Source organism: Reichenbachiella sp. (assembly GCF_039944555.1).
GTDB lineage: Bacteria > Bacteroidota > Bacteroidia > Cytophagales > Cyclobacteriaceae > Reichenbachiella.
Genome location: NZ_JBDUYN010000014.1, coordinates 1 through 57,671, shown reverse-complemented (window position 1 = coordinate 57,671; position 57,671 = coordinate 1). Strand labels below are relative to the sequence as shown.

General features: G+C 41.8%; 46 protein-coding genes (1 of these 46 running past the window's edge). 17 read left to right on the top strand and 29 right to left on the bottom strand.

From position 1 onward, the window contains the following. Positions 1-457, bottom strand: partial view of a hypothetical protein gene (locus ABJD64_RS21210; protein ID WP_348176348.1) — the 5' portion only. Its footprint begins 386 nt before the window's first position; 457 of the gene's 843 nt are visible here — the first part of the coding sequence; it begins with the start codon at positions 455-457; its stop codon lies off the left edge, out of view. Between the two features lie 163 nt (positions 458-620). Here ABJD64_RS21210 and ABJD64_RS21205 point away from each other — a divergent pair, with 163 nt between their 5' ends. Together ABJD64_RS21205 and ABJD64_RS21200 are read left to right on the top strand one after the other, a co-directional pair. Beyond that, positions 621-1,715, top strand: coding sequence for a histidine kinase (locus ABJD64_RS21205; protein ID WP_348176345.1), 1,095 nt, complete (start codon positions 621-623; stop codon positions 1,713-1,715). After that, positions 1,712-2,470 carry a response regulator transcription factor gene (locus tag ABJD64_RS21200; RefSeq protein WP_348176343.1) on the top strand — a complete coding sequence of 253 codons (759 nt, stop codon included), beginning with the start codon at positions 1,712-1,714 and terminating at the stop codon, positions 2,468-2,470. Before ABJD64_RS21205 ends, ABJD64_RS21200 begins: the two co-directional genes overlap by 4 nt. Before the next feature lie 63 nt (positions 2,471-2,533). On the opposite strand, the gene ABJD64_RS21195 is transcribed toward ABJD64_RS21200, so the two are convergent. Further along, positions 2,534-3,055, bottom strand: a complete 522-nt coding sequence (locus ABJD64_RS21195) for a DinB family protein (RefSeq protein ID WP_348176341.1) — start codon at positions 3,053-3,055, stop codon at positions 2,534-2,536. Between the two features lie 160 nt (positions 3,056-3,215). Here ABJD64_RS21195 and ABJD64_RS21190 point away from each other — a divergent pair, with 160 nt between their 5' ends. After that, entirely contained in the window at positions 3,216-3,758 is a 543-nt protein-coding gene (locus tag ABJD64_RS21190; RefSeq protein WP_348176338.1) for a hypothetical protein, read from the top strand. Positions 3,759-3,829: 71 nt separating this feature from the next. Here ABJD64_RS21190 and ABJD64_RS21185 read toward each other — a convergent pair whose 3' ends face one another. Continuing rightward, positions 3,830-4,900, bottom strand: coding sequence for a hypothetical protein (locus ABJD64_RS21185; RefSeq protein WP_348176335.1), 1,071 nt, complete (start codon positions 4,898-4,900; stop codon positions 3,830-3,832). A 205-nt stretch (positions 4,901-5,105) separates the two neighbouring features. Between ABJD64_RS21185 and ABJD64_RS21180 the strand changes: the two genes are divergently transcribed. Both ABJD64_RS21180 and ABJD64_RS21175 read left to right on the top strand, forming a co-directional pair. After that, a complete protein-coding gene (locus ABJD64_RS21180) occupies positions 5,106-5,438 on the top strand; it encodes a helix-turn-helix transcriptional regulator (protein WP_348176333.1) in 333 nt (110 codons plus the stop codon). Further along, entirely contained in the window at positions 5,438-8,125 is a 2,688-nt protein-coding gene (locus tag ABJD64_RS21175; protein ID WP_348176331.1) for an ABC transporter permease, read from the top strand. The genes ABJD64_RS21180 and ABJD64_RS21175 overlap by 1 nt, the downstream gene beginning before the upstream one ends. A 35-nt stretch (positions 8,126-8,160) precedes the next feature. Here the strand turns inward: ABJD64_RS21175 and ABJD64_RS21170 are convergent, their stop codons facing one another. From ABJD64_RS21170 to ABJD64_RS21160, 3 genes are all read right to left on the bottom strand, one after another. Further along, on the bottom strand, positions 8,161-8,991 hold the full coding sequence (locus ABJD64_RS21170; protein ID WP_348176328.1) for a sulfurtransferase: 831 nt from the start codon (positions 8,989-8,991) through the stop codon (positions 8,161-8,163). Between the two features lie 6 nt (positions 8,992-8,997). After that, entirely contained in the window at positions 8,998-9,657 is a 660-nt protein-coding gene (locus tag ABJD64_RS21165; RefSeq protein WP_348176325.1) for a DinB family protein, read from the bottom strand. Positions 9,658-9,833: 176 nt separating this feature from the next. Then, positions 9,834-10,187: a T9SS type A sorting domain-containing protein gene (locus ABJD64_RS21160; protein ID WP_348176322.1), complete on the bottom strand. Its 354-nt coding sequence runs from the start codon at positions 10,185-10,187 to the stop codon at positions 9,834-9,836. A 157-nt stretch (positions 10,188-10,344) separates the two neighbouring features. On the opposite strand from ABJD64_RS21160, the gene ABJD64_RS21155 reads away from it, so the two are divergent. From ABJD64_RS21155 to ABJD64_RS21135, 5 genes are all read left to right on the top strand, one after another. Next, positions 10,345-10,872 carry a sigma-70 family RNA polymerase sigma factor gene (locus ABJD64_RS21155; RefSeq protein ID WP_348176319.1) on the top strand — a complete coding sequence of 176 codons (528 nt, stop codon included), beginning with the start codon at positions 10,345-10,347 and terminating at the stop codon, positions 10,870-10,872. Between the two features lie 51 nt (positions 10,873-10,923). Beyond that, complete coding sequence (locus tag ABJD64_RS21150; protein WP_348176316.1) at positions 10,924-11,844, top strand: FecR domain-containing protein; 921 nt, start codon at positions 10,924-10,926, stop codon at positions 11,842-11,844. 17 nt (positions 11,845-11,861) lie between these two features. Continuing rightward, positions 11,862-14,396, top strand: a complete 2,535-nt coding sequence (locus ABJD64_RS21145) for a TonB-dependent receptor plug domain-containing protein (protein ID WP_348176314.1) — start codon at positions 11,862-11,864, stop codon at positions 14,394-14,396. 270 nt (positions 14,397-14,666) lie between these two features. Then, on the top strand, positions 14,667-15,389 hold the full coding sequence (locus tag ABJD64_RS21140) for a DNA alkylation repair protein (RefSeq protein WP_348176311.1): 723 nt from the start codon (positions 14,667-14,669) through the stop codon (positions 15,387-15,389). Continuing rightward, positions 15,373-16,275, top strand: a complete 903-nt coding sequence (locus tag ABJD64_RS21135; RefSeq protein WP_348176309.1) for a radical SAM protein — start codon at positions 15,373-15,375, stop codon at positions 16,273-16,275. Before ABJD64_RS21140 ends, ABJD64_RS21135 begins: the two co-directional genes overlap by 17 nt. Here the strand turns inward: ABJD64_RS21135 and ABJD64_RS21130 are convergent. From ABJD64_RS21130 to murI, 9 genes are all read right to left on the bottom strand, one after another. After that, the gene (locus ABJD64_RS21130; RefSeq protein ID WP_348176306.1) at positions 16,262-18,151 is read right to left on the bottom strand and encodes an amidophosphoribosyltransferase; all 1,890 of its coding nucleotides are present in this window, start codon (positions 18,149-18,151) and stop codon (positions 16,262-16,264) included. The genes ABJD64_RS21135 and ABJD64_RS21130 overlap by 14 nt on opposite strands. 8 nt (positions 18,152-18,159) lie before the next feature. Next, complete coding sequence (locus ABJD64_RS21125) at positions 18,160-19,629, bottom strand: NADH-quinone oxidoreductase subunit N (protein ID WP_348176304.1); 1,470 nt, start codon at positions 19,627-19,629, stop codon at positions 18,160-18,162. Then, on the bottom strand, positions 19,626-21,257 hold the full coding sequence (locus tag ABJD64_RS21120; RefSeq protein ID WP_348176301.1) for an NADH-quinone oxidoreductase subunit M: 1,632 nt from the start codon (positions 21,255-21,257) through the stop codon (positions 19,626-19,628). Before ABJD64_RS21120 ends, ABJD64_RS21125 begins: the two co-directional genes overlap by 4 nt. A gap of 11 nt (positions 21,258-21,268) precedes the next feature. Then, positions 21,269-23,209 carry an NADH-quinone oxidoreductase subunit L gene (locus ABJD64_RS21115; protein WP_348176298.1) on the bottom strand — a complete coding sequence of 647 codons (1,941 nt, stop codon included), beginning with the start codon at positions 23,207-23,209 and terminating at the stop codon, positions 21,269-21,271. A gap of 1 nt (position 23,210) precedes the next feature. After that, complete coding sequence (nuoK, locus tag ABJD64_RS21110) at positions 23,211-23,513, bottom strand: NADH-quinone oxidoreductase subunit NuoK (protein WP_348176295.1); 303 nt, start codon at positions 23,511-23,513, stop codon at positions 23,211-23,213. Then, positions 23,500-24,039: an NADH-quinone oxidoreductase subunit J gene (locus ABJD64_RS21105; RefSeq protein ID WP_348176292.1), complete on the bottom strand. Its 540-nt coding sequence runs from the start codon at positions 24,037-24,039 to the stop codon at positions 23,500-23,502. Before ABJD64_RS21105 ends, nuoK begins: the two co-directional genes overlap by 14 nt. Further along, positions 24,040-25,170, bottom strand: coding sequence for a 4Fe-4S binding protein (locus tag ABJD64_RS21100; RefSeq protein WP_348176290.1), 1,131 nt, complete (start codon positions 25,168-25,170; stop codon positions 24,040-24,042). A gap of 13 nt (positions 25,171-25,183) precedes the next feature. Beyond that, entirely contained in the window at positions 25,184-26,224 is a 1,041-nt protein-coding gene (nuoH, locus tag ABJD64_RS21095) for an NADH-quinone oxidoreductase subunit NuoH (protein ID WP_348176287.1), read from the bottom strand. 123 nt (positions 26,225-26,347) lie between these two features. After that, entirely contained in the window at positions 26,348-27,154 is an 807-nt protein-coding gene (gene murI / locus ABJD64_RS21090) for a glutamate racemase (protein ID WP_348176285.1), read from the bottom strand. Between the two features lie 352 nt (positions 27,155-27,506). On the opposite strand from murI, the gene ABJD64_RS21085 reads away from it, so the two are divergent. Next, a complete protein-coding gene (locus tag ABJD64_RS21085) occupies positions 27,507-30,758 on the top strand; it encodes a S41 family peptidase (protein WP_348176282.1) in 3,252 nt (1,083 codons plus the stop codon). A 93-nt stretch (positions 30,759-30,851) separates the two neighbouring features. On the opposite strand, the gene ABJD64_RS21080 is transcribed toward ABJD64_RS21085, so the two are convergent. The 5 genes from ABJD64_RS21080 to ABJD64_RS21060 all read right to left on the bottom strand — a co-directional run bounded on the left by ABJD64_RS21080 (position 30,852) and on the right by ABJD64_RS21060 (position 37,730). Next, positions 30,852-31,274 carry a hypothetical protein gene (locus tag ABJD64_RS21080; RefSeq protein WP_348176280.1) on the bottom strand — a complete coding sequence of 141 codons (423 nt, stop codon included), beginning with the start codon at positions 31,272-31,274 and terminating at the stop codon, positions 30,852-30,854. 308 nt (positions 31,275-31,582) lie between these two features. Continuing rightward, positions 31,583-32,956 carry a pyridoxal-phosphate dependent enzyme gene (locus ABJD64_RS21075; protein WP_348176277.1) on the bottom strand — a complete coding sequence of 458 codons (1,374 nt, stop codon included), beginning with the start codon at positions 32,954-32,956 and terminating at the stop codon, positions 31,583-31,585. A gap of 87 nt (positions 32,957-33,043) precedes the next feature. After that, positions 33,044-33,520, bottom strand: a complete 477-nt coding sequence (locus ABJD64_RS21070) for a hypothetical protein (protein ID WP_348176274.1) — start codon at positions 33,518-33,520, stop codon at positions 33,044-33,046. Next, positions 33,504-35,372 carry a hypothetical protein gene (locus ABJD64_RS21065; RefSeq protein WP_348176271.1) on the bottom strand — a complete coding sequence of 623 codons (1,869 nt, stop codon included), beginning with the start codon at positions 35,370-35,372 and terminating at the stop codon, positions 33,504-33,506. The genes ABJD64_RS21070 and ABJD64_RS21065 overlap by 17 nt, the downstream gene beginning before the upstream one ends. A gap of 117 nt (positions 35,373-35,489) precedes the next feature. Then, positions 35,490-37,730, bottom strand: coding sequence for a Tex family protein (locus tag ABJD64_RS21060; RefSeq protein WP_348176269.1), 2,241 nt, complete (start codon positions 37,728-37,730; stop codon positions 35,490-35,492). 139 nt (positions 37,731-37,869) lie between these two features. Here ABJD64_RS21060 and ABJD64_RS21055 point away from each other — a divergent pair, with 139 nt between their 5' ends. Both ABJD64_RS21055 and ABJD64_RS21050 read left to right on the top strand, forming a co-directional pair. Further along, positions 37,870-38,436, top strand: a complete 567-nt coding sequence (locus tag ABJD64_RS21055; RefSeq protein WP_348176266.1) for a TlpA disulfide reductase family protein — start codon at positions 37,870-37,872, stop codon at positions 38,434-38,436. Positions 38,437-38,663: 227 nt separating this feature from the next. Further along, complete coding sequence (locus tag ABJD64_RS21050; RefSeq protein WP_348176263.1) at positions 38,664-40,328, top strand: carbohydrate-binding protein; 1,665 nt, start codon at positions 38,664-38,666, stop codon at positions 40,326-40,328. Positions 40,329-40,427: 99 nt separating this feature from the next. On the opposite strand, the gene ABJD64_RS21045 is transcribed toward ABJD64_RS21050, so the two are convergent. From ABJD64_RS21045 to ABJD64_RS21030, 4 genes are read right to left on the bottom strand one after another with little or no spacing between them, the layout of a single operon-like run. Continuing rightward, positions 40,428-42,641, bottom strand: coding sequence for a hypothetical protein (locus tag ABJD64_RS21045; protein WP_348176260.1), 2,214 nt, complete (start codon positions 42,639-42,641; stop codon positions 40,428-40,430). A gap of 2 nt (positions 42,642-42,643) precedes the next feature. Then, a complete protein-coding gene (locus ABJD64_RS21040; RefSeq protein WP_348176257.1) occupies positions 42,644-43,807 on the bottom strand; it encodes a DUF4249 domain-containing protein in 1,164 nt (387 codons plus the stop codon). A gap of 3 nt (positions 43,808-43,810) precedes the next feature. After that, the gene (locus ABJD64_RS21035) at positions 43,811-46,582 is read right to left on the bottom strand and encodes a TonB-dependent receptor (protein ID WP_348176254.1); all 2,772 of its coding nucleotides are present in this window, start codon (positions 46,580-46,582) and stop codon (positions 43,811-43,813) included. Then, positions 46,579-47,307 carry a hypothetical protein gene (locus tag ABJD64_RS21030; RefSeq protein ID WP_348176252.1) on the bottom strand — a complete coding sequence of 243 codons (729 nt, stop codon included), beginning with the start codon at positions 47,305-47,307 and terminating at the stop codon, positions 46,579-46,581. Before ABJD64_RS21030 ends, ABJD64_RS21035 begins: the two co-directional genes overlap by 4 nt. Positions 47,308-47,572: 265 nt before the next feature. Between ABJD64_RS21030 and ABJD64_RS21025 the strand changes: the two genes are divergently transcribed. After that, positions 47,573-47,938: a VOC family protein gene (locus ABJD64_RS21025; protein ID WP_348176249.1), complete on the top strand. Its 366-nt coding sequence runs from the start codon at positions 47,573-47,575 to the stop codon at positions 47,936-47,938. A gap of 196 nt (positions 47,939-48,134) precedes the next feature. Further along, positions 48,135-48,557 carry a c-type cytochrome gene (locus ABJD64_RS21020; RefSeq protein WP_348176246.1) on the top strand — a complete coding sequence of 141 codons (423 nt, stop codon included), beginning with the start codon at positions 48,135-48,137 and terminating at the stop codon, positions 48,555-48,557. A 25-nt stretch (positions 48,558-48,582) separates the two neighbouring features. Here the strand turns inward: ABJD64_RS21020 and ABJD64_RS21015 are convergent, their stop codons facing one another. From ABJD64_RS21015 to ABJD64_RS21005, 3 genes are read right to left on the bottom strand one after another with little or no spacing between them, the layout of a single operon-like run. After that, positions 48,583-51,066, bottom strand: a complete 2,484-nt coding sequence (locus tag ABJD64_RS21015) for a TonB-dependent receptor (protein WP_348176243.1) — start codon at positions 51,064-51,066, stop codon at positions 48,583-48,585. A gap of 37 nt (positions 51,067-51,103) precedes the next feature. Further along, the gene (locus ABJD64_RS21010; protein ID WP_348176240.1) at positions 51,104-52,009 is read right to left on the bottom strand and encodes a FecR domain-containing protein; all 906 of its coding nucleotides are present in this window, start codon (positions 52,007-52,009) and stop codon (positions 51,104-51,106) included. A 55-nt stretch (positions 52,010-52,064) separates the two neighbouring features. Beyond that, positions 52,065-52,583, bottom strand: coding sequence for a sigma-70 family RNA polymerase sigma factor (locus tag ABJD64_RS21005; protein WP_348176237.1), 519 nt, complete (start codon positions 52,581-52,583; stop codon positions 52,065-52,067). 508 nt (positions 52,584-53,091) lie between these two features. Here ABJD64_RS21005 and ABJD64_RS21000 point away from each other — a divergent pair. Both ABJD64_RS21000 and ABJD64_RS20995 read left to right on the top strand, forming a co-directional pair. Next, on the top strand, positions 53,092-54,504 hold the full coding sequence (locus tag ABJD64_RS21000; RefSeq protein ID WP_348176235.1) for a DUF4382 domain-containing protein: 1,413 nt from the start codon (positions 53,092-53,094) through the stop codon (positions 54,502-54,504). Continuing rightward, complete coding sequence (locus ABJD64_RS20995) at positions 54,501-55,301, top strand: DUF4382 domain-containing protein (protein ID WP_348176232.1); 801 nt, start codon at positions 54,501-54,503, stop codon at positions 55,299-55,301. Before ABJD64_RS21000 ends, ABJD64_RS20995 begins: the two co-directional genes overlap by 4 nt. 382 nt (positions 55,302-55,683) lie before the next feature. On the opposite strand, the gene ABJD64_RS20990 is transcribed toward ABJD64_RS20995, so the two are convergent. Next, positions 55,684-56,703: a hypothetical protein gene (locus tag ABJD64_RS20990; RefSeq protein WP_348176230.1), complete on the bottom strand. Its 1,020-nt coding sequence runs from the start codon at positions 56,701-56,703 to the stop codon at positions 55,684-55,686. Positions 56,704-56,717: 14 nt separating this feature from the next. Next, positions 56,718-57,671: RHS repeat-associated core domain-containing protein (locus ABJD64_RS20985; RefSeq protein ID WP_348176227.1), on the bottom strand; the 954-nt coding region annotated here is incomplete at its 5' end.

Below are 57,671 nucleotides of genomic sequence, written 5' to 3'. Positions count from 1 at the left end.
CCTCATTTTCAAAGGAGTCGTGCTTGATTTTTTTTGCTTCGCTCAATGTCACATTTGAATCCTGCGTCAGCCAAGGCAGATTGAGGAAATAATAAAAGAATAGGGCCTCAAACTTAGGTGCGTTGCCAATTTTCCAATTTTCCGACCAGGTCTCATTTCCATCAGAAGCCATAGTGGCATCATGGCTTAGCCAATTCTGATAAACGCGACGTGTCTTCGGGTCTACAGTTACTTCATTGATCCAAAAGGGTCTTTCACCTAAGGAAGAGCTGAACATGATATTCTGAAAACTAAAAGACTTGCTGTTCCTCCACTTCTCCAGCCCGCCATGTGCTTCTATCATCTTGAGTACTACCTCACGGGTTTCAGCAGTGGCATACTCTGGCTCTGAGACGGCCATCAAGTGCGTTGAGCCGGTCAGTGTTAGAATGAGTAATAGCGTTTTGATTTTCATCATTGTTGTTTGTTTTGATTTGCAGAGCAAACGGTCAGAAGTAAAAAGCAGTCCTGAAATTGATGTGAATTGCAAAATCAGATGCGAAACACAATAAAACACGCTGGTCGGCCCAAATAGGAATCCGAAATAAGGGGTCTTCGTATTAATCTCTAACTTAGATATAATGAGCAAACTGTTTGTCACAAAAAGGCCGCCCATCGGTCAGCTTCTGATTTATGCAACTGCATTGATTTTTTCACTGATAGTAGTGGTTCAATCCAGTAAAATGGATGACGGGAATATTTCACTCAACCTTAACCATATCATTCTTTTCACTATCAATTATCTGATATGGGCACTGCTCGTCCCTTACTTGTATGGAGCCCTTGTCGACGTATTTGATCATTCACCCCGACCTTCCGGTATTTTATTTTTTGTATTCAGGATAGTGGCTCTTATATTCTTGCATTTCGTATTGTCAAATCTGCTATACTACGCTACTCTCATCCTTATCTCAGGTTATTCCTGGCATAATTTTGTTGCGGACATGCAGATGGTTTATCTCCGAGCTATGCTCAGCAGGGCTGTGGATGTGGCGGTTATAGTGGGTCTGCTGAAAGTCATTGAAAACTTTCAATCATTATCGGCGAGTAAACTTCAGCTGTCCGAACTTGAAAAGCAATTGAGTCAATCTGAGCTGACTGCTTTAAAAGCCCAGCTCAATCCGCACTTCCTTTTCAATTCGTTGCATGCCTTGCATTCATTAATTGGATATGATGATGAAAAAGCCAAATCCATGACCATTAAGATTAGTAATTTGCTCAGAAAGAATCTGGATCAATCAGGCAAACATCTAATTACACTGGAAGAAGAACTTGCTTATCTCAAAGACTACATGGACATCGAGCTGGAACGGTTCCATGATCGATTGACGATTCAGATCGATTCAGACAATCAGGCCAAACAAGAACTCGTACCCAACATGCTCCTGCAACCCTTGGTAGAAAATGCTTTTAAGCATGGCATTTCTTTGATTGAAGGAAATAGTAAGATCACATTGTCCGCTGCAAATATGGAAGATGGATTGGAAATCATCATTACTAATACCGTACCTGCGCAAAATCAGGACAAATCATCGGCACCATCCATGGGTATTGGGCTAAACAATGTAAAACATCGAATGAAACAGGTTTATGCTGATCAATTCAAGTTTGACGTATGTCAAACTTCAAAAGAATTTTCAGTTCGATTACTCATTCCAAAAAAATCTACCCTATGAAAATGACTTGTATCCTGGTTGATGATGAACCACACGCCAGAAGGTATCTTCACGACTTATTGAAAAATGAGCCCGAAGTAGAGGTAGTCGGTGATTTTAAGAACGGCCGTGAAGCACTTGACTACATGACCAAACATACCCCGGATGTCATTTTTCTTGATATCCATATGCCCGGAATGGATGGCTTGTCGCTGGCGAAAATTTTGAATGGCAAAAAAAGCATGGTCATATTCACCACGGCATACGATCATCATGCGGTGGAAGCGTTCGAATTAGAAGCTTTTGACTATCTACTTAAACCGTTTGACAAAAATCGCTTTACCCAGGTACTTGAGCGGGCTAAAGAAAGAATTGCGATGAATTCGCAAGCTGATTTGAATCTAAAGGTCAAACAACTTTTCCAAGATTTTGAGTCCAACCAGTCTCCGCACCTCACCACACTCGAGTTTAAAGAAAGGGGCCTGCACAAGAGTATTGCCGTAAACGACATCATCTGTTTTGAGGCCAGCTCAGTCTATGTACAAGTACACACGGCTACTCAATCCACACTCTATAGAACTTCACTCAGCTTACTTGAGCAGCAGCTTCCCCCGGAACAGTTTGTGAGAATACATCGATCCTTAATCATTAATAAAGATCTAGTCCGGAGTTTTCAATACCTGAATAACAATACTTTTAAGTTTCTTATGGAAAATGATAAGAGCTTTGTATCGAGCCGAAGCTATTATGCGCAGATCAATCAGGCATTTGCATAAAAAAAGCCGTCACGCTAGTGACGACTCTCAAACTCTACTCCGTTAATTAGTTAATCATTTTAATCAGAGCAGCCAACTTGTCGATTTGGCTGGAGCCACTGCTTTCAATCGCATATAAATAGTAATTTTTCCTTGCTCTCGCTGAAGATGATGTTCCGTTAGCATGAGCGCTTCGGTACGTGTGAGCTTTTGGCCAAACATGTCGATTTGTTCATCATAGCCTTTTATTGTTGGTAGAGTTTTGATTACAAAATCGAAAGATTGTTCCAGATCTTTTATTACAGCTGCCTTGCCTTTTACATTTTGCATGGTATTGGCGTTGGCTTTTTCATTATCGACGCCGGCGAGGTATCCTACAAAGAATCGATTGGAAGTCGTGATATGCTTGATCTGGTCTTCAAAACTTCTTAAACCCTCAGCTGGTACTTGTGAGTAATATTCTTCAGGCATGGCCTTGGCGGAATTGACCACCATGTTTTTCATATTGCTCCATTCGTATACCAGTCGGTCAGTTTTGATAGACTGAGCAAACAGTGATGTGCTTATCATTCCTGGAATGAACAGGCAAAGTAATAACTTCTTCATATTGATCTTTTTATATTGATTTGAAAAGACCAACGGCGCTCATTGACACCTGATTCGAAAAATGATACGGATGACAATATATGTTGTCAAATAGCCTTCAAAACAGCTATCATTGAATAATTACCTAACTTTAGAACTAAAAAAACCAATAAACTATCTTATGAAATTGATCTATTCTATAGCTTGTATGCTTCTTGCGATGGTCGGATGTCAGCCGCCACAAGGCAATTCTGTGAACGAAGCATTTGAGAAAAATTCTCAAACCGTAATGACTTATTTAGAAGGCATTCAAACTGAAAGTCTGGATTATGATGCTCTATATGCCAAAGACGCAATAGTTCGCGGTACCGGCTTTGGCTCTCCGGATTCTCTTACCCTTTCGGATATCATCGCGGAGAACAACGTGTCCTGGTCACTATTTGATCTCGAACTGGTTACAGACCCCATTGTTCTATTGCCTGGTGTTAATGTCGATACCAAAATGGCTGATGGCTCAGTCAGATATTATGGTGACTGGAAAATAACTATCCCGGCTACTGACTCAACAAATGCAAAATCAGGCGTACTCAGGTTATATGAATCATTCGACTTTGACGAGAACGGAAAAATTGTATTCCAACAGTACTACGGTGACTACACCGCACTCATAATACACTTGATGACTAATAAATCAGATAGTACCGAAGAAGGAGAAAGCGAATAGTCATTCAAAAAGGTCTGAAAAGAGCCATTATAGAATCTCCTTAGGCTCTTTTTATTTCATTTTCTGATGTCCTAATAAAATTCTAAGATTTTCTTATTTAGCTCTGCATAACTCTCATCGCTGGCCAAATAATTCATGTATGAAAAGGCCCTGGTCGTTTTTTCAACGTCCACTTTTTTTTCCATTCCTCCCATCGACTCTCCTCCAGGGTAAATAAGCGAGTTTCCTTCTGTAGATATTTCTCCTGTTTCTGATATTCTGCCAGCCTGCCAATTGGCGGCACAAGTGACAGTCTCCATCAGCCTGGTTCTAATTGTGGCGTGCTCTTCTCCTGAAAGAAGTGCATACAACTCTAAACCTAATTTGATAGATTCACCATTATAACTGGAATCCCATCCTCCAGCCTCTGTGAAGTAGCCTTCAGTGCTGTTATGCGCTGCAAAAACTCTCTCCAACATCGGTAAAGACAGTTTGGCTCCTTCCTCATCTTGTAAGTAACCACCCAACAAGTAAATCGCTATCACGTCATAGAACAATCGGCTCGGGGACATTCCATCACCTTCTCTGAGCAGCTCAATGTTAGTTTTCAGATACTGCAGTAAAAGGTCTATCTCTTCGTTCAAATCGGCAATAGACATCTTGGCAGAATGATTGTCTGCCAACTGGTTATACCATTCTGACTGCTCAAGCAATAGCAAACTTGCTCCTAATCCATAGGCATAAATAGCCGTTTCGTTGGCTAGTCGAGTCGCGGGTGGTGCCTGGTTGTTAGGTGCGTCTGGTGGTGCCACGAATTCAAAATCGCCAGCCTCAGTCTGACGAGAAAAAGAGTAATTAAGGTTTTGAACGTAAGCATCCAGCGTCTCCTCATTTTCGCTTCGAATAGCCTCTTCTACTAAATAAGTCATTGCGACTTGAGATCTTACATGAATATACCCCTCCTTATTTCTGCCCAAAGCTCCATTTTCGTCTGGGTAATCGATGAATTTGGTCAATACGTTTTCCGGAACATTAGATATCAAGTTAATAAAATCTACTTCATCAATTAAGGAGACAGTAACACAATTGGTAACCTGATTGGCGTCATCATCGCAAGCAATGAATGAGAAAAGTGCTAGGAATAAAAAAAATGCTGGTTTCATAGGTACAAATCTATTAAACAATTGATTTGTCATACAAATGGATAACTTAGATTTCCTTAATCACCCCTTTTTAATTTCTCTTATCAGATTATTAGGAATCGTCGTTTTCAAGGGTCTTAAGAGCTTCTAAACGATTACTTGTACAAAAACACAACTAATTATTGGCATTTGTTGTATACTTGTACAACAAACTACAAACAGAACTATGAAAGGTGAACATTTGGGCGAACTGGAAGAATTGGTTTTGCTAACTATAGGCTCTCTCTACGAAGAAGCTTATGCGGTAGCTATTCTTGAAGAAATCAAAAAGAACACCAATCGACAAATGGATGTAACTGCCGTCCACTCTGTTCTTCGCAGATTGGAAAAAAAAGGATTTACAAAATCCGAAATGGGAGGAGCTACGACCGAACGAGGCGGTAGAAGAAAGCGCTTTTTTGTATTGACGCAAGTTGGAAGAAAAGTACTGGACGACACAATGGAATTGCGACTGTCGCTTTATAACAAAATGCCTAAACTGGCTTTTGCCGGAGTATAATGAATAGACAACCGCCCCGATGGGCCGATCGATTTTTAGCCTGGTTCTGTGCTCCCGATTTACTTGAGGACTTACAAGGTGATCTCTATGAAATCTTTGAACAGCAATGCAACGGAGGCCATCCAACCAAGGCCAAATATCTGTATATCTGGTTGGTGTTTCGCTCATTTCGTCTTTCAGCATTAAAACAAAATCAAAAACTCAAAAACTCATTTTTTACCATGACTAGAAATAATTTAAAAATCGCCATCCGAGTGCTGTGGAGAGACAAATTCAACAGTGCCATCAATTTACTCGGTCTCACGCTGGGCATCACTTGCTTTTTACTCTTGGGCCTGTATGTAAAGCAGGAAGTCAGTTATGACCAACATCATTCGAAGAAAGATCAGATTTACCGAACCTGGCTCAAAGAAGACTACGGAGATGGTCGGGAGTTTTTCAATTCTCATACGCCGTTGCGCTTCGAAGCCCTTCTGGAAGATAACTTTCCGGAAGTCGAACGCGTCGTTCAATATCTTGAAAACCACTTTCTGATCGGTCGGACCGAAAACCGCATAGAGGAGAAAGTAGCAGTTATTAGCCCGGATTTCTTCGAAGTCTTTGATTTCACTTTTCCGAGAGGAGACAAGAACAACCCTCTCCCATCTCGGGACGATTTGATCATCTCTCAATCGTATGCTAAAAAATATTTTGGGGACATCGATCCGCTAGGCAAAACATTAGCAGTTCATATCGATTCTCTGGCCAGAGACTATACCGTCACAGCCATTTTTGAAGATATTCCTAAAGAGTCCAGTATCCAATTTGATCTGGCTATATCTACAGAAAACAGTCGTCGAATATTCAGTGAACGTACTTTTACTGGTTGGTTTCATGTGATTGCAGAGACCTATGTCTTGTTCCATAAAAACACACAAATTTCTTCAGTTGATGCCAAAATGCAAGATGTGGTTATGGCACAGATGGGTGACGCCACCTATGGCAATAAAGAGATGCAACGAGATCAATACAATATTGGATTTCAGCCTTTGACTGACATTCATTTGAACCCGAATATACCACTTGGGTATGCGCCGGTAAGCAATCCTCAATATGTTATGATACTCGGAGCAATCGGGTTACTCGTACTTGTGATGGCCTGCGTGAACTATACTACTTTGTCTGCTGGACAATCACTTAGGCGTTCGAAAGAGGTTGGCATGCGCAAAGTACTTGGTGCCGCCAGAAGGACACTGGTATACCAATATTTAAGCGAAAGTTTGGTGTTAGCTGTCATTGCAATGGGTATTGGTGTTACACTTACATTTTTCTTAATTCCAACATTCAATGCCCTAACAGGTACTGAGATTTTCTTTCAATTTGAATGGTTGCACATAGGAATCTATTTATTGATTGGTTTGTTCATTGGTTTAATTGCCGGATCCTATCCGGCCCTAATCATATCGGCTTTTAAAACTATTCACATACTCAATGGCAGCAATCAATCAACAGGCAAACTAGCAGCAAGAAAAGGCCTTGTGATATTACAGTTTCTAGTGGCTGTATTTCTAATCAGCACCGTTTTGATCATGCGCCAACAAATCAACTATCTGATGGACAAAGATCTTGGCTATGAATATAACGCAACAGTATCTGCCCAACTTCCAATAGCCTCTGATAGCCGTGGTATGCGCGATGCCCTCAACTCAGGCATGGCGAACGGAGAATTGCTGAAATCACAATTAGAAAAATATCCTGAGATATCAGAGATAGCCATGGGCAGCCATGTTTTTGGAACCAATGGCTGGGTACACGCGGCTTTTAATGATAAAAATGGCGATTTCAAGTGGTTTCGACTGCTGGTGGTCGATTCTGAATACCTGCCTAGTTTTAATATTGAAACACTCGAAGGCAGAACATTTGAAAGGGATAACGGATTAGATCAACGTCAATCGGTAGTGCTGAACGAAACCGCTGTAGAATACCTCGGTTTAGAAAATCCAGTAGGTGGCAAATTACCAGGAGCTGAATTTGGAGAGCATCAAATCATAGGCGTGGTCAAAGATTTTCATTACTCTTCTCTTCACACCCAAGTAGAGCCTTTGATTATTGTTCAGAACCCGATGCTAGTTTTTCAGGGAGTGTCTGATGTAGACATTACCGACTCCCCGAGGCCAAAGATTGTTTTCACTTATACAGGATCCAATTTACATGGGGCAGTTGAAATTCTCCAAAAAGAATGGGAGACTACTTTTCCCAACGAAGCCTGGAATTATGAATTCGTAGATGAAAAAATACGATCTCAATATGAAAGTGAGGCTCGCCTCAATAAATTGATTGTGATTGCTACTGTACTGTCTATGCTCATTGCTGGCCTGGGACTATTCGGACTCATTATGCTGGTAGCCAACAGCAAAATAAAAGAGATTGGTATTCGAAAAGTGATGGGTGCATCGCCTTTTGCTATTTTCAGCCTCTTGGTCAAAGGTTTTGCTTTGCAGTTGTTAATTGCAATCACACTTTCAATACCCCTTACAGTTAGTCTGATCAATCAGTGGTTAGAAAATTTCGCCTATCGTGTAGATATCAATGCAACTCCTTTTTTGTTAAGTGCTGCAGCTACCTTAATTATTGCAGTGTTAGTCATTGGCTATCATTCGATGCGAGCATCAAAAGTGAACCCCATAGATTCATTGAGGGTTGAATGAAACAGGCAATGGCCCGGTGGCAAGTACTGCCGGGCCTACTTGTCGATGGGTAACCCTTCTGTAGAAGCCCACTGAGTCCAGGAACCATCGAATACTGACTTTGTATTCTTGATGACCTGTTCGGATGCTAAGAGTACAATACACGCCGTAACACCGGAACCACAAGAGAAAATCAGTGGCCGAACTCCTAAGTCATGTTCTTCAAAAAGTGCGGTTAACTCGGTTTTTGATTTGTACTTGCCATTTCTCAAAACCGTTTCATATGGGATGTTAATTGATTTTGGAATATGCCCACTTCCTAAACCCTTTCTAGGTTCAGGCGCTAGCCCATTAAATCTTTCTTGAGATCTGGCATCTATCAAAATTGAGTCTTTAGTATGCAGATTCTTGGCTATATCTGTCAGGCTTTTCACTGACCTCATGCTAAAATTGGCGCTAAAATCTCCAGGGACGAATGCCTTGTTTTTAAAAGATTCAGTTTCATATTCTTCCGCTATCCAGGCTGGAAGTCCTCCATCCAGAATCGCTATTTGCTCATGTCCCATGGCGCGAAACATCCACCAAACTCTCGGACTAGTATATATACCTAGATGATCATAAACGATGATTTTACTAGAATTATTGATGCCCAACTTTCTACACTCTCGCTCAAATTGTCTTATGGACGGAAGCATATGTGGCAAGTCAGTTTCGGGATCACTAAATGAATTTTTTAAGTCAAAAATCCTGGTTCCCGGTATACCTACTCCATCAAATGTTGCTGTTAGCCCTGCTTGATTCCCCGCTGGACTGGCATCAAGAATAATTAAATTAGGATCATCAAGGTTTTTCTTTAACCATTCCGAACGGACAATAGATTCTCGCATACTCCTTTAATTCGGATAGTTAGTGTCCTTTTTGATTACCCTGATCTGCGTCAAATGCCGATCTGTGTGTGCGATTCCTGTTAGCAGCAGTTGGTGCAAATCTCGAACCTGACCAATTTTCAGATCTTCAATTGATTTTCCGTCCACGGGTGTTCGATAGGTGAATTGCTTTCTCAAATCAATATCAGTTTGTTCTACAAACTTGGTCAGTTCTCCTCTGGCTCTAAAAAATGCCTTTTTACCTTCTTGTTGTGAGCAGAATCTACCCAAAGGTTCAAGATACCATTGCGCAATACCTTTGGTTGCATCTGTGGCATATTTTGAAAAATAATCGTCCTTTCCTCTTGTAATTTGCCTCAGTTCAAGCATTCGAGGACCATTAACTGTGACAGATATTTCCCTATAGTGTAACTGATTTTGCATTTCCAAATGCTCTACTATCTCAGCTATTGACCAGCGAGTGTCATCTTCTTTGAAGTTCCATTGAGCATCAGTCAATCCATCAATTTCTTTTTTCAATTCGGCGGTAGTTCTCTTGAGTTCTGAAATGATGAGTTGTTTATCCGTATTCGTCCACCATCGTACTTCAACAGTTTCTTTCTCATAGGGTGAGTTACAGGAATATAAGAAGAGAAAAAAAACAACAAAATTGACGGCATCTTTCATCTATTCAAAATTAATCATTGTATGTATTAATTCAATAAACGAGAAGAGCCTGGTTCGAGACTACGAAATGAAATATTAACTTTTTAAGATTCAAGAAGTAAACCAGCTGCCGGAAAACTTATTTCTCACAGCAAATCCTACCGGCAGACTGGTCCTACTCATCAAATCATCTATAACTACTGTACTACTATTTTATGCGTAATTTCTTTATCTCCTTGTCTAAAGAAAACCACGTAAACTCCTTTTTTCCAGGTACCCACATAAATAGAAAGCTGCGTGAATTTTTCATTGACATAATAGACCGTGTGACCTGATAAATCAAAAACCTCTAATTGGGAAATACTGCCGTCAAACTGTAGTTGTTTAACGTTAAGATATTTCGAAGTCGGGTTTGGGTATATATCAATAAGTAAATCCGTGGCCTGAACAGTTCCATTGATGTGGAATTCATTTCCAAAGTCGTTCGACGCAATGGTTTGTCCGGTTGTTACCATCAAACCAATCAACAGTCCATAAGTTATCTTTTTCATATGCAAGTACGATTTGCTTTCTATATATACTACGGTTCAACTCTCATTTACCCCACTTTCGTATAAGTCTTTATTTCAAATCATTCAAAATTTATGCCTAATTTATTCACCTCTGTGTTAAGCTGATTATATTTGAAAACCACTTGTTAGCTAAATTATGGATAAGCTTTCTGTTTGTGAAGAACAGGCATTTACTACTTTGCATCAAACGCATGCTACATCTCTTAGAAACTTCCTGTTTTATCGATTTGGAAGTCTCGAAAAAGCAAAAGACTGTGCTCAAGAGGCCTTTGTTAGGCTTTGGAACAATTGCAGCAAGGTAGCCTTCGACAAAGCCAAAAGTTTTTTATTCACTACTGCCAATCGGATCTTTCTTGACGACACAGCGCACCAAAAGGTGATACTTAAATTTGAAAGAAGAAGCGATACCAGAGAAGCTCAGTCTGAAACCAATCCGGAATTTCTCTATCAGGTCGATGAATTTAAGGGGCAGTTGGAAACCGTAGTATCCAACCTTCCCGAAAAGCAACGGGCTGTTTTTTTAATGAGTAGAATCGATAAAATGAAAAATCAGGAAATTGCCGATGCATTGGGGATTTCTGTAAAGACAGTCGAAAAACATATTACTTCTTCATTAAAATCCATTAAGGCTGATCTGGACGAACTAAATCATTTTTCAATCTAGGTAGGGTAAATTAAGATTTGACCGTCGTACCATTAGAGAAACTAAAATATCATGGAAAATAATCATACCGATAAGGATGCGATACTTGCTCAGTGGCTGAATGGAGATATTTCTGCAGAAGAAGCAAAAAAGCACCTGTCTGATGATGAATTCCTAAAGTACCAACAGATTATCGGAGAGGTGGATGAATGGATTCCTGATACCGACACGCAAATATTTGACCCTCAAGAAGTACTGAACAGCAAAAAAGAGGGAAAAGTGATCAAACTCGTTAGTTGGAAATATGCTTCTGTAGCCGCAGCAATAGTCTTAGCCATTTTTGTAGGACAGTCACTCTGGCAATCACTATCCATGATCGAACATCAAACCGCCTTTGGAGAAACCAAATCGATTGACCTTCCAGATGGGACCTCTACTATAATATTGAGTGCCAATTCAGAAGTGAGTTGGAAAAAGAGTGACTGGCGAAAAGGAAAAAGAAGAATCTCACTAAAGGGAAAGGCCTACATAGAAGTTCCTGAAAAAGGTAGTTTTGATGTAGTCACACAGGAAGGAACTGTATCCGTACTTGGTACCCGATTCGTTGTACATCAAATCGAACAGGCGCTACATGCCGTTTGCTATGAAGGCCGTGTTCGAGCGACTTCTAAAGACAACAAAACCATAGAATTGAGTAAAGGAGAGTCCAGTTTGTTTTTCGAAGGTATATGGAATCCAAAAAAATTATTCAACATTGACTATCCGGAATGGATCAAAGATCATATCACTTTTGATAATGCGCCTTTGAAACTAGTGATTGACGAGTTGGCGTCCAATTATGGCTTAACTATAGAGATTGGCAGCATCAATCTGGCGAGAAGGTTTACTGGCTCCATTCCCAAAGACAATTTAAGCCAGTCACTGAAAATCATCTTCCCTACCCTGGGAATCACCTACCGCCTTGAGGACAATACCCTATATTTGTCGGAATAAGCTGAGAAAAATTGAACATGCGATATTTATTTTTAATCACATTGTTGTGTACAGGGATTGGTCTATTGAAGGCACAACAAATGAGTTCTTTTCAAAAGGCACTTCATCACTATGAAAGTGAGCTCGATATCAAATTTTCATATGACCCCTCGCTAATAGAACGTATTTTAGGGGATTTTGAGAGGACTCAATCCTTGGAAGCATTTATCAGCCTGGCGGAAACCTCTCTCCCCATCCAGGTTTTGAAAATCAGTAAGGACTACTATACAGTAGCGGTTATCGAAAGTCAATATTCGCTTACTCTGACGGACTCATTAGAGTCCTCCGCCATAAAGCCGCCGTTCTTTGTTTTGATCAACTCTAACCCAATTGATATCGAGATAGCCAATGATAAAGCACTGTTTTCTTACAAGCCCTCCTTGTCTGATACTATCATCGCCTATGCACCTGGATATGCAAAGCGCTTAATGCCGGTGGATCAGCTCATCAGTAAAAAAGACCTCTCCTTACAATTAATGACTCAGACCTATCTATTGAATGATGTGTTGATTGAAGATTACATTACCAAGGGCATCAACATGGACCCCACGAGTCAGAAAATTACGATTGACTTAAAGAACCTGCCCTTATTACCTGGTGAAACTGATGGAGATATTTTTGCTTCGCTGGCAGCTTTACCAGGCATCGCCACTCCAGATGGCAGACCTGGCAATTTGTTCATCAGAGGCACCTCAGTAGATCAGTCCTTAATTTTATTTGACAATATCCCTATCTATCACAGAGGGCATTATTATGGTACTATTTCTCCCTATAACCCAAAGGTGGTAGACCATGTCGAAGTATATAGGAGCGGATACCACCCACGGATGGGTGGTCGTGTTGGTGGAGCCATATTTGTTAATTCTGACACAGAAGTGATAAACAAACCTCAGTACGGCGTGGGCATGAATACCTTGTATGCAATGGTCTATGGTAAAACTCCGATTGCCAATAACAAAATTGGTCTAACCTTAGGTGCAAGACACTCTTATCCTACTGCGGTAAAGTCGCCAAAGCTGAATGCCATCTCTGAATCAGTTTATGCTGCAACTGGCCTGGCTGACGATGAAGGGAATATTCTGGCCTATCCTGACGTGACCTTCCAAGATTATCACGTCAAACTCATTGTCAATCCGCATACAAAACATAAAATTTCAGTTTCAGGAATTTACAGTAATACGAATCTACGTTATAAATCTCCGGTTGCATTAGCCAATGACATTGAAAGTACAGATTTCGAAAACTTTGGCATCAACACCGAATGGGAGTATCAGATAAACGAGTCCTGGTCTTCCACTCTTATCAATACTTACAGCAAGTATGGTTATAACAATAATTCCGAAGCGCCAACGATAACTTTTTTTGCTGTAAACGATTTAACTGATTACAATTCGAGATTTGAGATAGCGAATTCTGGCGTGAATACTCATGGCATTCAGTTAGGTTTGGATTACAAATGGCAGTCTACCGGACTCAATTATAAAAATTTAATACAACTTAACGAACCACCTATAGAATTTGCGAGTATTCAACGTGCACATACTTTCTCACCGTATGCCAATATTGAATGGTTAGGTTTTGAGAACTGGTTTTTGCAATTAGGACTAAGGGGCACTTACTACAGTCCAAAAAGCTCATTCCAATGGTCTCCAAGACTAGCTGCTAACTTCAGCGCTACTTCCTGGCTCAACTTAAAAGCAACTGCAGGATTGTATCATCAATTTTTAAGTCAAGTGAAAAATTTAGAATTTGGAAACGGGGGGTTTGATAATGAGCTTTGGATGCTGGCGGGAGAAATGAATGGAAATATCATTTCTGGTGAGCAATATATGGCAGGGTTCATGATCAATAGCAACAGCTGGCTCTTAGATATTGAAGGTTATTATAAAACTGCAAATGGAGTGACGTATTATGAAGACAGAAGATTCAATGATGCGTCCGGCTATTTTACGGCTGACGATTTAATATATGGTATTGATACCTATCTAAAAAAGGGAGTGGGCGAATACACTTCTGTCTGGGCAGGCTATTCCTACAGTAATTCAAAGATTACACTGGACACTACCAATCTCACAACCTATAAATCCAAATACGTACAACCACACACGGCCTATATAGGTACTGCCTATCAAAAGGATCGATGGAAATTTTCAGCTACTTGGAAATTTGGATCTGGCCTGAATGCCAAATCCCTCGAAATAGCTTTTGCTCAGGTCATTTACGAACGCGCACAAGCAAATAGAGCGCCAGGAAGCCCTCAAGCCCCAGACCCTTTTGCAGACCTACCCGAGAGGTATCCAAATATTCATTCCCTGGACTTATCGGCCTCTTACAAAATTCCCTGCACGGATAAAAGACCTTGGTCTGCCTCTTTTGGTCTCTCAGTCATCAACGTTTACGATCGGAACAATTTGATTGACAGGGCTTTCAGAGGCAATCCACCACCACCTAGATTTATTGACAGAAGAGCATTAGGCTTTGCGCCTAATTTGATGGTTACCATTGAGTGGTAATTTCATTTTTTGCTTCTTTAAATCAGCCGCCACTCGTTCTAAATAATCCCTTCCAGATGGGTACTTTCTTTGTTGTGCCTCAGCTTTAAGTATTAATGATCATATTCCGCTGTCGCAACCTACAACAGCAATAGCATTAGGTCATCGTGCACAATGCCGTAGCATGAGGCAAAAAAGAGGGTTGAATAAATTCAACCCAAAACTTACTGACATAGGGCTGTCAGTACGCTTGATTAGTTTCGCATAGAATTTCTAGATTTAGCCTATAATATGAAAACCATCACCAAGAAAGGAGTGATCAAAGACGAATTGAACAGCTGTCTTGCCATTTATGACTCTGAAAATCCTGAAAAATTTGTGAAAATTCTGGATAGTCGAATTTTAAAGGCCAAGGTCAAATTTCCATTATTGGAATATTGTGCTACTGAAATGTATGCAGCTATTCCCGAGAGCCTACATATTATGATCTGTGACCGGATTTCAAGTCTAAGAACCATAGGTGGAAACGTACTCCTTGGAATTCTGCTACAAAAACGACTTCAAGGTCACTTTGAGCAATCATTAGACAAAGCTGCCGAGTATATGGTAGCTGGTGAAGAATGGTATGTAACAGACATCATTGGAGAGCGTGTCTATGGATGGTCCCTGCTGAACAACCCGAAAAAAACGTTAGCTCGGTTTGATCAGATGCGAAATCACAAAAGTCATTGGGTGGTCCGTGCTATTGGCACTGGAACTCATTATGCTATCAAAAAAGGCCTAGATAGTAAAAATGCAGAGCAAGCATTTTTACTATTACTTTCTCTGGGAACGGCTAAGCATCATCATATTAAAACCGGAATAGGTTGGGCTGCAAAAACCACCGCTAAGTTTCACCCTGACATCATTGCCAGATATGCCAATCAAATAGAGGATAAGCGTATGGTGGGTCAGTGGTTTAGAACAAAAGTAAAAATCGGTTTAAAACGGGGCGACTATGCCAAAATTCATTGAGGCCAAAACCATATTGAATAAGACCAGACGAAGAGACCCTTGGTTCCTTGATGAGTACACGATCAATCCATACAGTGCCTGCTCTTTCAATTGCCTCTTTTGTTATATCCGGGGAAGCAAGTATGGCACTCAGATGGAAAATTCGCTGTCGATAAAAACTAACGCTGTCGAATTATTAAAAAAACAACTCACTTTAAGAGCTAAAAAGAATCAGTATGGAATTATTGTAATCTCTTCGGCTACGGACCCCTACTTGAAGATCGAAGCCGAACAAAAACTCACTCACGGATTATTAGAAGTAATTCTTGAGCATCAGTTTCCAGTTCACATGATTACCAGGTCGAATCTTATTACTAGGGATATTGACCTCCTTCAAGAAATAAATAATGAGGCCATCCTTCCTGATGATTTAAAAGGTAAATTGAAAGGCGGTACAATTATCTCCTTTTCATTTTCAACCCTACAAGATGACGTAGCCAACATATTTGAACCGGGAGCTACTCCTCCGTCTGTGAGATTAAAAGCTATGTCAGAGATCAAGACTTCCGGACTGACCACTGGAGTCAGTCTGATGCCCCTGTTGCCCTATATCTCAGATACAAGTGAGCAACTCGATTTGTTTTTCAGTACGTTTAAACAAATTGGTGTTGATTATATACTACCCGCAACCCTTGCGCTGTATGGAACTAACAGAGCCGATAGCAAACCTCTGGTTATGTGGGCAATCAAAAAACATTACCCACATCTTGTTGAGAAATATCAGAAATTCTTTAGTGCCTCCGATGAAATGCCCCTTTACTACCGACATGCCTTTGATAAGAAAATGGAAGCACTCAGCAGAGAATATACTTTAAGGAATACAATTGTACCTCTTAATAAGCTCTGACGGTTACTCCCTTCATGTAGTTGACGAATGCCTTATTTACTACCCTATTTCCACCAGTAGTTGGGAAATTACCTGTAAAGTACCAATCCCCCTCATGATCCGGGCAGGCTTTGTGCAGGTTATCAACTGATTGAAAAATCACTTCCAACTCTGCTTTCATACCCTCAGGTCTTACTATTTCTGTAATCTTTGCGGATATCTGATCTGCTGTAAAAGGATCATACAATTCCTGAACATAATTCGGTGCAGAGGCATTTCCAATGGCTTCTTCGCATTTACCAAGAACTTCCTCCAGCAAATATGATTTATCGTGCTCTTCCAGCAATTCAAGCACTGCACGGAAAGCAACAAAGTCTTTCATCTTACTCATGTCTATACCATAGCAATCAGGAAATCTTATCTGCGGTGCCGAAGATACAATCACGACTTTCTTAGGTTCTAAGCGATCGAGTAAAGTCAGAATACTCTTTTCAAGCGTGGTTCCCCGAACAATAGAATCATCAATAATAACCAGATTGTCTACGCCCTTGTTCACCACTTCGTACGTTGTATCATATACGTTTGCAACCAGTTCATCACGTGAGGCATCATCTGCAATAAACGTCCTGAGTTTCGCATCTTTGATCACCATCTTTTCTACACGAGGCCTAAAGGAAAGTACATCCTCAATATCCCCTGTATGTGGTTTACCTTCAATGATGATTTCCTTTCGTTTTTCAATCAGATACTCATCCAAGCCACTCATCAGACCCAAAAAGGACGTTTCTGCCGTATTAGGAATAAATGAAAAGATGGTGTTTTTCAGGTCAAAATTGACGGATTGAAGGACCTTGGGCACCAATAATTCGCCTAATTTTTTTCTTTCTCTGTAGATATCCGGATCAGAACTACGAGAAAAATATATTCTCTCGAAACTGCATGACTTCTTTGGAAGCATTTCAATAAACTGCTCCTCTTTGTAGGATCCATCCTGCTGAATAATCAGCGCATGGCCGGGAGTAATCTCCTTGATTTCATCGTAGGCGCAATTGGTTGCTGTCTTAATCGCTGGCTTTTCTGAGGCTACTATGACAACCTCATCATCGGCATAGTAATAGGCAGGACGAATGCCTGCAGGGTCACGTGCAACAAAAGAAGCACCATGCCCAATCAGCCCAGCCATCGCATATCCTCCATCAAAATCACGACAAGACTTTTTCAGAATATTGATGACCGAAAGTTCTTCTTCAATTTTTTTTGTAATCTCCTTGTTGGAAAACTTAAACTTATGCCTATCAAAAATCTCTTGATTTTCCTCATCGAGAAAGTGACCTATTTTTTCCATCACGGTCACTGTATCAGTTTTTTCCTTTGGGTTCTGACCCAAACCAATTAGAATGTCAAAGAGCTCATCTACATTGGTCATATTGAAGTTTCCTGCCACGACCAAGTTTTTACTCCTCCAGTTGTTCTGGCGTAAAAATGGGTGACAGCTCTCTATACTGTTTTTGCCGTGCGTACCGTATCTCAGGTGGCCTAGCCAGACCTCTCCGGTAAATCCGTAATTTTTTTTCAGCCACTCCTCATCATGAAATTTTTCTTGCCCTCCTTCTTTCAGGGCCTTCCCAAATTTCTTGCCTACTTTGTCAAAAATCCTTTCCAATGAGTTGGTATCAATCGACCGATAGCGACTGATGTATCTGTATCCAGGTTCAAGCCCCAGCTTGATATTGGCTATACCTGCTCCATCCTGACCTCTGTTCTGCATCTTCTTCATTAAGAGCAAAAGCTTATTGGCGCCGTAGAGGGGCGTGTTGTACTTGTCAATATAATATTGAAGGGGTTTTCTCAAACGGAGGTGCGCTATCCCGCACTCGTGTTTAATAGGGTCGCTCATATCACTTATTAAAGTGCAAAGTTAAACTGATTTAATACGTTCAGCAATAGGTCGGCTTTAAAGAATGATAATAAAACAATGAACACGACGACAGCTACAATAGTGCCGTCTTTTAATGAAAATTTAATATTTTTTTCTGACTCACTTGGATAAACAAACATGTAATAAGGAATCTTTAGATAGAAAAACAGCGATATGGCTGTGTTTAGAAGGCCTAACCCAAATAACCATATCAAATATTGATACCCCTCACTTTGATAATATTCCCATAGCGCAGTAAACATCAACAACTTGGCCGTGAATCCCCCAGTGGGTGGCAGTCCGGCCAATGCGATCATAATGACTACCACGAACACGCCCAGCCATGGCGATTTTCTTCCAAGGCCAGCTAAATCTTTGATTTCCTCAAATCCGGCTTTCTGAAAAAGATCTATCAAATAGAAAGCTCCCAAATTCATAACGGCATAAACAATGGCATAAAAAAGCATGGCCTGCAGGCCAAAAGAGTCGCCTACAATTAGTCCTATAATCAGCATGCCAGAGTGCGCTATAGAAGAATAGGCCATCATGCGTTTGGCATTGGACTGATTTAGAGCCGAAAGATTTCCGACAAACATGCTAACTATGGCCAGTCCCGAAAATATCATTTTCCAATCGAAGTCAATCGCATTCAGCTGAGTGGTAGATACAAACTGAGCAAAGAAAATAAGTACTGCCACTTTCGGAACAATAGAAATATAGGCTACTACTGGCGTTGGACCCGCTTCGTATGCATCCGGCGACCAGATATGCATAGGTGCCAATGCCAGCTTGAACCAAATTCCGATAAAAAACAACATCAAAGCCAGCGGCAACCACAAACCTGATGATTGTCCATTGGAGATTAAATCCCCAATTGCGATTAAGTCGAGGCTTCCTGCCAATCCATACATGAGTGACATCCCGTACAACATCAGCCCACTGGCCATGGCTCCAAAAAGCAAATATTTGATGCCTGCCTCAAAGCCTTTTCTATCAAAATTGAAGTTGATCAGGATGTATGAAGTAATGGAAATTAATTCCAACGTTAAATAGAATAACAAAAGGTTATTGACCTGAATCAGAAGCATCGCTCCCAACAATATCATCAGGAGCAAAAAGTGATATTCCCCCCTTTTTAGCAAATCCTCCCCTTTTGGAAAAAGTAGCACAAAACCAGTAACGACAATAAAGAATGGCTTGGCCAAACCGACAACCGGAGTTATTGAAATAAGGCCACCAAAATATTCACCGGATACGGAAGAATAAGAAACTGCCAAAGAAATCAGCCCGAGTAAAAATAAGGAAAAGGTCACTTTAGTAGCACCGGCCTTATCTTTAAATATGAGTTGGAGAATAATCAGGATAAAACTCCCAACAATCAATGTGGCCTCCGGTAGCAATACTCCGAAATCACCAATGATGGCTTGTATCTGCTCGTTCAGTGAACTCATACTCATCTTACCGCAGCGTTTATAAGCTCAAGATTTTGATGGCCTTGTGTATTCACATATTCTACAAATCCCATGACAGTCTCATTGGCCAGATCAAGCAACAATCCAGGGAAAATTCCAAAAAACAAAGCCAGTATTACCAATGGAATGATCATAATCAATTCGCGGGCATTTAAATCTGGCAATTGCCAGCTTTCTTCTCTCACCCAAAATTTTCCAAAAAACATACGTTGAATAGTCCACAGGAAATAAGCAGCTCCGAGCACCAGACCCAAAAGACCAAGTACTGGCATAAAAGTATCGACAACTGATCCGTTGATGGCACCATCAAATGCACCAATCAGTACCAGAAACTCTGCAATGAAACCAGAGAAACCTGGCAGTCCGAGTGCAGCAAAAAAGGACAGAATCACCGCTACACAAAATAGTGGCATTTTACCAGCCAGTCCGCTGTAATTGGCTATCATTCGATCTCCTGTTCTGTCATATAGTACGCCAGACATCAGGAATAACAAGGCAGAGATAATACCGTGACTAAACATTTGAAACAACGCGCCAGCATTACCCTCCACGGTTAACGAAGCCATGCCCAACATCACAAATCCCATGTGCGAGACAGAAGAGTAGGCAATTAATCTTTTTAAGTCAGCTTGTGCCATAGCTACAAATGCTGCGTAGATGATGGCGATCACACCGAATAACGCAATCCACCAACCATATTCGATGGCTCCATCAGGAAATATGGTGTAGCCTATTCGATAAAAACCATAACCTCCGATCTTTAGGAGGATACCTGCCAAAACAACTGAGATTGGGGTCGGCGCTTCTACATGTGCATCTGGCAACCAAGTGTGAACAGGTACAGCAGGTAGCTTGATCGCAAATCCGACAATCAGTAATATAAATGCCCATGCTCTATAGGTCAACCCTAGTAATTGCCCATCAAAATCCAGTGCTAATAATGAGCCTGGTAGGTAATTCTCCGGATTCATCATTTTCATAATATCGAAGGTGTGTACAGTAGAGTCAGGACCCTGAACCACCGACAAACTCAATCCGATCATCACCATCAATATCAACAAGGATCCTATCAGCGTATAGATAAAGAACTTGATAGAAGCATATGCCCTTCTTTTACCTCCCCAGATACCAATCAGGAAATACATGGGCAAAAGCATAAACTCAAAAAAGAGGTAGAAAAGAAAGAAATCGAGTGCAACAAAGCAGCCGATAACGCTTGTACTCAGCACCATGTAGAGCAAGAAATAACCTTGTACATTCTTTTTAATGTTCCAGGAAGAAATCACGCCGATAAATAGCACTATGGCAGACAAGAGTACCAAAGCCAGGCTCAATCCATCTACGCCTACATAATATTGTATCAATAGGCTACCGAACGAACCTACATTTAAATTGATCCAGTCCAGTTGTTTTGTAAACTGCAGACTATCAGCTCCATACCCTGCTATTCCCTGATTGAAAGAAAAGACCAAAACAAGAGAAAGAATAGTGACGATGCCTAAAGCTCCAAGGGCCACCCATTTATACAAATGTCCTTGTGATTGCGGTATTGTGAGCATCACCACCGCAGCGATGAGAGGTACAAAGACCAACCAGGAAAGTAAATGATCCATTACCATAATTATCAAGTCATTAATTCAAAAAAGTAAAAAATCAACAGGACACCAAATACTGCCCAAGCCAGGTAGTTTTGAAGGTTACCGCCTTGTACTTGTCTTGTCCGATTACCGGCAAAATTGACCAGCCATGTCACCAAACGGACACCACCATCTACAATTCTTCGGTCAAACCAACCTATGAGGTAGGCAAGTACTACCTGTGTCTTCCCCATTAGATTGACTACCCGATCCACTACCTTCTGATCCCACCAATAGGCTGCTTTGGCTAATGTTTTGGACCCTGAAACAAAGGCTACGTCATATATATCATCCAGATAGAAGTTTCTGTTGGAGAGATTATAGGTCAAAGATTTCACTCCACTGACCAATCCGGACAGCATTTTTCTCTCTATGTAGAGATAGGAGAAGATTAATCCTGAAAGTGCCAAACCAATCGACAATATGGGAACCCACACAAAATGATCGGCAATTCCAATTCCTTTGTAACTAGTCAAAACTGACAAAAGCCAACTGTCATCCGGGGACAAAGGATTCATAGAGAATACGAATCCAATTGACAAGGACGAAAGCGTGAGTAAAGGCACTTTCACGGAAACAGCTTCAGCATATTTTTCACCAGCTACCTGCTGATTAAAAAATACTTTGAAATACAATCTTGCCATATAGGCCGCAGTCATAAATACAGAAGCAAAGCCAAACACCAACACGAAAGAAGGCAGATGGTCGGCCGATACCAAACCATTTAAAATCATCTCTTTGGATAGAAATCCAGAGAAAAGCGGCAATCCAGCCAAAGAAAGCATGCATAGTGTGAATGCCATGAAAGTGAAAGGAAGCACCTTCTTCAAACCTCCCATGTTTCGAATATCCTGCGGATCAAAACCTGCCGTGTGATTCGTTTCATGATAATAATGAATGATACTACCGGAACAAAGAAACAGCCCCGCTTTAAAAAAAGCATGAGTAGTTAGATGAATAAATGCTGCTACGGGAAATCCTGCACCTACCGCCATGATCATATAACCCAACTGGGAGACCGTGGAGAAAGCCAATATCTTCTTAATATCATTTTGTGCGAAAGCGGCAAACGCCCCCATGAAAGCAGTGATACCTCCTACAATACCAATTACTGTAAGCACTTCTGGTGCCAACATAGGAAAGACCCGAACCATCAAATACACGCCAGCAGCTACCATAGTAGCTGCATGAATGAGTGCTGAGACCGGCGTAGGACCTGTCATGGCATCCGGCAGCCAGGTTTGCAACGGAAATTGTGCAGACTTGCCTACTGCCGCTAAGAAAAGGCCGATTCCCAAGGCGATCAAAAGTCCGTTTGGAATAGCAGCGTTTACAGGATCAAGCCCAATAAGTTCTTGAATGTTTAAGGTCTTGAAAAAAGCATAAAGAATAAAGATGCCTAGTAGAAATCCTATGTCTCCTACTTTGTTCATCAGGAAGGCCTTGAACGAAGATATTGGTGGTGCATCCTTTTCGAACCAAAAACCAATGAGCAGATAAGAGCTGAATCCTACCAATTCCCAAAAAACAAACGTAAGCAACAGGTTAGAAGCCAAGACAATGCCATACATAGAGAAAGCAAAGAGGCCCAGCATCGCAAAGTAACGAGGCTGTCCGCCATCATGCTTCATATATTCCATGGAGAATATGGCTACAAGTAAGGCCACGATGGCCACCACGATGGTCATGATCCCGGCTAGCTGATCGTAATACAGACCAATGCTGAAATTTTGATTTCCTGCAAGTATCCAATCCAGTTCAAAGCCAGAACTAACGGGTTGTTTAAACCAGGCCATAATGGCTGCAAGTAGCACAAGTAGCGAAAAGCCTACCAAGGTTTCTCCTGCCCATTTCTTCGTTAGAAAATAGGAAAGTGCTGCACTGACCAGGGGAGCAAAAAGGATGATATAGAGCAAAATATTTTCCATGTCAACCCTTCAATTCGTTGAGTTCATCAATGTTAGAAATTCCCTGATGTCTGTAAATTTGATAAACAATGGCTAAGGCCACAGCCGATTCCGCTACAGCTACTACGATCACAAATAAAGTCATCATCTGACCTGAGAGGCTGGGGTCATTTTGAGAGAACGCCACCAGGTTAATATTAGCGGCATTTAAAATCAATTCTACACCAGCCAGAATCATAATTGCATTCCTTTTGATCAGAATGATCATCAGACCGATCACCAGGAGCATGCTGCTAAATATGATATAATGCTCAATCGGTATCATTCACTCCTTTCTTCTTTAGGTTCAGTCCTGCGAGATATGCCGCCCCTACCAATGCCATAAGCAATAGCACGGCGGTGACTTCAAGCGCGATTAACTCTGTGGTCATCAAATGAATGCCTATTTGCTCAGTAACAGTAAATCCAGTTTCTTCATTAGAACCAAAATCAAAGAGTGGAAATCCGGCCTTGATCGGATAGAACAAAATTCCCAACAGTCCGAATCCAAGCAAAGTGGCAATCAACACGCTTCTATTTTCTGACTCCAATCTTTTTCCGTCTATTCTATGGGTCAGCATGATACCAAACATCATCAAAATCAACACTCCTCCTATGTAAATCATAATCTGGGTCACTCCCACAAATTCAGCATTGGAAATGATGAATACCCCGGCAATGCCAAGAAAAACAAGCACCAGCAAAAACACGGCATGCACCACATTTTTAGCAAACAAAATGCCCAGGGCGGAAAAAACTGAAAATCCGGCCAGTATGTAGAATGCAATGATATTTAAGTCTATCCCTTCCACTTAATCTTTCTTTTTCGGTTTGATTTTGGGTCTGAATACCGGTTTTGCTTTAGGCGTGTCGCTTTCTGCTTTTGGCTCATCTTCACTTGTTGGTTTTGTTATAACCGGTTTTATCTTAGGCCTAAAAACAGGCTTGGCCATCTTAGGTTTCTCATCAGTAGATCCAGCCATTGGCTCTTCTTTCTTTTTTATTTTAGGTCGGAATACTGGTTTTGCCGTTTTTGATTTTTTGTCCACTGAATCAGCATTCTCTTCTTTTTTCATCGCTGACTTCACTTTTGGCTTGAAAACCGGCTTAGCTTTTGGTTTCTCAGCGTCAGTGGTCTCTCCTTCCGATTTCGCAGCAGGTTCGTCCGCCGAAGATTTATCGAAGGAGGGCTTCACCTTAGGCCTAAACATCGGCTTGGCAGGCTTTTTCTCACCTGAATCAGTAGAACCCTCGGCAGAATCAGGTTTTGAACCCACCGCTGGTTTTGCCATTTTTACTTTTGGCTTGAACCCTCCAGTTTTTGGTTTTATCTCTGTTTCTCCCGATTCATCAGGCGCAGATTTCGTAGCAACTACCTCCGCTTTTGCCTTCTCCTTTTCAGCAGCAAAAACATCAAATTCTGCCTTTTTCTCAGCGACAAGCTCAGGACTCATATCCCCAAATTCGAAATTGTGTTCCTTCAAATCAAAGACACTGAAGTCATAGTCTTTGGTCATGGTCAAACACTCCGTAGGGCAGACTACCGTACAAAGGCCACAAAAGCAGCACTTCGACATGTCAATGTCAAACTTGGCCGCATAAATTCTTTTAGATGTGCCGTCGGAAGTTTTCCCTATTTCCTCGACCGCCCGAACCGGTTCAATATCAATACAGTTGACCGGACATATCTTGGCACACTTATCACAGACAATACAGTCGTCGATCTCATTGTGTAATTGATAACGGCCTGTATCTGGCACAGGCAATTCCTGGAATGGGTATTGCAAGGTTACGATTCCGTTCTTCTGATCGAAGTAGGTTTTGTCTTCAACTCCCACAGGCTTCCTCGATTCTCGGGCCTGCCAGAAATGACGTAGAGTAATCTTCAATCCGTAAAGGAGTGAGGAAGTGGTTTGGATAATATTTTTAAAGTATTGTTTCAATTCAGTTCATCAGTTAGCCTATCCACAATTTCCAAATGCCGCATACAAAAACCATCACCAGACCGATCGGTGTCAAATATTTCCAACTCAGTGACATCACCTGATCCACCCTGATTCTGGGGTATGTCCACCGCACCCACATTTGTATAAATACCAATACCATAGCTTTCGAGATCAGCCAAAAAATGCCAACAAGATCTCCGAGTATAGTACCATGTGCACCAGAAGTCCAATCCGCCAGTGCAATACCCCCTACATTTGGAAAAGGTGTATTCCAACTTCCAAAAAATAAAACAGTTGCCACTAAAGAAACCAACAGCATCATGCCATATTCACCCAGCATGATAATGGCCCATCGAAATCCAGAATATTCTGTGTGAAAACCTCCTATCAATTCCGACTCCGATTCAGGTAAATCAAAAGGGGTTCGATTACATTCAGCCAAAGAGGCAATGAAGTAGATCACAAATACAATCCAGAGCATCGGATATCTAAAAACATTCCAAGCCAAAAATCCACCATAGGCATTATCAGCACTTAATAAGCCTTGTTGAATAGACATTTCCTGTAAGTTCAGGGTCTGTGTCACCATGACTACGCAAAGAATAGAAAGACCCAATGGAATTTCGTAAGAAACAATCTGAGCAACAGCTCTGAGTGACCCGAAAAGTGAGAATTTGCTATTGGATCCCCATCCCGCCATCAGGATGCCAATGACGTCAAGTGAAATCACTGCCATAAGGAAATAAATACCGGTTTCGACCTGAGAACCTTGTATGTCGGAGGTCAGTGGCAATACAGCAAAGCCGGCAAAAATTGCGGTGAATATCACCAGGGGTGCCAGCACAAACAACCACTTGTCGGCGGACTTGGTAATAATGTCTTCTTTTTGCAGCATCTTGAGCACGTCAGCCAGTGTTTGGAGAATACCAAACTTACCAGTGACCATAGGCCCAAGTCTGTCTTGCATAAAGGCAGATACTTTGCGCTCAGCATAGACAGCCAAAAGCACAAATACAAGCAAGAATGGCAGATAGAACAGGAATGCTATCATCAGTAATTAAATAAAAAGTAAGATAAGTATTATCAGAGGAATTTCCAGATGATTGGAAGGTCTCGTGAGTAGAAAAGAATGATCCTATTTTTAGGATCGAATTAAGGGCAGCAACAACAACAATTACTCCCAGAGAGGGTACTTCTCAAGGTGAATTTCCTTGCTGAAGAAAAGGCTCGCTGCTTTTTCAAAAGCTGGGGTGTAGTCTGATACGAGAAATTGATCATTACCATTAGTTTGGTCGCTTAATAAATTCAGGGCCTTTAGTTGCTGTTTTAAGCTTTGAGCCACAATATTAGCAGAATCGACCAATTCTACCTCGCTTTTATAAAATTCTTTTATGTCTTCTTTGATGATCGGATAATGGGTGCATCCCAGAATCAACGCATCAATCGCGGACAACGTGGGATCGTTCAGATAATTGGCAATGATTTCATGGCTGACCGAATCATGAATAAAGCCTTCTTCGATCATGGGTACCAGCAAGGGTGTCGCCAATGCACTCAACTCCACATCAATACCGCGATTCTTAATTTTTGTTTCAAATACTTTAGAATTTACGGTTTGGAGCGTACCAATCAGGCCAACTCTTTTATGAACCTTATAGCTATTCAAATGTTCAATTACCGGGTCTATCACATTGATCACGTGGGCTTTGCTTCCTACGTATGCCTTGATTAAATCATAGGCCGCAGCAGATGCTGAATTGCACGCAATAAGAATCACCTTACATCCTCGTTCCAGTAAAATGTCAGTGATTTTTATAGAATAGGCCTGAATGGTTGCCGCCGATTTATCACCATATGGCAAATGGGCACTATCTCCAAAATAGATCATATCCTCTTCTGGTAGCAAGTTTTCAACCGCCTGTGCTACGGTAAGTCCCCCTACTCCACTATCAAATATGCCTATGGGTGCGTTCTTGTTCAAAGCCTGTGATATTGAAGTGCAAATATGAAATTAAATTCATCTTTAACAAATGGTAGTTTGCGTATTTATGTACTAGTCGAAAGTTGATATTATCTAACCGCCTAGACACCTACCCTCACGAGCCATAACCTAAAGGTCTTAACATTGGATGCGAGCGTGAATGAAATACAACTGCCTGGACATGTTTAAATACCGCAGTGATTCGTGATGACACGAACTACGGCTCAGTGCTTTTAACCTTATCATAGGCAGCTTTTCCACCGATCATTTCCAAATAACACCAATCAAAGAAATGAGCAGCAATCCCAAGAATAATATCCTAATTTAGCGTACAGTTTAACTCAAAAATTCTATGCGGAAAATAACAATGATTTTGTTCGCGTGCGCCATTGCTTTGTCTGGTGCAGCGCAAATAGCCAATCCACTCATCAACTTCCCAGCGCTGAGCCCTGACGGTCGGCAAATGGCATTCTCCTATCAAGGAGATATTTGGACCGCCTCCTCTGATGGGTCCAATCCAAGAAGAATTACAATTCATGAAGGTTATGAAACCAAACCACTCTGGACAGCTGATGGCCAAGGGTTGGTTTTCAGAAGTGATAGGAATGGAAACAACGATGTATTCTTTGTTGATATCAATGGAGGAATACCCAAGCAACTCACCTTTCACTCATCCAACGATACACCTAGCGACGTGACCAAAGATGGTAACGTGCTTTTCTCCGGAAATAGAAACTTTCATCGCATCGAGTGGGACAACGAAATTCAAACCGTAAGTCTAAAAGGTGGCACTCCATACAGGTATCTCAACGCACTCGGTTTCTATGCCACACGATCTCCGAATGGTCGTTTTGTGGCCTTTGTGAAGGGCTCCTGCCGTGATGAACGGGAAACCTATAATGGGCCAGCCAATACAGACATTTGGTTGTATGACTCACAAAAAGATGTCTACACCCAGCTGACTACGGACAGCAGAAATGACATCTACCCTAAATGGGGAAATGATCAAACGCTGTTTTTCCAGTCAGCCCGAAGTGGTCGCTACAACGTACATCGCATGACACTCGATACAGAGGGCAAGAAAACGGGCAATATCGATGCAATTACCACATTCACTGATATGGGTATCAGCTCGTTTAGTGTGGGGGATAGTGGTCAAACAATAATGTTAAACAAGGCAGACCAATTAATTAAAGTCAATGTGGGAACGAAACAGTCAACAGCTGTTGAGTTGAAAATCGGATCAGATTATCGCTTTGATCCGATCGAAAGAAAATCATACAGTAAAGATGTTTCGCAAATTATACCTTCGCCGAACGGCAAGTACAGCGCGTTGGTCATCAGAGGTGAGATATTCATAACGGAAAATGACAAGGAAAGAAGTAAGACAGTCAATTTATCAAACTCTTCCTATAGAGACCAGGAACCGCAATGGGTCAATGACTCTACTTTGATCTTTATCTCTGATCGTGGGGGTAACTACGACATTTATGCGGTAAGGTCGGCGGATTTAAGTGAGGGTGATTTGTTCAAAACACTTAAACTTGATGTTTCAAAGGTGACTAATACTCCTCAGGAAGAATCAGACCTTGCGATGTCTCCTGACGGGAAAACCTTGGTCTTTCGCCGTGGCGGTGGCAAATTGCTTACCGCTTCCATTTCAAACAAAGGTTTTCTTTCGAACGAAAAAACCCTATTGGATGGCTGGGCTGAAACATACGGAATGTCCTGGTCTCCAGACTCAAAGTGGCTGGCTTACAGCAAAGAAGATTTAAACTTCAACGAGGAAATCTTTATTCATAAAGCAGATGGCAGCATGAATCCTGTCAACATCTCAATGCATCCACGCCTGGATAGTGACCCCTCCTGGAGTCCGGATGGCAGTAAGCTGGTATTCTCATCAGCCAGAAGCAATGGGGACTACGATATCTGGTTTCTTTGGTTGAAAAAATCAGATTGGGAAAAAACAGCTGATGAGTGGAAGTATGAGGACGAAGAAGAGGATGAAAAGCCAAAAGCCGAACCTTCAGCCAAAAAGAAAAAGGGCAAACAGGATGAAAAGAAAGAGGATGAGACTGAACCAATTCAGATAGATTTTGACAACATTCACGAACGACTGGTACAAATCACCTCGTTTTATGGAAACGAAATTGATCCGTTAGTTTCGAAAGATGGAAAAACAATCTACTACCGAACCAGCGGAGATGGCTGGGGCAAGCCTGCGAAAGTAGATAAGGATCTATTCAAAATTTCCTGGGACAAAAAGGACCATACAGCCATTACTTCTGGTAACGCACAACCCTCAGGCTTGGTGATGGACAGTAAAAGCGAACACATCTATGCCGTAATGAAAGGAGGAAAACCTGCAAGGTTCAAACTATCAGGAGATAAAAAAGAATCGCTACCAATTTCCGCCAAACTCTCTATAGACTTCAAAGAGGAGCTTAACCAGATATTTGAAGAAGCCTGGCAGGCCCTTAAGGAAGGGTTTTACGATCCGGAATTTCACGGACAGGATTTTGATCAGCTAAAATCCATTTATAAACCGCTTGCCATGAAGGCGTCCACACGAGAAGATTTTAACACCATATTCAACCAAATGCTGGGCCAGATCAATGCCAGTCATATGGGCCTTTACCGTGGAGATTTACGAAAAGACGTTCAAAAGGCCAAAACAGGCCTGATCGGAGTAGAAGTTAAGTCTGTTTCAGATGGTGTTCAAGTAATAGGTAAGTTGCCTCAAATGCCTGCAGACCGTGAAATCAGTACGATATTCATTGGCGAGACGATCACCGCAGTAGATGGTACGGCCATCACTCCAGATGTCAATTACTTCGATATGATGAATGAAACTGCCGGAGAACGTGTATTACTTACCGTAAAAAATACCTTGGGCCAAAATCGAGAAGTAGAAATCAGGCCAACTAGCAGCAATGCTAAAGCAAAATACAAGGCTTGGGTGCAGGAAAAACAAAAATTGGTAGATGAATATTCGAATGGACAGTTGGGCTATATTCACATTCAGGCTATGGGTTGGGCTAGTTTTGAGCGATTCGAGCGTGAGCTGTCAGCAGCCGGTTACGGGAAAAAAGGTATAGTTATCGACGTACGGTTCAATGGTGGCGGATGGACAACTGATCATCTAATGGCCATACTCAATGTCAAACAACATGCCTATACCGTTCCAAGAGGTGCGACCGAAAGCCTGAAGAACAACGCGCAGTTTAAAGATTATTATCCTTACGCAGAGCGGCTTCCATTTCCTGCCTGGACAAAGGCATCGATTGCACTATGCAATGAAAGTAGCTATTCAAATGCAGAGATTTTCTCACATGCCTACAAGCATCTGGGCATAGGCACATTGGTGGGCAAGCCCACCTTTGGTGCAGTGATTTCTACTGGTGGACGCGGACTTATTGATGGTAGCTGGATTCGCATTCCATTCAGAGGCTGGTACGTGAAGGCCACAGGGGAAAATATGGAATGGGGCCCGGCCGTTCCTGACATCGTGTTGGATAACGTCCCTGATGAGCGGAGCAAAGGAACTGATTCTCAGCTGAAAAGGGCTGTAGATCAATTACTGGGTGAAATGGAGGGTAAATAAAAAAAATGCCGCCTTTCTCTTCACGAGATCGGCGGCCTCATAACTAACCCAAAATATTCATTAAACACTAGTTCTTATAACATATTGCGTGCATCAATCCCGGCGTGCCAATAGAGGTTCCACGTCTTCAACACGGGTCAAGTCCAAAAACGTGTGACCAGAAAAAGACAATCTTCCTTTACCCTCATGGCCGGACCCATAGACCTGTAGTGTACCACGCCGTTCGTCTAGTATGAAAAGATTGTTGATTTCTTTGGAGTAATAATAGCGACAGCGATCATAACTCACTTTTGAAAGAGATACTTCGAAATCCTTCTGAAGTATCTGATCATCAACCATATATTGATAACTCACTTTATCAGGTGAAAACCTGAAGATTGCCTCTTGATCCAGGCGAGAATAGGCTTCACCGTCACTGGTAATTACCAGCGTATTACCTCTGTAAGCATAGTCACCCGCTTGCTCTTCAACCCTTGTCACCCTACATCCTGGCATAAAAAAAACGTAGATACTCATGCTTATTAAAATTATTTTTTTCCTGTGCTCCATAGCTTTCTATTTATACTGTTACAATTATTCTGTCTAAAGAATTTGGTCTTGGCAAAACCAAATCAATTGCGTAGCAAGCAGGAACTAAAACATAGTTCGGTAGGTTGAAAAACAGGTTGTATTGAACTATTTGTAACTAAATGCAGGGTGCCACAATTTTTCCACCATTACTTCTTTTTTTTTCTTGTCATGGCGCTGAACACGGTGAAGCTTATCAAAAAAAACGCCGCTCCTCAAATGAAGAACGGCGTTTTTATCACTTTTTTTATTTTGGATTATTTTGTCAAACTCATCAAAAGATCAGTTTGAGTAAGAATATGAACTTTATTTTGGTCGTCACGTACCAGTAGCGCTTTAGTGTCCTTGTCCAGAATTTTGGACATCACATCCACCGTGTTATCTAGGGCTATAAACTTGAAAGAGGCATCCATAATTTCCGATATGGGCTGATCTTTCAATTGAGGATTTTCAATCAGCATTTTCAAAATTTTGGCATCCGATATACTACCTACGAACTGATCATCTTGTACAACAGGAGCTTGATCTATGCTGCGTGCATTCATCGTCTCTATGGCTTCACCAATTTTAGCCGTGCTCATAATAGTGAATAATTCATCCTGTCCATTTTTTCCAGCCACGATATCTCTTGCGGTCGAGAAGTTTCCTGTTTCGGTAAAACCATGGTCTTTCATCCAGTTGTCATTGTACACCTTACCCAAATACCTGGTTCCATGGTCTGGCATAATAATGACCATTACATCATCCTCTTTCAGGTTTTCCTTCGCATATTCGATAGCACCATGTACTGCAGATCCACATGACCAGCCTACAAACATGCCTTCTTCTTTAGCTAGTCTTCTGGTCATTAGTGCGCCGTCCTTATCGGTCACTTTCACAAAGTGATCAATCAGACTGAAATCCACATTTTTTGGCAATATGTCTTCGCCAATTCCTTCTGTCAAATACGGATAAACTTCGTTTTCGTCGAATTGACCTGTCTCCTTATATTTCTTAAATACGGAACCATAGGTGTCTATACCTACGGTCACTACATCCTTATTTTGTTCCTTAAGATACTTAGCTACACCACACATGGACCCGCCTGTACCAACTCCCGCTGCATAGTGTGTAATGCTGCCCTCCGTGTCTCTCCAAATCTCAGGGCCTGTGGTTTCATAATGTGCCAAAGCATTGGACATATTGTCGTACTGATTTGGGTAAAAAGAATTGGGTATTTCTGCATTTAACTTTTTTGCTACAGAATAATAAGATCTGGGATCCTCAGGCTCCACATTCGTGGGACATACATGTACCTCTGCTCCCACAGCACGCAAGATATCCATCTTTTCAGGGCTCTGCTTATCCGCTAATGTGAAGATACATTTATAACCTTTAGAGATGGCTGCAAGTGCCAACCCCATTCCAGTGTTTCCTGAGGTGCCTTCTATAATGGTACCTCCAGGCTTCAATTGTCCATTTTTCTCTGCATCTTCAATCATTTTGAGCGCCATTCTATCTTTCATAGAGTTGCCAGGGTTGAAGTATTCCAGTTTTACCAGGATAGTGCCTTTTACACCTGCTGCTACACTGTTAAGTTTAACCAAAGGTGTATCACCAATCGTATCGATTATTGAATTGTAAAATTGCATAATTGAGATTTGTTTGCTAGCGCAAAATTAGAAAGATAAATAGGCATTCCCATGCTTAAATGAATAATGAATCATTGAGTCAGGGAATTAATGAGCATATTGTTCTTGAACGGTCTGTCCATCGATGGTATAACTAATGCTTAGGTTGCTGGATGTAATCTCTTCTACTACCAGTGTTCCAATAGTCAGATGTTTCTCTTCTGTCAAGGCAATTGAATTTTGGAATACTTCGTCCGTATCTGCTTCCAACGCGTACTTGGCCTTGTATAAGGTATCTACAGTACTTGTTGAACCACAGGTGATCAATCTTCCCAGCTGGTATAAAGAATCACCGACGGCAGCCTTCACAAAGGTTAACGTGTTATTTTCCAGACATGGACCGAAAACATCGCCTCCGTCCACGGTTCGTGAAAACAATGCCCAACTTTTAGTGGCATCGGCTGATAGCAATCGATTGGCCTGCTCGCTCTGAAATGATTTGCTGATGTCTGCGGTTCCACATTGTACCAGTAAGAAGAAGAGCAAAAACCCAATAAATAAAATGCTTTTATCTAACGTTGCCACTTCTATCTACTACGAAATACCCGGGATCTTCAGGATCACCTTCTCCATTTTCAAGTTCTTCTTCTGTTTTGGTATAGAAGATCGTTTCTTTCACAATATCATTGAATTTGACGTCAACAGGTGCCTTGGAAATTTTGAGTTGATTAACCCAATTCATCTCACCTTCAGGATTTACTGAGAGTGCTATAATATTGTTCTTGGATTCAGGCACCAACGAAAAGACATAGGCCGCAACAGATCCCTCTTGGGAAGGTATAAACTTACCCGACACCAAAAATTCGCTGTCACTATAAGTAAAACTGGTCAACTTAAAATTCTGCTTCCAAACAATTTTTCTGGCATTGTTAACCCTAGCCACAAAACCCTGATCGGATGTTCCTTTGAATTCCAAGCCGACCACGTAGGTATTCGAAGAATCATCTTTCATGGAAACAATTGAATAGTACTTGGAGAAATCGTGAGCTACATAAGTGGTATCCATCCTTGGAATCAAATACAACGAATCTGCACCATCTTCACTTACGCCCCATCTAGCACGAATTCTATATTCATTATTATATGTTGCCCATTTAGTGCGTGCACTAGATAATTTGCTTTCAAGCCCTTGTCTATATTTGATCAGCCCTACATCTCCTCCGTATTCATTCTTTACCAATTTGCTGTATTTTTTGGCTCCTAATGTAATGCCAGGTTCAACCAGAGTAGCCACCGAGATGTCCATCAAATCAATCAATTGCATTAAACTATCCGAAAGGGCCAACTGGTAATCGACATCATCGGCATCAGACAGACGCTCATTGAGTGTCTCGCTTGTTAGCATATCAAACTTATTTTTATTAACCAAAATACTCAATAGATCAACCGGAAGAGGGGATTCGTCGTACTTGTTGATATCTGCTAACAGGCTTGCTTCTATTTCAGTAATCGGATCTTCATCGAGAATTCCTGACCCGCCATTTATTTTTTCGCTTTGGGCTTTTAGTTTCTGATTGATACTTACGATCTGGCTTTTTAGTCTTGTAATATCTCTTTTTATCACATTTTCCGTGTCCTCTGCCCAAAGACCATAATTCCAGGCCTCTACATCATTTGCAAAAAAATCAACTGATGTTAATCCTTCCTCTCCATAAGTAGTAATGTCTTTGAATTTCAATTCGGGGCTGTATCCTTTTTTGCCGATTCGGCTTACGGCATCTCTTACCTCATCAAATTTTTCTTTGATTTCCGTGTTGCTATCAATGATCATTGTTAAGGTATCTTTTACACCATCTCCCGCCATTAGAAACAAATCATTGATATTTGGATACTGCGCAGTGAATGATTGATAAGCTGCCATTGAAAATTCATTTGCCGCATTTATGCTATAGAGGTTGGTATAAATGGACTTTGCATATTTGTTGATATTTCTCAGGCTTTGAAGCTTTTTTTCAATGTCTAGCTGGACATCTGATATCTTTATTCCAAAATCACCAGTCCTTAGGTCTCTTCTATAAAAGTCCTGATAGAATTCGTCGTTCTTTTTAAGCTCTTTCTCAGTAATCAGTGTTTTTGCCTTTGTTAAATAGACAACGGCTGTATCTGACGCACCTAAAATCGCTGTAGAATCTGAAATAATATGATAACTGTTAACCAATCTTTCATAGTACAAACCTACCTGAAGGTTTGCATTGGGTGCTTCGGCAGTTTTAGGGTCAGCCAAATATGTCCATATCATAGGCATGGCCTGATCATAGTCTTTGGCTTCTATGAGAGGGAAGATATCTTTATCATATTTGACCTTTTTTTGAGCCAAGGAAGAATGGAACGCACTACAAGAAAAAACGATTAGCGCGAATACGATTGATTTATGCATTTCTATCTCTTTTCTGATTGATGGTATGGTTATGCCACAAAAGTAGCAAAAGATTTTTCCCAGCTTAAATTATACTTTTTCTGGGAAAAATCCTTACCAATATGATAAAACGACAGTTTAGCTATTAAATTTCCCTTTGAGCATGGCTAATTTGGACTGCAGGTCTCCTTGAACCTCCTGTTTGGCTTCCTGCTTTCGTTCAAATTTCTTTTTTGGTTTACCAAAAGGGTCTGACTTCATAGACATTGAGATCCTCTTTTGTTGAGGATTAATCTCAGTGACCGTCACTTGGACCTGTTGCTGTAATTTGACTACCGTCGTAGGGTCGCTTACAAATGAGTCGGACAATTGGCTTACATGCACCAATCCGTCCTGATGCACACCTACGTCTACAAAAGCCCCAAATTTGGTAATGTTGGTCACAATTCCGGGTAGTTTCATACCTACTTTCAAATCGCTGATCTCGTTGACTCCTTCCTGGAAGCTAAACGCTTCGTATTGCTCTCTGGGATCACGTCCGGGTTTGGCCAGTTCGTCCATAATATCTTTTAAGGTGGGGAGGCCTACCTCGTCTGTCACATATTTCTTAGGGTCAATTTTAGCTCTTATCGTAGAGTCTTTGACCAATTCTGAAACTGTAGCATGTAGGTCTGCTGCCATTTTTTCAACCGTAGTATATCGTTCAGGGTGTACAGCACTTGCGTCCAATAGATTTTTGCTTTCCCGAATTCTAAGAAAACCTGCTGCCTGTTCAAAAGCCTTATCTCCCATTCTTGGGACTTTCTTCAATGCTTCACGATTCTTAAACGGACCGTTTTCATTTCTAAATTTCACGATATTATCTGCCAATTGTGGGCCTAAACCGGATACATAAGTTAACAACTGCTTGCTTGCTGTATTGAGTTCCACTCCTACGCCATTTACGCAACTTCCCACCACGTCATCAAGCGAATGCTTGAGTGAGTTTTGATCGACATCGTGCTGGTATTGTCCTACTCCGATGGACTTGGCATCGATTTTTACCAGTTCGGCAAGTGGGTCCATCATTCTTCGGCCGATGGATACAGCTCCACGAACAGTCAAATCCTGGTCCGGAAATTCCTCACGCGCCACTTCTGAAGCAGAATAAATTGAAGCACCACTTTCACTCACCATAGCGATGATGATGTGCGAAGGAAGTCCCAGTGATCGAATGAAACTTTCTGACTCTCTGCTCGCCGTACCATTACCAATGGCTATGGCCTCGATGTTGTGTTTATCCACCATGTGCTTAATGGTTGCTCCTGCTTCTGCAGTTCTTCGTTGGGGTTCGTGAGGAAAAATGGCCTCAAATTCCAAGAGTTTGCCTTGTTTGTCCAGACATACAACTTTACAGCCGGTTCGAAATCCTGGGTCAAGTGCCAAAACATTTTTCTGCCCCAGAGCAGGAGAAAGCAACAACTGTCTCAAGTTTTCAGAAAATACCTGTATAGCCTCCTCGTCAGCAGTTTTCTTAGTAGTTACCCTGGTTTCTGTCTCCATAGATGGCTTAAGCAATCGCTTATAGGCATCTTTCAAGGCTATTTTCACCTGGGCTACGTTAGCATTCTGACCGGTAATAACCTTTTTCTCTAAGAGGAAATTGGCGTCATTCTCATCAGGAAAAATGTCCAATGACAAGATCATTTCTTTTTCTCCCCGTCTCATGGCCAGCAGTCTGTGCGATGGAATTTTTTTCAGCTGTTCTTCCCATTCGAAATAGTCTTTGTACTTCTGACCTTCCTGCTCCTTTCCTTTCATGACGGTCGATTTGATCACAGCCTTTTCCAGGAATAGCTTCCTCAATCCTGCTCTAACTTCTGCATTTTCACTTACCCACTCCGCAATGATGTCACGTGCACCCTGGAGTGCCTCCTCTATATCTTTTACTCCTTTTTCATCATTGATAAATTTCAATGCCAATTCCTCAGGATCACCAAGTCCCTGATCGAAAATAGCTTTGGCCAAGGGCTCCAACCCTTTCTCTTTGGCCATAGAGCCACGGGTCTTTCTTTTTGGCTTGTAAGGCAGGTAAATATCCTCAAGCTCAGTCATGGTAAGCGCTGCCTCTATTTTCTTTTTCAATTCATCCGTCAGCTTACCCTGCTCTTCAATAGATTTGAGAATTGCCTCTCTACGCTTGTCCAGTTCGCGTAATTTGGCTATCCGATCTTTGACATAAGCTACTGCCACCTCATCCAAACTTCCAGTCTGTTCTTTTCTGTATCGAGAAATAAAGGGAACTGTGGCTCCTTCATCTAATAATGCAACGATGGCTGATACACCTGAAACCGGAATATTATGCTCTGAGGCAATGAGAGAAATATGCTTTTGACTCATTCGAATGAAAAATTTTTAGTTTGTTGAAAAATTGAGTGCATCAAATTTAATCAGGTCGCGGAATTAATATCGCTCTACTTTTGTATATGTTCAAAGAAGTTTTCCACATCGGACGCTGAGATCAGAACAATAAGCGAATATGAAGAAACAATTGAGGGAATGGGCAGTAATCATCGGTATCATGAGTTTGCTATATTTTACAGGTTTGCACACTGAGGTCGCCGGATTTTTGCAACGAATTATTTTATCCACAGGAGTAATGCAGGTGGAAGTTATTGATGAAGACAAGCAACAAATAGCAGATTACAATTTCAAACTTACCGACGAAAGAGGTCAGGTTGCTGATTTTAGTCAATTCAAAGGACAGACAGTTTTTCTAAATTTCTGGGCTACCTGGTGCCCTCCTTGCGTAGCAGAAATGCCAGACATTCATGATTTGTATGAAAAAATGGAGAATGAAAATGTCGTTTTCGTATTAATCAGTCAAGACGATAATTTTGATAAGGCCAAAAATTTTCTTGAAAGAAAGGAGTACTCATTTCCAATTTACCAGCTAGCTTCTCCGTTGCCTAAGGTATTTGCCAGCCGGTCCATTCCTACCACCTTTGTCATTTCTCCAGAAGGAAAAATAATAGCCAAGCGCACAGGAATGGCAAAGTATGATACGGAGGAATTTAGAGGTTTGCTTACCAGATCAGGATCTTAATCGGAGGTATTCACTAGAAGTAATCTAGAAATCCCTAAACACTGAGCCGAGCTGAGTTAGCAGTTGTATATACAACTCTCAAGTCGTTGGTTACAATTGCTTATATGCAACATAAGGCGTGCCATTGAGCTTGTAAATACATCCATTCCGATAATAAATGTGCGGTTCTGACATTTAAACAATAGGTTGAAAAATACATTTTACTTTAAACTAAACTTTTTTCAACCATGAGTACAACCAACACTAAGCTGTCGGGCCTTTTATGGCTACTTTTTATTATGATCTTTTCGCTATCCTGCCAGGACAGCATCACAGAACTAAGATCTGAAAATCCAGCCATCCCCAACCAACCAGCTGCTGTTAATCCAACCATCCTAAATGATTCGGGACCTATTGTTCTCGGATACTTTCCTTCCTGGTCTGAATCCTGGACTAGCACAGGTCAGGGTTCTAAGCTAAGAGATATCCCCAGGCATGTCAATTATGTTTTTCTGGCTTTTGCCAAACCAAACCTGACCTACCAAAAAGGATCTTTTGATTTAGCTGGTACGGGTATCCAAACGCCTTATGGCGGAGCCACTTTAAAGGAATCAGTAGATGCCTTGAAATCGAAGGGCATCAATGTTATTTTATCCGTAGGAGGTGAAACCTATTGGGGCACGAATGATGCCTATAACATCAATTACCAACAAATCAAAGATTTGGTCGATGACATGGGTTTTGCCGGAATTGACTGGGACTTCGAACCCAATGGCAGTTTTGCAGCTATTGGCGACCAGGTCAATATTGACCGGTTTATCGATTTTTTCAATCAATCCAGAGCGATAATGCCAGAAGGTCAATACATCCTTGCTTGTGCACCTGCTGGAGTAGGCGCCATCGGAGGTGTAAACAACGATGACCCTTCTTCACCATTTGCGCACAGTCAGAGAAATGCTGTGACTGGAGAATCTGACGCTAATCTTTTTAATGGCACGTCTCCAAATGCCGGGATTAGCCTGTTTGGCTTTTCTTCTACCGGACACATGATTCCTGTCATACAGGCTGTCGGCAATAAAATCGATTTGATTGCCTTCCAGGGATATAATACTGGTGCGGCTACCAACAGAGCCATCATGTATGACGCTTATCGTTATTATGCAGACCAATATGGTTTTTCAATCGCAGCTGGCACACACTTTCCAAATGAGCCATGGGGCCCTTACTACACCTATACCCATCAGAGCGTAGGCGATTTATCAGCACATATCAGCACAAAAAGTGCTACTGATGGAATTATGATCTGGCAATTGCTTTTGCAAGATGCTTCTGCATCAGCCTATGGTTACCTCCATGTGGCGAGTCAGGTCTTAAACGGAACTGGAGTTGCTGCTGCAGTAGCAAATGCTGAAAATTATCCACCGGATCCTTACTCAGGTGATACCGGCGGAGGTGGAGGCGGTACCGGTGAAGGTACAGGCTGTGATTCGGCTCCTGCCTGGATTTCTTCAACTGCCTACAATGGCGGTCAGGAAGTACTGTATGATGGGTCTCTCTACAAGGCTAAGTGGTGGACACAAAACAATATCCCTTCTGAAAGCACTGGCAGTGGACAACCCTGGGAATTGATTGATGCTTGCGATGGAACCGGTGGAGGAACTGGCGGTGGCGGCACCGGTGGTGGTGGTACTGGTGGCGGTGGAACCGGCGGTGGTGGAACCGGAGGAGGAGGTACTGGTGGTGGTGGAAGCACCAGCTGCAGCCTGCCATCTTATGAACCTTACCCAACTGTTTATAATACTGGTGATCGAGTAGTGTATCAGAGTACGATCTATGAAGCACAGACTGGTCCTCTTTGGGTAACTCCTGGATCCGGTGAACACTGGTGGAAGACAATAGGCCCATGTGAATAAAGCAAAAGGGTAGTTTAAAAAGTTATACAGTCTTTTCTTCTTCGAATGGACTGTATAACTTTCAATACAGCCTCTCCGGTTAACTGATTACCCAATTAGTTAGTGGACTTCAAAATAGGCTCGTCGGCTTATGGGTTGGCCTGCAGGAGTTACTCCTTCAATTCGGATTTCAAATAGTCCCAATACCTCTGAAGTATAAAAAGACAGGTCCAAACGATCTCCGGTAAGCTGAACGTGCGGATCCCAATGTACCAGATCCTGGTAGTTAGGAAAGCGAGGATTATTTTGAGGCGATGGGATAGTTAGCGCCTGCGACTCTTTATAGGTCACGTCTGCAAGCGCCAGACTAGATCCGACAATGTCGGCCCCTCCCCGATCACCGTCCTTGGTGTGAATGGAGATAATGCCATCAAAAATCAAAGAACCAAAATAATAACGACGATTGAGTATGTCTATGCGCTCCACCAAATACGGAGACAATTCCATGGCCTCCTGGTTGGAAACAAATGCGCCGTCAAGCAAAATTAAAGTCGGTTGTTGATCAAGCATGGTGCTGGGCAAATCTTTAGAGCGCATTCGGAATTTGTAGTTGCTCTCATTTTTACTCACTCCAACTTCAAATATCAATTCTATGAAGGTATCTCTGATCGTTGAGAACCTGGTGTAATCATCCAACCGGTAAGATTTGACCTGACCAAACTGGTTTGTATCGATCTGCTCCGCCGAGTCAGTTTCCGATCGGTGATACGCATTCTCTATCTGATTGTAAATACTTCGTTGGATAAAGCGTGCCACGCTAACCGAATCGAACCTCAGTGGAGGGTTCTCAAAAACAGGATAACTGATGTAGAATTCAGGTTCGACTTGTACCTGAAGATCCTCTTCATGGTTTAAAACGGCAATCCTTGGGTCATCACTGGCATAGAGTAAGTCATAAGCCAAAACAAAACGTCCGCTGCCATCCGTCACACCAGCGGTCATTTGAGGTAAAATACCCGGAAGGGCCAGACCCAAACTTACTTGTTCGACTGTCTGTCCTTCGCTGTTGATCACCTTTCCTTGCACCAAACCATTTCTATGCTCTGGAAGCCATTTTACTTCCGCAGGCATATTTTTTGGGGCTGCCCATTGTGCAAATATCAAGACCGCGTCCAATTGCTCTACGGTCACTGAATCATAAAAAGAAGCCGAAAGGCCTAAATTAATTTTGTTTTCAAAAAGACTATAAGCCTGCATGCTTACCAAATGACTAGGATAATCTACTTTCTCAACGGAAACCGACACGTGAGCGCTATCAACCAGCTCATATGCATAATTTACTTTCTCCAGCACGCCCTTGGATCCAAGCTTTACTGCTCCTTTCAAAGCGCTCACTCCCCCATTCCAAATCAGACGTTCTTTGGGCTTGTCTCCGTCCATGATCAACTCTAGTCTAAGTAAACCAGCAGGTAAATTTTTCTTATCCAGCGAAATTGAAGTATTCAGCGCAGCAGGTCTGGATAGGATCAACTCTCTGTTATCATAGACCCGCAGTTCCCCCAGGCTATATTTTTCACGGTCGAAGGAAGTCAATTTTGTGATGAGCAAGTCCTGAGTCCTCACTACACTGAACTGACTTTCCCCTCCGGCAGTAGCTTTGGGAAGATCATGAAAAATAAAACCACCGTCTTTTTCAAGGATCAGCTGATAGGTCTCTTCTACATCCGGGGTAATAATACCGTTAAAAAAACCAAATTCGTCCGTTTTGACTGCCAGGCTGAAATCCTTTGATTTGGATATGATCTTGCCAGCAACTGAAACACCCCTTTTATATTGATCAGTTATTCTGAGAACTACCTTGTTTTTGGCATTGGCCAAAAAAGTCCCTCCTTCTGCTCGAAATTCCACCGACCAGCGTTGCTCTTCCTCTGTAGAGATTTTGGGTACTTGATATGGATTGACCATCGTAATTCGCTGATGATAGAAATCCCCAAAGTTTTTCATCCACCGGGTATAAGCTACAAAATGATAATTGCCTGTAGGCAAATCACTTGGAAGGTAAATACTACCTGAACCGGTACCTTGTGATAGGGGCATTTTCAATTGATGCACAGATTGCCCTGATTCATCGAGTAATTCGATATAAAGCAGTCGACTTAAATCGGATAAACGCCCGGTCTGACTACTGAAAACATAATTATTGAAATGCAGTGTTTCACCAACGATCAGGTCCTGGGCACTCAAATGGCTGTAGACCGTTTCATGGATGTTTTGCTGTGCATGCAACTGCCAATTACCCAAAAGGATTATACAAATGGCTAAAATTCTTTTCATAATCAATCCCAAAACTCTGGTTTTTCAAGTTTTCCATGAACACGACAATCGCTGCAGTACTCCGATACTACAATGGCGATATCCATGAGTGGAAAGGTGAATCGGACGATGTTTTTCCCGTTCAAGGAAGTGTTATTTAAAAATGCCGTACCAATCGAATCTATGGACGAAAAGCAAGTGGCTCTAAAAGGATTGACAGCCAAAAAGCCCTGGTCAAGAAACTCGTAAGGAGTAAAAAACCTTCTGGTCCGACTGACTGCCGACGCCTCAAAGTAACCCTGGACCATGGGAGCCGATTCGCTGAGGCGAATAATGTTTCCCGAAATGGCACCTTTTTGCCTGTCAAAAAAACTGCCGGCTGATTCATTGTTTTCCTTTAGTCGCTTATAATATTGATAAGCTGCAGTGGAGATGGCGAACTGTGTCACGGTCAATGCATATCGATGGTTTAAGGGCCCTTCGTTAGGAGCCACCATTCTTATTGGAAATTCTGCCAATCTATTTTCTGACTGACCACTGGTGGTAGCAATGGTCAAGGTAATAGATTCAGCACGCCCATAACAAGTACTTATGTCAGTACCTCTCGAGAAGAAACTTTCTGTCGCTTCGTCCCAATCAAACAGGGAAGGATAAGGCACGCGTATCTCGTAATCTTCCTCATATTCATACCGGAAGTTGGAAAATTCGGCATCGTCGTTGTGGGCGTCCACGAAGAACTGTATACCTGTAAGAATTTGGTCATTTTCAGTTGAGGGCATTTCCATATATCGACCATACACACTATCTATCGGTATAGGCTGAGGTAAGATCTCAGTGGCAGATCGGTATTCAGCCCCGTTTTGCAATCGAATGAAAAGGGTATAAGATTTCCCTGACTCGCCCTGAATGGTAGCCAATGTCTCATAAGTTCCAGATTCTACCTCTGTAAAGTCGATTTGTGTACCTCCTCCTTCTACTAGCCAAACCGAAGCCCCGGTGGCTGGCGTTGCACCTGTGGCGTCCAGAGCGCCTGACCAGGATAGCTTGACTTGGTGGGCTCTTTGTTCATCGGTGAAGACAGCATCTACCACCAGTGCCTCTTCGGCCTCGGGTGCTGAAAATTCAAAGGGTTCCACACAGCCTTGCCATACAATCAGTCCAACCCAAAAGATCAAATACCTTCTCATCGCCTAAAATTTAAAATTATAAGTAAGTGTAGGAATCGGATTAGAAAAGACGGTCAGTTGATAGCCCCTGACCGCTCCTTCTTCTACCTTGAAAAAAACAGAGTAAACATTGTCTCTACCCAGCACATTGTAGATGGAAAAATTCCAGGAAGAATGAGCCAATTTTTTGATCTTATGGCTTCCTTCGATATTTATACCCAGATCAAGCCGAAAATAGTCCGGTATCCGAAAAGCATTTCGATCGGAATACAACAAGTTATCCGATGACTTAAAACTCCATTTTCCTACTGGATAGGTAACCGGCACACCCGTGGCATAGACCACACCAAGGGTCATGGTAAGTCGACGGGTGAACTTATAATTGGTCACAGAATTGAGATAGTGCGGTTTGTCATAACCCGTTGGGAAATACTCGCCGTCATTGATGACCTCATCCGGAAATTGACCATCAAGCTGAATTAGCGATCTCGAATAGGTATAATTGATCCATCCAGTCAACCAACCTGAGCTTTTTTTGATCGAAAATTCCGCACCGTAAGCACGACCATTTCCCTGAAGCAGGTCTGTTTCGATGGCCTGGTTGAATTGGAGATCAGCACCCACCTTAAAGTCAACCAAGTTTTGAATGCTCTTGTAGTAAGTTTCAAGAGAAGCCTCTATAGTATGCTTACCATAGAAGTTTTTATAATACCCTACGGACCACTGATCAGCGATCTGAGGTTTAAGATAAGTACCGGACAGTCGCCAGATATCTGTAGGGGCTATGGATGCTGCGTTGATGAGCAAATGCATGTTTTGCCTGGTCCTGCTATAGCCACCCTTGACCGAACTGGACGATGACAGGGTATACCTCGCCGCAAATCGTGGTTCGGGACCGTGATAAGAAGTGATCCTTTCTCCATTACCATACGTTCGCCAACCGGTCTGGAAATTAATATCCCGTGGCGCATCCTGTGCATATAATCGAACATCGGCTGGGCCTATAGCACTATAGATGCCATATCTTATACCCATATCCAAGGTAAATTTTTCAGACGGACTAAAAGTAGTAGCAGCAAACAAGGCAAATTCACGACCACTTTCCCGACTGACCTCATCCGGTGCCACTAAAGATTCGTTGCCCAGCGGTGATTTTTTTCCGGGTTGGACTTCCAGTAGTTTTGCTTCTGCCCCAAACTTCAAATTCAGACGCTCGCTGAAGTATCTGTCAAGTTTAGCCGAAGCCAATCGCTCCCGCACGGCAAAATCGATTCCAAATGCCTGGCTGGCCAATACATCATAGCCAATATCGTAATCATAGTTACTGGAGCCGAGTTGGAAATTGCCTTGAAGCTTGTTATTAAAAACATGTTTCCAGTTGAGCGAAAAGATCGTGTTCGCATAAGAAAAGTCTGTATACGACAACAACGTATCTGACGCCAGCTGAAATCGATCGAAGCTATAGTATGAAGAAAAAGAGAGCTCGTTTTTCTCATTAAGATCGTAGTGAAGTTTGCCCACCAGATCATAAAAAGCAGCCTGATTGTTTTTTAAGGGTGAGTTTTTGATCTTGTTCAAAACATAGTCAGAATAGGTTGCCCGGCCTCCCAGGAGTAACGAAGGTCCTTTTTTTGTGATGGGCGCTTCCAGTGTCAACCGCGAAGTGACCGGGCCAATCCCACCTGTTCCGGAGAATTTATCTGCATTGGGCTTTTTGGTTTTGACATCGAAGACGGAAGATAACCGCCCGCCAAATTCGGCTGGAATACTGCTCTTATGTAGATCTACTCCGGAAAGTGCGTCATTGTTAAGTACAGAAAAGAATCCGAAAAAATGGTTGGTGTTGTAGATGGGTGTACCATCCAGAAGGAATAAGTTCTGATCTGCCTTCCCACCGCGAATATTGATTCCTGCCGACCCTTCACCAAGAAACTGAACGCCGGCGGTCGTGGTAGACACCCTTATCATATCTTTTTCTCCAAGTAGAGCAGGCACAATCTTAAGGCTTTCCGGATCGATTTTCGTCATCCCCATTTTGGGACTTTGCACATTGACTTCCCGATCTGCACTGACTACGACAGCGTTGAGCGCAATTACATCTACCTCAAGGTCCATATCCAGCCGACCATCTGAGTAGATTTTAAGCTGTCGACTTGTGTTTTTCATATTGACCGACTGGATCAAAAGTGTATGATTGCCATTGGGGATCGTCAGGGAATAAAAACCCTGAGCATCCGTCGAAGTGCCTAAGTAAGGCGACTGGATATAAACAAATGCGCCTTCGACTGGTTCTCCAGATTGACCGTCTTTGATATAACCAGCCACGGTGCTTCTCGAATCCGGTTGGTATCGACTACGTAACCCGATCACATGAAGTATCTCTTCTTTTGCCTGGCTGCGGGCCTGTCTGTCTTGTGAGAGTACTATTTCTGTATCCGTCCACTCTTCTGTGTCCTTTCTAGTTAAATATTGAGAGATGGCCGGCTCTGACACCAACGAAGTTTCTTGCAGTAAAATGACTTTGCCCTTATGAATATAATAGTCCAAGGAAGTCGACAGTAGCAGGGCATCCAATTGCTCCTCCAAACTCTTCTCACCAAGATTAAATCGATTGACATAAATGTCTTCTAGCCAGTGATCCAAAAAATAAAACCTGAGATCGGTGGTCTGTTCGATGGTTTCAATCGCTTGTCGAAGAGACAAGGAATCGCTGTTGGCCACTTCCTGATTCGGCAGCTCCTGGGCATGGCTCAAAAGCGTGTAGCTAAATAATAAGGTTAAGATTAAGGCTCTCATTTTTCTGACACTAACTGATCACAAAATTCTAATAGTTGCAGCAAGTTGTTTTCTCCGCCTCGACCCAGACGTGTATCCAATTTTTTTCCCAGGCTCCTGAGCTGTGCTTTTTGTTCCGGAAACAATCGATAGATCGTTCGCTTGCTTTTGTACCGAGTGTATTGCCCATCATAAAGCAGGTAATGTCTATCTTCTTCTTTATAGAGGAACTTTCCTGACTCGATATAGTCGTTTTTGATACGCTTGGCGAAAAAACTGAGCGACTTCCCATCATATAATCTCTCATAGAAACCAGCCCCCCGTGGAGGATATGGCGTATCTCTGATATGAACAAAAAGGCGATCATAAACCTGAAAGTAATCGATGCGCTGCTGGTTGAGCAGCAAGGGTTGCGCAATTGAAAAATGTATAACCGGGTTCCGAATGATCAACTCATCTTTGAAAGAATTGTAGAGTAAATCCAGGTTTTCATATTCTTGTCCATCAAATCCCACTATTCCCGAGGCCCACTCTCCACTTTCATAATACTCGTTTTCTTCCAGATGCGGACCTCTCAGGTAGTAGGAACTACCCTCCAGGATTTTGGTATGTTCTATTCCCGCGGTCTGATCATACCAAACTGAGATGTCACCATCAAGATCCAGGCCTTGTGTGGTGTACTGAGCAATCAGATCCGCTCCAGAGGTTCCGATCAGACAAACTATTAAATAAACTATTCGTATCAAGCGCTGACTTTTTGTATTTGCTAAATTCTCAATAATTGCACGTCAGAAAGGGGGGTAAATCTCACAACGAGCAATGCATTTTCGAACTGGTATCCTTTGGGGTATAATTCGTTTTGGGCTGGAATTATTATGGCCCCAATTAATTAGGTTACAAGTAGGACGTATTTTAGTCATTTCATTAGGAAAAACAAACAGTTGTCGCTTTTTTCAGCATTCATTCGTCATATTAGACATTTACTTCTTTCAACTTTATAAATCTAACATTATGAATACTGTTACCTGGTTTGAAATTCCCGTCCTGGATATGGACAGAGCGAAGAGTTTTTATGAAAAATCATTTGATATCACTATCGACATACATGAAATCGGGCCTGCATTGATGGGTTGGTTTCCTGGCGACACTAATTCAGATGGTGCCACAGGCACCCTGCTCAAAGGAGATACCTATGTACCATCTCATGAGGGCACACTGGTTTATCTAAGTGTATTAGACATAGATGCAACATTAGAGAAAATTAATAGCCATGGAGGCAAAACTATGCGACCAAAAATGAGCATTGGTGAGCATGGCTTTATTGGAGTCTTTGAAGACTGTGAAGGAAATCGAGTCGCTTTGCATAGTCGAGCTTAACCAAGAAATTCCGGGCCTGTCTTACCAGGCCCGGAATTCTGATAGTCAATGATAACTCACTTCTTTCAAGGATTCCTTCGCAGATCTTGATCAGTTTCTCTTCTTTATACTTATATCAATCACAAAAGCACATGATCTGAATCATGTGCCTTGGGCTTCTTTGAAGTTACTTTTAGGTAACCAAACAGCTACCGCCATGAAAATTACCATATCAAGAATCGCTCCCTTGCTGATCTTTATTCCAATCTTAATCCTTCGGTGCACACCGCCTAACCTCTGTGACCCCATGCAAAATACAGGGATAGGGCCAATAGAAAAGTTAGATCTCGTCCCTGTAAATACTAACGTTGCCGCCGAGGGACAGGTACTGTATGATCAGCTCTGCAGAGTTTGTCACAATGAAATCAATCAAATGGAGGGTCCGGCGCATTGGGGCATCATAAACAGACGGACTCCTGAGTGGATCATGAATATGATGCTGAACCCGACCGAAATGGCCCAGGAGGACCCCATAGCCAAAATACTGGCAGAAAGAGTGAATGGGGTAGAAATGCCAGACATGAATCTGAGCGAGGAAGAAGCCCTGAAAATATTGGAGTACTTCAGGACTTTGCAGTGAGTGCTGAATAGAGACAGTTATTAATTTAGAAAGTCATTCTGAGCATCACATTGGGTGTCAGACCCAATCCATTTTCGGTGACTTGCTCAATCACCTCATTATCGGTCAGATTAAAATAACTGTTGACAGCATTGTAGTTATCTGTCAGGTTCCAAACCGATAAGCCGATTTGTGTTCTGATTTTTTGGGCTAGTACGAACTTGTATTTGGCAGCTAAATCGACACGTAGATAATACGCCAGGTTAGAGCTGTTAGGAAATCGGTAGTTGATCTCTCCGTCTATAACAGGTGTTTCTTCGGATGGCTCGGTAAAGGGGTTACCCGTATGCCAATTCAACCCTAGGGAACATTCGATTTTTTTTGATGAATAGTTTACCCCTGAGGTAATAAAATGTCGGATATCAATGTTACTTGAAAATTCCTGATCGAGTAATTCTTTGAATTCATTCAAATTTCTTGAAACAGTATAGCTCGTCCAGGCTGAGAGGTTTTCATATCGGTAACTAAGCAAAAGATCCAAACCTGTTATTTTGTAGCTGCCCGAAGAGCGAACCAGTTCAAATTGATTCTGAAAAGACTGACTGGAGGTGATAATACCATTCACGCGCTTGTGATAACCTTCCAGGCTCACCAGCCAGTTCTTGTACGAATATTGCAAACCAGCTGAGAGTTGCTTACTCTTAGTAATGGGTATGTCGGCATCGTTTGCCAAGATCCAGCGTCTCTTTTCAATCCCAAGAAAGTCATTTTGCAAATCTATGATTTGCATGGTGGTCTGACTTTTAAACTCTCCGGCCAAATCTACCGACCACCGGTCCGTCAATCGGTGGTTGATTAAAGCACGAGGCTCGATAACCCATGAGCTGAGCGACTCAAAGAAATTTGACCTTATCCCTCCCGAAATCACCGTTTTACTGGTATTTGAAGTATAAACGCCTTCTGAGAAAAGAACATGCGTCCTAATCACTTCTTTTTCCAATCTCCTAAATTGCGGATTGTTGAGTTCATCTTCACTACTCATCCCGCGCTCATCAAAATGATAGCCATTGCTCCAATTCAGATTCCTATTTACATTTAAACCGGCCTGAAAATTTGCCCCCCAATCCAATATTTCATTCACTTGATTGAGTCGTTGACTATTGGATACATCTGAATTTTCCGCTTTCAATTTGTAATGAGATAAATAGCCTGTCACCTTGGTATCCCAGCGGTTATTCCATTTTTTCTCGTGTGTCAGACCAGCGGCCGAACTTTGCTGGCCAATTACGCTCGATTTTGAAATATTAGCAGCTGTAGATATAGATTGCTCTTCATAACTTAAATCATCGGACATATTCAAAAAACTCAATTGCCACTTTTCCTGATCACTTGACTGATGAACAAGTTTGACACCAACATCGTAATATCGGAAATCGCTTACCTCCCCTTTTAGTGTGTCTTGAGCTGTATATCTGACCGACTCGATATCACCAAAAGCCCTTTCAAAATATTGGTCGTAAGTGGGTAATTGCAAGAGGTTAGAAATGGAATGCCTTCCAGCCAGGAAAACCGAAGTTTTGTCGCTCAGCGGTATTTCAATTTCCATGTCGGCACCAAGCAGATTGACCCCTCCGGATACCGAATAAGATGTTGCCAATTCCGATTCAGTTTTAATATCGATGGTTCCGGATACCGCCCTTCCCAAGCTGGCCGACGTACCGTTCTTGATCAGCGATACCTGTTTTGTAAAATGCGGATTGAAAACTGATATCAATCCAAAGAAATGGCCAGTTTGATACATTCTGATACCATCCCATAGGACCAGGTTTTGATCATTGGTGCCTCCCCGAACATTGATATCGGAGACAGACTCAACCGCGCTTTGTATGCCGGGTAATACTTGCAAGCTTTGCATCACATCCTCATCCATGATTCCGGGAAGGACCTGGAGCTGTGAATTGTGAATGATGTGCGCACCATTCACTCTTTTTTCAATTCCCTGGGCGATATAATTATAAATGATTACTTCCTGAAGGGATGACAAGCTTTGCGTCAGTGCTATTTGTTTACAAGAATCGACTTCAAAGTTACTCAAGGTCACCTGTGCAGTTTCATAGCCCAGATGCCTGAAGATGACGGGTCTAACACTTCCTTTTTCCAAACCGTTCAATTCGAAAAAGCCATTCTCGTCAGTGATTGCCATTATCTCATCGGCAATTACCGTGACTCCGGTCAGTGGTGTTTGGGTTTCCAAATCTTTGAGATAACCACAAATCCGAAAAGGTGTGTTCTGGTTTGGGCTGATGGAGTAATATCGTTCATCCAATTGCTTGATTTTCAAATTAGTTTCCTTCTCCAGATATTGAATATATCGATCCAGATCGATCTCATCAGACAAAGGTCTTAATTGGATCTCTTCAACGGTCTCGTTGATGTATGAGAAGGTGATGTCAAATTTTTCTTCAAGTAATTGAAGTATTTCGGTGAGCGGTACAGCATTGGAAAGTGTCTGAGCTCGTGCGTAAATCACACTTAGCAGACAGAAGCAAAAAATGAAAGCGCAAGTCTTATTTTTTATCACCGATTAATCTTACCTGACTACCAATCACCTGGAATCCGATGTTCAACGGAGCGGTAATTGACTCTAAAGCCAAATTAAGATCAGAATGAGTGAATTTACCAGTAAACTGGCGTTTTGTGTTGATTTTATCTGTGTCGACTGATACGTCATATTGTCTTTCCAGTTCTCTGATTACCTGGATGTAGGGCACGCTTTGAAAAGCGCTTTCTCCTTTTAGCCAATGAGGTACTTTGCTTAGTTTCGTAGAAACCAGCTCGCCTTTTTGATCAATGATTCTGTAGGATTGGTTGGCCGTTAAAATAACGGTCTCTTGTTTTGAGGTTACGCTTACACGCCCACGATAACATTGTACTTCATAGTAATTTTCTCTGTCAATGATATTAAATGAAGTACCCAGTACACTGACTTTGGCTGATTGGCTAATGATATCAAATGTTTCTCCTGGCTTCACCACGAAATAACCCTCCCCTTCCAAAAATGCCTGACGAACGCCGTTCCATTTTCCAGGGTCAAAGGTCAACTTCGAACCGTTATTTAATTTGACGATCGAGGAATCCGGAAGCGAAACAAACATTTTATTGGCTGCCAAATACTCCTCCGGACCAGATTTATCCAAGGCAAAATACCAAACCACACCCAAAGCCATGAGAACAACAGCTGCAGCCTTGAGCCATAAAAACCAAGGTCTGATTTCAGCGACTGAAGACTTAAGCCTTTTTTCACTAAGCTCGTCCTGGCCAGCCATCACATTGTACTTAGGGGGCTTAAATTGTAATAGCGCATGCGACAGTCTTTGAACAAACCGATAATCATCGGTTTGTTCAAATTGTGCCCTTTCCTCCTCGGTCAGGGTATCATTCAACCACTTTTTTGTGTATGCTTCGTTTTCCATGGCTCTCTTTACAATCTATAAAACAGATGACGATCAAAAATTCCTACCAGCCAACCTATTTAATTCCTTCCACCTTAGATTTTAATATAGACAGGGCTGTATAAATTCTCTTTTCTACCGCCTTTCTTGATATGCCAAGTAAATCGGCAATTTCTTTATGCTTTTTACCTTCTACCCTATTGAGCAAAAAAGTAACCCGTTGACCTTCACTCAAGCTTTCCAGTGCACTTTGGAGTCTATTCATATACTCCTTTTCTTCCAATACAAATTCCGGAGATTCAGAGGATCCCATTTGATGCGGCTCCTTTTGATAGTTCAATACCGTCTTTCGTCTTGAAATCGTATTTAGCATTTGGTTGTTGGCCACTGTAAATAGAAATGACCTGGCCCTATCCATGGACACCTTTTTACAATTATTCCAAAGCTTGATGAAAGCTTCCTGTACCAGATCTCCCGGATTGTTGTCCGCACCATATTTGTAATACAAAAAGTCATGCAACTCGGTGGCATGCTTTTCAAACAGGAATTTGAAGGTCTGTTCTTCACAAACCGGATGAGGGGTCTCGCTTTTCATATTTCAAAAAAACTCCTAATCGAAAGTAGGAATTTTTAACTATCATCTGTTTTATACTCAACCGAACAAGGTTGGCAATTATAATATTGCATCAAGGGATAAGTTGATTATATACTTAATCATAGACTGGTACCTGAATATATCGACCTAAACGAAAATTAGCAAATATGACTGAGATTATTATGTGCAGAAGCTGTAAGGAACAAATAAGCATCAATGCTGAGAAGTGCCCCTATTGTGGACAGTCTGCCGAAAAAAAGCTCAGAATAAAAAAGATCTTTTCGTCTATGTTTGGCCCCGGTAAGACCCGTACGATATCCTGAGGATAACTATAGCAGACCTTAGAAATTGGGCAAGTGTTTACATTCGAACTTTATTTTTAATCTTTTGGTAGGACTTTTTGATCGTCATCTGTTTTATTAGGCAGGTGAAACGAAAGACCGCCCACAGTATAATGATTTTTAACCGACAATTTCAATTTGCTCTAGTGATAATGATCAGCTCCTTGATGAGTTGCCAGGAAGCTATTGAGGAAATTGATATGCCGGCTGAAGGAACGGCCATTTTTCCACAATCAGAACTCACACAGTTGGTCACCTTCACCACCTTAAAAGACGGGTCATTTGATAACATCCTGGACAATGCCAGTTCGATATCCATCAAACTTCCGGTCTCTGTGCTTGCCAATAATCGCGAACTACTGATTGAATCTGTCAATGACTTTAGTCAAATTGAAGAAATATTTAATGAAGAAAGGTTTATAAAAGACAGTTTGTCTCTGATCTATCCTGCCACAGCCATTTTCGCCGATTACTCCGAAGTACTTTTAGAAAATGAAAGTCAACTCGAAGCAATAGTTGCCGCTAGTATTGAAGGGGGCGATGATGATGATATTGAATGTTATACTTTCAACTACCCTTTAAAATTCTCACGCTATGATCGACTGAACCAGCTCGCTGAAGTTCAACAACTAAATGGTGACCAGGAGCTTAATGAGTTACTGCGTCGATTGGATGAAAACGAAATTGGAGCATTCAATTACCCGATCACTGCCTTCAATACAGTGGCTGAGGAAATTACTATTGGTAACAACACGGAACTGCAAACCCTGCTACAGAACAGTGCCTGTGATGAACAGGATGAACCGTATTACAAGGATATGGACATTGTACTACCTACCGCAACCTTGAGGGTATTGCTTACAGATGCTCCGTTCCCTGCAGATTTGGTAGCAGAAGCCAATGTCACGATCACCAAATTGGAAATAAGGCTTGTCGATGCAGAAGAAGAGGCCTTTATACTGCTGTCGGAAAAAGAAGCTTCCTTCAATCTTTTGGATTTGACCAATGGACTGACCGCAACGTTGGTAGATATGCAGGTGCCTCTGGGATCCTATGATGAAATAAGAATGCTGATTGCCGAATCCAATGTCCTACTGAATGATGGACAAGTCTTCGATTTGAAAATACCCAGCGGATCTACGAGCGGTCTCAAGATTAAAATGACTTCACCACTTGAAATAACCGAAGGCGGAGCATTTGATGTATTGTTAGATTTTGACGTCAGCAAATCATTCAAAGTACAAGGCAATCCTGATACCCCGGCGGGGATCAAGGGATTTATATTCAGTCCGACAGTTAAAGCCGTAAATCTAGCAGAGGCCGGTTCTATTGGTGGCACAGTGATCGACCAGTTCAGCGCCAGCGGCATCGAAGGAGTTCAGCTATCGGTTTATGCAGCCGACACGCTCAATACGACCACATTTACGGATGAAAACGGCGAATACACCGTACTTGGCTTAGTTACCGGTACGTATAACTTGACCGCAGAACACACGGACTATTTATCAAAATCTGAAGAAAACATCGTCATCACAATCGGAAATGAAACTGATGTGGATTTTGAATTAACACTAGAATGAAATTAATGATTACGAACAACAAACTTTATCTGATAGCCCTGATCGCATACACCGCACTTTTTGCGAATTGTAGCAATGATGACAAAGGCTCAGCCAAAATCCAGGTGAGCCTTGTGGATGCACCTGCTGATTATGATGCGGTGATGATAGATATACGAGATATTCAAATCAACGTCAGCTCGGACGCGAGTGATGAAAATGGTTGGCAATCACTAGAGGGAGCTCAGCCAGGCGTTTACGATTTATTACTACTCACAAATGGTGAAGAAGCCTTCCTCGGAGAAATTGAATTGCCCGAAGGTCAACTCGGTCAGGTAAGACTGATTTTGGGAGATGGCAACAAGCTAACCATAGATGGGCAAGAGACGGTTCTGACAGTACCTTCCGGTTCTGAGAGTGGATTAAAACTTAACGTAAATGCTGATATCCAGGCAGGTATTACCTACAAATTGGTTATCGATTTTGATGCAGCCAAATCCGTGGTGATGGCAGGAAACTCGGGAAAGTATAACCTCAAGCCTGTGATCAGAGCCCTTATGGAAGCCACTACCGGAGCTATACATGGGACGATCTCACCAGCAAGTACTGCTGCTGTAGTATATGCCATTGCAGGGGAAGACAGCGTTTCATCCTATCCAGATGAAACAGGTGAATTTCTCATTCGCGCCCTTGATGCAGGAACGTATACGGTAAGCTCGGTTCCTGATGAGGCCAGTGGATTATCTGCGGCAACCATGGAGAATATCGCAGTTACTGTGGGTGAAACTACTGAAGCTGGAGTTTTGGAAATGAAATAAAGATCCTAGTGCCTGAGCAGCGCTAAATTCAGAGGTAAACGTACTTCTGAATATGAGGGGAGCCTGAAACTCCCTTCATTTTAACTTATTTGACGCAAGTTCTTCCTGATCAGCTTCCAGGAAAAAGAAAGGGTAAATTCTCATGCTCCCTTATGCGCTGACTATTATATAGGAGCATTGTGGATTGTTGGTGAATTCTCCGGGAAGAAGTCCCGGAGAAATCTTTCTCTAATTGGAGTAAGTGCGAGTCAAGTCAAATTTTGTTAATTGGAATAGCCCTTTGATCAAGATGATGAAGAATATTCTTGAGTAGGCTAGCTGATTCATCAATAGGAAGTTATTTGAGTGATGATTATTGCAAGGTTCTTGCACTAAATCTGGATCAATGAATTAAAGTAATCTTAGCCTTTCCGTTATAATTGAGCACCTTGTTTTCTTTATAAATAACCAAAGGCTCATTGTAATTGTTAATGGGAAGATTCTTTTCTTCCCAAGTTTTACCCATATCCTTGGAGATAAATATCTGATTAGTTGTACTCATTGATTTTACTTCTCCAATTAGTACAACCAAAAAATCGCCCTTCCCAATTAACATTTTAGGAAAGAATGAGTCTTTGGCTGGAAAAACCTTTAATGACGTAACCAAATTATCTTTGTACCTACTTAATTCTATTCCTTTATTACTTTTTCCTAATAACAAAATATCATTATCACTTCTTACCTCAAAGTCTGCCACATTCATTTCTAATCCAATAGGGTCAATTTTATTGTCAGCCAGGTTTATTAGAAAAATATCATTTTTCAAAAGGTCATCTTTGTGAGTCGAAAAGTAAATTTTGCTGCCTTTCATTTTCGATTTCAATATCGGCCTCGATATTTGTGAGCTTATCCAAGAGATTCCGTCATCATTTGTTTGATACAGAAAATAATCCGAGGCTTTGCCAGATTTCCTTACAAAAGCGCATCCATTAGAACCAACAAAAAAAGCTGAATGTATATATCCATTGAACTCCTTAATTTTATGGACCTCATTGTCCACTAAGTTCAGTTTATACAGAAAACTCCTTTGATTATTAAATGAATTTTCTGTGAAAATTTCATTTATGACGTAAAGGTTATTTTCGTTTTCAAAGGTTATTCTTGATTTACCTTGAAGTGTATTGATTTTCTTCCAAGTCGCACCGGTATCGTCCGAAGAATAAAAAATTGATCTTATACTTTTGAAGTCACTAAGTCTTTCTTCTGCAATGAGATATAAATCGTCTTCCTTGGAAAGTAAGGAAACCACCTTATCATGCGCAGCATGAATCCCCATATTAATCACTTGAATGTCGTTATCTCCCCTATTAGGGCTACAAGAAAGTAATGAGGCTAACAATATAATTTTAAGTGGATTTATCAATTCAGAAATCGGTTTTAATAATCTCGCATATCGTAGTTTCTACCATTCCAATGATTGTACGACGATACATCCGCAGGGTACAATAATGGAAAAATATTGATCACCTGTCTAATTCCATCCGAGCTAAATAAATCACTCATATCCGGTGTTCTTAAAATCTTCCACTGGTCCGAAAAACTCAGATCTTTTAAAAGATCTCCCTTGGTATATGCTGGGACATGTGTATCAAAAGCAAATGAATGGAAAGAAGGATTATCCAATTCCATTGCCGGATTTTCTTGTAAACCCGTTTCCATTAGATACTGCAACTCAAGACGGGTCTGGGTTAACCATGCCTGGCCATCTGCCGACATCGTCGGATTCAATTCGGTACTGAACCTATTGATATACTTATGACCATAACCTAAATAATAATCCGGAGGTCTGGTTCCATACTTTTCAATATGTTCAACATATCTCCATTCGTAGTATTTAGCTGTACCAATCACTTCTTCTGGCGCAGCGCTGAAATAGGCAAGATACCCTGCGACATCAGCTGCATTCGTTAAATCCCAACCGGCTTCACCAAATGTCCACTCATACCCAAATGCTCCATTCATTGTGGCACCTATATCAGCTTCAGGGCATTCGATGTAATTGCCATCAGCATCTCGAGTAAAACATCCTCCATCAGGATCTACTCCGTTGATAGGGTTATTGCCCATGGCCATATAAGGTGAGGCAAATTGTCTATACGGGTCTGGAACCATAAACCTGCCTATCCTTTGATCATATTCTCTGAGCTCAAAATGATTAAACCCGGTTTCCTGATCATATTCGGCAAATTCGCCCTGATACCCAAAGCGATGGTTTCTGCTGCCAGCATGGGTCATGGCCATACCAAAAGGATAATAATCGGTATGTTGTTTTTCGTCGATATCGTCATTCTCATGAACCACTACGGCTCGCACATTACCCAGATGATCCTT

Bases quoted from the DNA above. Each gene is read 5' to 3' on its own strand.
- ABJD64_RS21145 (WP_348176314.1), top strand. From the start codon at position 11,862: ATGCGATATTTATTTTTAATCACATTGTTGTGTACAGGGATTGGTCTA.
- ABJD64_RS21195 (WP_348176341.1), bottom strand. From the start codon at position 3,055: ATGAAGAAGTTATTACTTTGCCTGTTCATTCCAGGAATGATAAGCACA.
- ABJD64_RS21185 (WP_348176335.1), bottom strand. From the start codon at position 4,900: ATGAAACCAGCATTTTTTTTATTCCTAGCACTTTTCTCATTCATTGCT.
- ABJD64_RS21040 (WP_348176257.1), bottom strand. From the start codon at position 43,807: ATGAGAAGGTATTTGATCTTTTGGGTTGGACTGATTGTATGGCAAGGC.
- ABJD64_RS21055 (WP_348176266.1), top strand. From the start codon at position 37,870: ATGAAGAAACAATTGAGGGAATGGGCAGTAATCATCGGTATCATGAGT.
- ABJD64_RS21065 (WP_348176271.1), bottom strand. From the start codon at position 35,372: ATGCATAAATCAATCGTATTCGCGCTAATCGTTTTTTCTTGTAGTGCG.
- ABJD64_RS21000 (WP_348176235.1), top strand. From the start codon at position 53,092: ATGAGTTGCCAGGAAGCTATTGAGGAAATTGATATGCCGGCTGAAGGA.
- ABJD64_RS21025 (WP_348176249.1), top strand. From the start codon at position 47,573: ATGAATACTGTTACCTGGTTTGAAATTCCCGTCCTGGATATGGACAGA.
- ABJD64_RS21125 (WP_348176304.1), bottom strand. From the start codon at position 19,629: ATGAGTATGAGTTCACTGAACGAGCAGATACAAGCCATCATTGGTGAT.
- ABJD64_RS21130 (WP_348176306.1), bottom strand. From the start codon at position 18,151: ATGAGCGACCCTATTAAACACGAGTGCGGGATAGCGCACCTCCGTTTG.
- ABJD64_RS21205 (WP_348176345.1), top strand. From the start codon at position 621: ATGAGCAAACTGTTTGTCACAAAAAGGCCGCCCATCGGTCAGCTTCTG.
- ABJD64_RS21080 (WP_348176280.1), bottom strand. From the start codon at position 31,274: ATGAGTATCTACGTTTTTTTTATGCCAGGATGTAGGGTGACAAGGGTT.
- ABJD64_RS21180 (WP_348176333.1), top strand. From the start codon at position 5,106: ATGAAAGGTGAACATTTGGGCGAACTGGAAGAATTGGTTTTGCTAACT.
- ABJD64_RS21060 (WP_348176269.1), bottom strand. From the start codon at position 37,730: ATGAGTCAAAAGCATATTTCTCTCATTGCCTCAGAGCATAATATTCCG.
- ABJD64_RS21155 (WP_348176319.1), top strand. From the start codon at position 10,345: ATGGATAAGCTTTCTGTTTGTGAAGAACAGGCATTTACTACTTTGCAT.
- ABJD64_RS21160 (WP_348176322.1), bottom strand. From the start codon at position 10,187: ATGAAAAAGATAACTTATGGACTGTTGATTGGTTTGATGGTAACAACC.
- ABJD64_RS21200 (WP_348176343.1), top strand. From the start codon at position 1,712: ATGAAAATGACTTGTATCCTGGTTGATGATGAACCACACGCCAGAAGG.
- ABJD64_RS21140 (WP_348176311.1), top strand. From the start codon at position 14,667: ATGAAAACCATCACCAAGAAAGGAGTGATCAAAGACGAATTGAACAGC.
- ABJD64_RS21005 (WP_348176237.1), bottom strand. From the start codon at position 52,583: ATGAAAAGCGAGACCCCTCATCCGGTTTGTGAAGAACAGACCTTCAAA.
- ABJD64_RS21020 (WP_348176246.1), top strand. From the start codon at position 48,135: ATGAAAATTACCATATCAAGAATCGCTCCCTTGCTGATCTTTATTCCA.
- ABJD64_RS21050 (WP_348176263.1), top strand. From the start codon at position 38,664: ATGAGTACAACCAACACTAAGCTGTCGGGCCTTTTATGGCTACTTTTT.
- nuoK (WP_348176295.1), bottom strand. From the start codon at position 23,513: ATGATACCGATTGAGCATTATATCATATTTAGCAGCATGCTCCTGGTG.
- ABJD64_RS21170 (WP_348176328.1), bottom strand. From the start codon at position 8,991: ATGCGAGAATCTATTGTCCGTTCGGAATGGTTAAAGAAAAACCTTGAT.
- ABJD64_RS21150 (WP_348176316.1), top strand. From the start codon at position 10,924: ATGGAAAATAATCATACCGATAAGGATGCGATACTTGCTCAGTGGCTG.
- ABJD64_RS21115 (WP_348176298.1), bottom strand. From the start codon at position 23,209: ATGGAAAATATTTTGCTCTATATCATCCTTTTTGCTCCCCTGGTCAGT.
- ABJD64_RS21035 (WP_348176254.1), bottom strand. From the start codon at position 46,582: ATGAGAGCCTTAATCTTAACCTTATTATTTAGCTACACGCTTTTGAGC.
- ABJD64_RS20995 (WP_348176232.1), top strand. From the start codon at position 54,501: ATGAAATTAATGATTACGAACAACAAACTTTATCTGATAGCCCTGATC.
- ABJD64_RS21120 (WP_348176301.1), bottom strand. From the start codon at position 21,257: ATGGATCATTTACTTTCCTGGTTGGTCTTTGTACCTCTCATCGCTGCG.
- ABJD64_RS21190 (WP_348176338.1), top strand. From the start codon at position 3,216: ATGAAATTGATCTATTCTATAGCTTGTATGCTTCTTGCGATGGTCGGA.
- ABJD64_RS21175 (WP_348176331.1), top strand. From the start codon at position 5,438: ATGAATAGACAACCGCCCCGATGGGCCGATCGATTTTTAGCCTGGTTC.
- ABJD64_RS21010 (WP_348176240.1), bottom strand. From the start codon at position 52,009: ATGGAAAACGAAGCATACACAAAAAAGTGGTTGAATGATACCCTGACC.
- nuoH (WP_348176287.1), bottom strand. From the start codon at position 26,224: ATGATAGCATTCCTGTTCTATCTGCCATTCTTGCTTGTATTTGTGCTT.
- ABJD64_RS21165 (WP_348176325.1), bottom strand. From the start codon at position 9,657: ATGAAAGATGCCGTCAATTTTGTTGTTTTTTTTCTCTTCTTATATTCC.
- ABJD64_RS21085 (WP_348176282.1), top strand. From the start codon at position 27,507: ATGCGGAAAATAACAATGATTTTGTTCGCGTGCGCCATTGCTTTGTCT.
- ABJD64_RS21135 (WP_348176309.1), top strand. From the start codon at position 15,373: ATGCCAAAATTCATTGAGGCCAAAACCATATTGAATAAGACCAGACGA.
- ABJD64_RS21045 (WP_348176260.1), bottom strand. From the start codon at position 42,641: ATGAAAAGAATTTTAGCCATTTGTATAATCCTTTTGGGTAATTGGCAG.
- ABJD64_RS21075 (WP_348176277.1), bottom strand. From the start codon at position 32,956: ATGCAATTTTACAATTCAATAATCGATACGATTGGTGATACACCTTTG.